General features: G+C 62.3%; 51 protein-coding genes and 1 pseudogene (2 of these 52 cut by a window edge). 25 read left to right on the forward strand and 27 right to left on the reverse strand.

Annotation, left to right across the window (positions count from 1 at the left end; translation table 11 throughout):
* The 4 genes in view from AC1Z32_RS32425 to AC1Z32_RS32440 are tightly spaced (at most 27 nt apart) and all read left to right on the forward strand, a layout consistent with a single transcriptional unit that may run on beyond the window.
* On the forward strand, positions 1-101 hold the 3' end of the coding sequence (locus AC1Z32_RS32425) for a (2Fe-2S)-binding protein (protein ID WP_483482911.1). 214 nt of this gene lie to the left of the window's left edge; only the last 101 of its 315 coding nucleotides appear in the window; its start codon lies beyond the left edge, outside the window; the stop codon is at positions 99-101.
* Positions 98-1,522 carry an FAD/NAD(P)-dependent oxidoreductase gene (locus AC1Z32_RS32430; RefSeq protein ID WP_483482912.1) on the forward strand — a complete coding sequence of 475 codons (1,425 nt, stop codon included), beginning with the start codon at positions 98-100 and terminating at the stop codon, positions 1,520-1,522. Before AC1Z32_RS32425 ends, AC1Z32_RS32430 begins: the two co-directional genes overlap by 4 nt.
* Positions 1,515-2,642: an NAD(P)/FAD-dependent oxidoreductase gene (locus AC1Z32_RS32435; RefSeq protein ID WP_483483367.1), complete on the forward strand. Its 1,128-nt coding sequence runs from the start codon at positions 1,515-1,517 to the stop codon at positions 2,640-2,642. Before AC1Z32_RS32430 ends, AC1Z32_RS32435 begins: the two co-directional genes overlap by 8 nt.
* A gap of 27 nt (positions 2,643-2,669) precedes the next feature.
* Positions 2,670-3,716, forward strand: coding sequence for an ABC transporter substrate-binding protein (locus tag AC1Z32_RS32440; RefSeq protein WP_483482913.1), 1,047 nt, complete (start codon positions 2,670-2,672; stop codon positions 3,714-3,716).
* A 152-nt stretch (positions 3,717-3,868) separates the two neighbouring features.
* Here AC1Z32_RS32440 and ald read toward each other — a convergent pair whose 3' ends face one another.
* A complete protein-coding gene (gene ald, locus AC1Z32_RS32445; protein ID WP_483482914.1) occupies positions 3,869-4,984 on the reverse strand; it encodes an alanine dehydrogenase in 1,116 nt (371 codons plus the stop codon).
* A gap of 391 nt (positions 4,985-5,375) precedes the next feature.
* Between ald and AC1Z32_RS32450 the strand changes: the two genes are divergently transcribed.
* Together AC1Z32_RS32450 and AC1Z32_RS32455 are read left to right on the forward strand one after the other, a co-directional pair.
* Positions 5,376-5,582, forward strand: a complete 207-nt coding sequence (locus AC1Z32_RS32450) for a hypothetical protein (RefSeq protein WP_483482915.1) — start codon at positions 5,376-5,378, stop codon at positions 5,580-5,582.
* Positions 5,583-6,051: 469 nt separating this feature from the next.
* Positions 6,052-7,149, forward strand: a complete 1,098-nt coding sequence (locus AC1Z32_RS32455; RefSeq protein WP_483483368.1) for a lipopolysaccharide biosynthesis protein — start codon at positions 6,052-6,054, stop codon at positions 7,147-7,149.
* A 342-nt stretch (positions 7,150-7,491) separates the two neighbouring features.
* Here the strand turns inward: AC1Z32_RS32455 and AC1Z32_RS32460 are convergent, their stop codons facing one another.
* Positions 7,492-8,211, reverse strand: coding sequence for a TetR/AcrR family transcriptional regulator (locus tag AC1Z32_RS32460; RefSeq protein ID WP_483482916.1), 720 nt, complete (start codon positions 8,209-8,211; stop codon positions 7,492-7,494).
* A 173-nt stretch (positions 8,212-8,384) separates the two neighbouring features.
* On the opposite strand from AC1Z32_RS32460, the gene AC1Z32_RS32465 reads away from it, so the two are divergent.
* The 6 genes from AC1Z32_RS32465 (at position 8,385) to AC1Z32_RS32490 (ending at position 14,415) form a co-directional block, all read left to right on the forward strand.
* On the forward strand, positions 8,385-9,233 hold the full coding sequence (locus AC1Z32_RS32465) for a fumarylacetoacetate hydrolase family protein (RefSeq protein ID WP_483482917.1): 849 nt from the start codon (positions 8,385-8,387) through the stop codon (positions 9,231-9,233).
* Between the two features lie 58 nt (positions 9,234-9,291).
* Positions 9,292-10,230: a VOC family protein gene (locus AC1Z32_RS32470; RefSeq protein WP_483482918.1), complete on the forward strand. Its 939-nt coding sequence runs from the start codon at positions 9,292-9,294 to the stop codon at positions 10,228-10,230.
* Positions 10,231-10,319: 89 nt separating this feature from the next.
* Positions 10,320-11,936, forward strand: a complete 1,617-nt coding sequence (mhpA, locus tag AC1Z32_RS32475) for a bifunctional 3-(3-hydroxy-phenyl)propionate/3-hydroxycinnamic acid hydroxylase MhpA (RefSeq protein ID WP_483482919.1) — start codon at positions 10,320-10,322, stop codon at positions 11,934-11,936.
* Positions 11,937-11,967: 31 nt separating this feature from the next.
* The gene (locus AC1Z32_RS32480; protein WP_483482920.1) at positions 11,968-13,068 is read left to right on the forward strand and encodes a porin; all 1,101 of its coding nucleotides are present in this window, start codon (positions 11,968-11,970) and stop codon (positions 13,066-13,068) included.
* Positions 13,069-13,161: 93 nt separating this feature from the next.
* Positions 13,162-14,112 carry an MFS transporter gene (locus AC1Z32_RS32485; RefSeq protein ID WP_483482921.1) on the forward strand — a complete coding sequence of 317 codons (951 nt, stop codon included), beginning with the start codon at positions 13,162-13,164 and terminating at the stop codon, positions 14,110-14,112.
* 21 nt (positions 14,113-14,133) lie between these two features.
* Complete coding sequence (locus tag AC1Z32_RS32490) at positions 14,134-14,415, forward strand: hypothetical protein (protein ID WP_483482922.1); 282 nt, start codon at positions 14,134-14,136, stop codon at positions 14,413-14,415.
* Positions 14,416-14,835: 420 nt separating this feature from the next.
* Here the strand turns inward: AC1Z32_RS32490 and AC1Z32_RS32495 are convergent, their stop codons facing one another.
* From AC1Z32_RS32495 to AC1Z32_RS32510, 4 genes are all read right to left on the reverse strand, one after another.
* A complete protein-coding gene (locus tag AC1Z32_RS32495; RefSeq protein WP_483482923.1) occupies positions 14,836-15,966 on the reverse strand; it encodes an amidohydrolase family protein in 1,131 nt (376 codons plus the stop codon).
* A gap of 2 nt (positions 15,967-15,968) precedes the next feature.
* On the reverse strand, positions 15,969-17,276 hold the full coding sequence (locus tag AC1Z32_RS32500; protein WP_483482924.1) for an MFS transporter: 1,308 nt from the start codon (positions 17,274-17,276) through the stop codon (positions 15,969-15,971).
* Positions 17,277-17,351: 75 nt separating this feature from the next.
* On the reverse strand, positions 17,352-18,626 hold the full coding sequence (locus AC1Z32_RS32505) for a CaiB/BaiF CoA transferase family protein (protein WP_483482925.1): 1,275 nt from the start codon (positions 18,624-18,626) through the stop codon (positions 17,352-17,354).
* Complete coding sequence (locus tag AC1Z32_RS32510; RefSeq protein ID WP_483482926.1) at positions 18,623-19,600, reverse strand: hydroxymethylglutaryl-CoA lyase; 978 nt, start codon at positions 19,598-19,600, stop codon at positions 18,623-18,625. The genes AC1Z32_RS32505 and AC1Z32_RS32510 overlap by 4 nt, the downstream gene beginning before the upstream one ends.
* Before the next feature lie 215 nt (positions 19,601-19,815).
* Here AC1Z32_RS32510 and AC1Z32_RS32515 point away from each other — a divergent pair, with 215 nt between their 5' ends.
* A complete protein-coding gene (locus AC1Z32_RS32515) occupies positions 19,816-20,568 on the forward strand; it encodes an IclR family transcriptional regulator (RefSeq protein ID WP_483483369.1) in 753 nt (250 codons plus the stop codon).
* Positions 20,569-20,644: 76 nt separating this feature from the next.
* Positions 20,645-20,917: a hypothetical protein gene (locus tag AC1Z32_RS32520; protein WP_483482927.1), complete on the forward strand. Its 273-nt coding sequence runs from the start codon at positions 20,645-20,647 to the stop codon at positions 20,915-20,917.
* 223 nt (positions 20,918-21,140) lie between these two features.
* On the opposite strand, the gene AC1Z32_RS32525 is transcribed toward AC1Z32_RS32520, so the two are convergent.
* The 3 genes from AC1Z32_RS32525 to AC1Z32_RS32535 all read right to left on the reverse strand — a co-directional run bounded on the left by AC1Z32_RS32525 (position 21,141) and on the right by AC1Z32_RS32535 (position 25,329).
* Positions 21,141-22,268, reverse strand: coding sequence for an ATP-binding protein (locus tag AC1Z32_RS32525; RefSeq protein WP_483482928.1), 1,128 nt, complete (start codon positions 22,266-22,268; stop codon positions 21,141-21,143).
* Between the two features lie 531 nt (positions 22,269-22,799).
* On the reverse strand, positions 22,800-24,176 hold the full coding sequence (locus tag AC1Z32_RS32530; protein ID WP_483482929.1) for an NHL repeat-containing protein: 1,377 nt from the start codon (positions 24,174-24,176) through the stop codon (positions 22,800-22,802).
* 259 nt (positions 24,177-24,435) lie between these two features.
* A complete protein-coding gene (locus AC1Z32_RS32535) occupies positions 24,436-25,329 on the reverse strand; it encodes a LysR family transcriptional regulator (RefSeq protein ID WP_483482930.1) in 894 nt (297 codons plus the stop codon).
* 95 nt (positions 25,330-25,424) lie between these two features.
* Between AC1Z32_RS32535 and glaH the strand changes: the two genes are divergently transcribed.
* The 3 genes from glaH to AC1Z32_RS32550 all read left to right on the forward strand — a co-directional run bounded on the left by glaH (position 25,425) and on the right by AC1Z32_RS32550 (position 28,529).
* Positions 25,425-26,345 (forward strand): glutarate dioxygenase GlaH, encoded by a 921-nt coding sequence (glaH, locus tag AC1Z32_RS32540; protein ID WP_483482931.1) that lies wholly within the window; start codon positions 25,425-25,427, stop codon positions 26,343-26,345.
* Positions 26,342-27,598 carry an L-2-hydroxyglutarate oxidase gene (lhgO, locus tag AC1Z32_RS32545; protein WP_483482932.1) on the forward strand — a complete coding sequence of 419 codons (1,257 nt, stop codon included), beginning with the start codon at positions 26,342-26,344 and terminating at the stop codon, positions 27,596-27,598. Before glaH ends, lhgO begins: the two co-directional genes overlap by 4 nt.
* Positions 27,599-27,686: 88 nt before the next feature.
* Positions 27,687-28,529, forward strand: coding sequence for a TauD/TfdA dioxygenase family protein (locus AC1Z32_RS32550; protein WP_483483370.1), 843 nt, complete (start codon positions 27,687-27,689; stop codon positions 28,527-28,529).
* A gap of 49 nt (positions 28,530-28,578) precedes the next feature.
* Here the strand turns inward: AC1Z32_RS32550 and AC1Z32_RS32555 are convergent, their stop codons facing one another.
* Positions 28,579-29,136, reverse strand: a complete 558-nt coding sequence (locus AC1Z32_RS32555; RefSeq protein ID WP_483482933.1) for an RBBP9/YdeN family alpha/beta hydrolase — start codon at positions 29,134-29,136, stop codon at positions 28,579-28,581.
* Between the two features lie 120 nt (positions 29,137-29,256).
* On the opposite strand from AC1Z32_RS32555, the gene AC1Z32_RS32560 reads away from it, so the two are divergent.
* Positions 29,257-30,270 (forward strand): AraC family transcriptional regulator, encoded by a 1,014-nt coding sequence (locus tag AC1Z32_RS32560; RefSeq protein ID WP_483482934.1) that lies wholly within the window; start codon positions 29,257-29,259, stop codon positions 30,268-30,270.
* A gap of 2 nt (positions 30,271-30,272) precedes the next feature.
* On the opposite strand, the gene AC1Z32_RS32565 is transcribed toward AC1Z32_RS32560, so the two are convergent.
* From AC1Z32_RS32565 to bktB, 3 genes are all read right to left on the reverse strand, one after another.
* Entirely contained in the window at positions 30,273-31,244 is a 972-nt protein-coding gene (locus tag AC1Z32_RS32565; RefSeq protein ID WP_483482935.1) for a quinone oxidoreductase family protein, read from the reverse strand.
* 133 nt (positions 31,245-31,377) lie between these two features.
* Positions 31,378-32,499 carry a porin gene (locus AC1Z32_RS32570; RefSeq protein ID WP_483482936.1) on the reverse strand — a complete coding sequence of 374 codons (1,122 nt, stop codon included), beginning with the start codon at positions 32,497-32,499 and terminating at the stop codon, positions 31,378-31,380.
* A 216-nt stretch (positions 32,500-32,715) separates the two neighbouring features.
* Positions 32,716-33,903, reverse strand: coding sequence for a beta-ketothiolase BktB (gene bktB, locus AC1Z32_RS32575; protein ID WP_483482937.1), 1,188 nt, complete (start codon positions 33,901-33,903; stop codon positions 32,716-32,718).
* A gap of 245 nt (positions 33,904-34,148) precedes the next feature.
* Here bktB and AC1Z32_RS32580 point away from each other — a divergent pair, with 245 nt between their 5' ends.
* From AC1Z32_RS32580 to AC1Z32_RS32605, 6 genes and pseudogenes are all read left to right on the forward strand, one after another.
* On the forward strand, positions 34,149-35,495 hold the full coding sequence (locus AC1Z32_RS32580) for an MFS transporter (RefSeq protein WP_483482938.1): 1,347 nt from the start codon (positions 34,149-34,151) through the stop codon (positions 35,493-35,495).
* 35 nt (positions 35,496-35,530) lie between these two features.
* Positions 35,531-36,739, forward strand: coding sequence for a CaiB/BaiF CoA transferase family protein (locus tag AC1Z32_RS32585; protein WP_483482939.1), 1,209 nt, complete (start codon positions 35,531-35,533; stop codon positions 36,737-36,739).
* 141 nt (positions 36,740-36,880) lie between these two features.
* Positions 36,881-37,627 carry a GntR family transcriptional regulator gene (locus tag AC1Z32_RS32590; protein ID WP_483482940.1) on the forward strand — a complete coding sequence of 249 codons (747 nt, stop codon included), beginning with the start codon at positions 36,881-36,883 and terminating at the stop codon, positions 37,625-37,627.
* Positions 37,628-37,836: 209 nt separating this feature from the next.
* Complete coding sequence (locus tag AC1Z32_RS32595) at positions 37,837-39,135, forward strand: MFS transporter (protein ID WP_483482941.1); 1,299 nt, start codon at positions 37,837-37,839, stop codon at positions 39,133-39,135.
* 157 nt (positions 39,136-39,292) lie between these two features.
* A complete protein-coding gene (locus tag AC1Z32_RS32600; protein ID WP_483482942.1) occupies positions 39,293-40,348 on the forward strand; it encodes a beta-keto acid cleavage family enzyme in 1,056 nt (351 codons plus the stop codon).
* Between the two features lie 115 nt (positions 40,349-40,463).
* Positions 40,464-40,868: pseudogene (locus tag AC1Z32_RS32605) on the forward strand (IS30 family transposase); the annotation flags it as partial.
* A gap of 235 nt (positions 40,869-41,103) precedes the next feature.
* On the opposite strand, the gene AC1Z32_RS32610 reads toward AC1Z32_RS32605, so the two are convergent.
* Genes AC1Z32_RS32610 through AC1Z32_RS32655 form a run of 10 tightly spaced genes read right to left on the reverse strand, consistent with a single transcriptional unit; the run spans position 41,104 to position 52,234 of the window.
* Entirely contained in the window at positions 41,104-41,793 is a 690-nt protein-coding gene (locus AC1Z32_RS32610) for a TetR/AcrR family transcriptional regulator (protein WP_483482943.1), read from the reverse strand.
* 58 nt (positions 41,794-41,851) lie between these two features.
* Positions 41,852-43,027 (reverse strand): FAD-dependent oxidoreductase, encoded by a 1,176-nt coding sequence (locus AC1Z32_RS32615; RefSeq protein WP_483482944.1) that lies wholly within the window; start codon positions 43,025-43,027, stop codon positions 41,852-41,854.
* Positions 43,028-43,057: 30 nt separating this feature from the next.
* On the reverse strand, positions 43,058-44,065 hold the full coding sequence (locus tag AC1Z32_RS32620; RefSeq protein ID WP_483482945.1) for an ABC transporter ATP-binding protein: 1,008 nt from the start codon (positions 44,063-44,065) through the stop codon (positions 43,058-43,060).
* A complete protein-coding gene (locus tag AC1Z32_RS32625; protein WP_483482946.1) occupies positions 44,049-45,065 on the reverse strand; it encodes an ABC transporter ATP-binding protein in 1,017 nt (338 codons plus the stop codon). The genes AC1Z32_RS32620 and AC1Z32_RS32625 overlap by 17 nt, the downstream gene beginning before the upstream one ends.
* Positions 45,062-46,612: an ABC transporter substrate-binding protein gene (locus AC1Z32_RS32630; protein ID WP_483482947.1), complete on the reverse strand. Its 1,551-nt coding sequence runs from the start codon at positions 46,610-46,612 to the stop codon at positions 45,062-45,064. The genes AC1Z32_RS32625 and AC1Z32_RS32630 overlap by 4 nt, the downstream gene beginning before the upstream one ends.
* 51 nt (positions 46,613-46,663) lie before the next feature.
* The gene (locus AC1Z32_RS32635; protein ID WP_483482948.1) at positions 46,664-47,545 is read right to left on the reverse strand and encodes an ABC transporter permease; all 882 of its coding nucleotides are present in this window, start codon (positions 47,543-47,545) and stop codon (positions 46,664-46,666) included.
* Positions 47,542-48,459 (reverse strand): ABC transporter permease, encoded by a 918-nt coding sequence (locus AC1Z32_RS32640; RefSeq protein WP_483482949.1) that lies wholly within the window; start codon positions 48,457-48,459, stop codon positions 47,542-47,544. The genes AC1Z32_RS32635 and AC1Z32_RS32640 overlap by 4 nt, the downstream gene beginning before the upstream one ends.
* A 4-nt stretch (positions 48,460-48,463) precedes the next feature.
* A complete protein-coding gene (locus tag AC1Z32_RS32645) occupies positions 48,464-49,291 on the reverse strand; it encodes an enoyl-CoA hydratase/isomerase family protein (RefSeq protein WP_483482950.1) in 828 nt (275 codons plus the stop codon).
* Positions 49,288-51,429: an acetate--CoA ligase family protein gene (locus AC1Z32_RS32650; RefSeq protein ID WP_483482951.1), complete on the reverse strand. Its 2,142-nt coding sequence runs from the start codon at positions 51,427-51,429 to the stop codon at positions 49,288-49,290. Before AC1Z32_RS32650 ends, AC1Z32_RS32645 begins: the two co-directional genes overlap by 4 nt.
* 7 nt (positions 51,430-51,436) lie before the next feature.
* Positions 51,437-52,234: an enoyl-CoA hydratase/isomerase family protein gene (locus AC1Z32_RS32655; RefSeq protein ID WP_483482952.1), complete on the reverse strand. Its 798-nt coding sequence runs from the start codon at positions 52,232-52,234 to the stop codon at positions 51,437-51,439.
* A gap of 807 nt (positions 52,235-53,041) precedes the next feature.
* Between AC1Z32_RS32655 and AC1Z32_RS32660 the strand changes: the two genes are divergently transcribed.
* On the forward strand, positions 53,042-53,407 hold the full coding sequence (locus AC1Z32_RS32660) for an alpha/beta family hydrolase (protein WP_483482953.1): 366 nt from the start codon (positions 53,042-53,044) through the stop codon (positions 53,405-53,407).
* A gap of 157 nt (positions 53,408-53,564) precedes the next feature.
* Here the strand turns inward: AC1Z32_RS32660 and AC1Z32_RS32665 are convergent, their stop codons facing one another.
* The 4 genes in view from AC1Z32_RS32665 to AC1Z32_RS32680 are tightly spaced (at most 52 nt apart) and all read right to left on the reverse strand, a layout consistent with a single transcriptional unit that may run on beyond the window.
* Positions 53,565-54,509 carry a 2-hydroxyacid dehydrogenase gene (locus tag AC1Z32_RS32665; protein WP_483482954.1) on the reverse strand — a complete coding sequence of 315 codons (945 nt, stop codon included), beginning with the start codon at positions 54,507-54,509 and terminating at the stop codon, positions 53,565-53,567.
* Positions 54,506-55,900 carry an MFS transporter gene (locus AC1Z32_RS32670; protein ID WP_483482955.1) on the reverse strand — a complete coding sequence of 465 codons (1,395 nt, stop codon included), beginning with the start codon at positions 55,898-55,900 and terminating at the stop codon, positions 54,506-54,508. Before AC1Z32_RS32670 ends, AC1Z32_RS32665 begins: the two co-directional genes overlap by 4 nt.
* 40 nt (positions 55,901-55,940) lie before the next feature.
* Entirely contained in the window at positions 55,941-56,666 is a 726-nt protein-coding gene (locus AC1Z32_RS32675) for a ribonuclease activity regulator RraA (protein ID WP_483482956.1), read from the reverse strand.
* A 52-nt stretch (positions 56,667-56,718) separates the two neighbouring features.
* Positions 56,719-57,671, reverse strand: the 3' portion of a protein-coding gene (locus tag AC1Z32_RS32680) for a mandelate racemase/muconate lactonizing enzyme family protein (protein ID WP_483482957.1). 247 nt of this gene lie beyond the right edge of the window; 953 of the gene's 1,200 nt are visible here — the last part of the coding sequence; its start codon lies off the right edge, out of view — the gene reads right to left on this strand; the stop codon is at positions 56,719-56,721.

The raw sequence follows: 57,671 nt of genomic DNA on the forward strand, positions 1-57,671 counted from the left end.
ACTGCTGGGTGCGCGATGAAAGCGGCAAGCGCATGCGCGCGTGCTCGACGCGTATCGAAGCAGGCATGCGCGTGGTCACGAACGCCGGAGACGAACAATGAGCACGGCTCCACGCGTGGTGATCGTCGGTGCGGGGCCCGCGGGCATTCGCGCCGCGGAAACGCTGGTGGCGGCAGGTATTCGTCCCGTCGTCATCGACGAAAACGCGCGCTGGGGCGGGCAGATCTATCGCCAGCCGCCGGCCGACGCGGGCTTCGTGCGCAGCAAGTCGTCGCTCTACGGCTTCGAGGCGAACAAGGCCCGCGCCGTGCACGACACGATGGCGAAGCTGCTGCCCAGAATCGACTACCGCCCGGACACGCTCGTCTGGTCCTGCGAACACAACCGGCTCGACACACTTCACGCAGGCCGCGAAGCGAGCGTGCCGTTCACGCATCTGATCATCGCGAGCGGCGCGACGGATCGCATCGTGCCGATTCCCGGCTGGACGCTCGCGGGGGTCTTCACGCTCGGCGGCGCGCAAGTGGCGCTGAAGGCGCAAGGCTGCGCGATCGGCTCGCGCGTCGTGCTGGCGGGCACCGGGCCGCTCCTGTATCTGGTCGCGTATCAATACGTGAAGGCGGGCGCGCACGTCGCGGCCGTGCTCGACACGAATCCGTTCTCGCGGCAAATCAGCGCCGCGCCGCGCATGCTGAACCAGCCTTCGACGTTCGCCAAGGGCGTGTATTACGTCGGATGGCTGCATGCGCGCGGCGTGCGCATCGAGCGCGGCGTGACGCTCGATGGCATCGAAGGCGACGATGCCGTGCGCGGCATCCGCTGGCGCACGCATCGCGGCGAGTCGCGCACGCTCGCGTGCGATGCCGTTGGCATGGGCTTCGGCCTGCGTCCCGAGACGCAGCTCGCCGATCTCGCAGGCTGCCGTTTCCGCTTCGACGCGCTGAATCGCTGCTGGATCCCCGAGCGCGATGTGGCAGGCCGCAGTTCCGTGCGCCACATCTATCTCGCCGGCGACGGCGCGGGTATCGCGGGCGCGGACGCCGCCGAGCTCGCGGGACGGCGCGCCGCGCTCGCGCTGATCGAGGACATCGGCATCGTGGCTCACGAAAGCGCGCTGCCCGACGCAGCGAAGCTCGAACAGGCGCTCGCACGCATCGCCGCGTTCCGCGCGGGCATAGAACACGCCTTCGCGCCGCCCGCGAACGCCGCGCGAGGCTGGCCCGACGATCTCGTCGTCTGCCGCTGCGAGGAAGTCACCGCGGGCACGATGCGCGCGTGCATTCGCAGCGGGCTCGCCACGGAAGTCAATCGACTGAAGGCGCTCACGCGCATCGGCATGGGGCGCTGTCAGGGGCGCATGTGCGGCGAATCCGCCATCGCCCTGCTCGCCGATGAAACCGGCAAGCCGCTCGCCGAGGTCGGCCGTCTGCGCAGCCAGGCGCCCGTCAAACCGATTCCGATCACACCGATGCTCTACGACGACGGCGTGCAGGTGCAGCCCGAGGAAGCCCATGATGAGTGAGGTGCGTCACTTCGATGTCGTCATCGCGGGCGGCGGGCTCGTCGGCTCGTCGACGGCGCTCGCACTCGCGCGGCAGGGCATGCGCGTCGCGCTCATCGAACGGCGCTTCTGCGGCGCGCAGGCGAGCGGCGTCAACTACGGCGGCGTGCGCACGCAGGGGCGCACCGCCGAGCAACTGCCGCTCGCCGTGCGGGCGCGGCGCGTCTACAGCCGTTTGCCCGAACTGATCGGCATCGACGGAGAGCTCATCGTGTCCGGTCATCTGCGGCTTGCGCGGCGCGAGGCCGATCTCGACGTGCTCGATGAATGGTCCGCGATGGCGCGCGAACACGGTGTCGAATCGCAGGTCATGCGCGGCGCGGAATTCCGCAAGCGCTATCCGTGGCTCGGCCCGGCGGCGATCGGCGGCTCGCTCTGCCCCACCGATGGCCACGCGAATCCGCGCCTCGTCTCGCCCGCTTTCGCGCACGCCGCGCGGCGCGCCGGAGCGGACGTGCGCGAGCAGACCGAGCTCGCCGACATCGTCTTCGACGGCACGCGCTTTCAGATGCGCGCGGGCAACGAACGCATCAGCGCCGACTGGCTCGTCAACAGCGCGGGCGCGTGGGCGAATCGCATCGCGGGGAGTTTCGGCGAAAGCGTGCCGATGAAGGCCATCTATCCAAACATGTGGGTGACCGAGCCGCTGCCGCTCTTTATCGGCCACAGTCTCGGCGTGGTGGGCGGCGGTATTTACGCGCGCCAGGTCGAGCGCGGCAACTGCGTGATCGGCGGCGGACGCGGACACGGCGATGGCGAGTACGCACAGCCATCGACCGCGACGACGCGCGCCGTGATGCGCGACGCCTGCGCGCTCCTGCCCGCGTTGCGCGATGCGCTGCTGATCCGGACTTGGAGCGGCGTCGAAGGCGAGACGCCCGACGGCAATCCGGTCATCGGACCGAGCCGCACCACACCGCGTCTTCTGCACGCGTTCGGTTTTTCGGGCGGCGGCTTCCTGCTTGCGCCCGGCGTCGGCGAAGTGCTCGCCGAACTCGTCACGCAGGGCGAAACCAGCACGCCGATCACGGCGTTTTCGATCGGACGGTTCAGTTTGATGCCCCTTTCCGCCACCCACTAGTCATAGTCATAACAAGGAAAATTCCCGATGAAGCTGTCCCGCACACTCGTTTCGCTCGCCACGCTCGTTGCGGTTGGCGCGTCGTCGTCCGCCTGGTCGCAGAGCAAGACCATCTATATCGGCATGAACGGCGGGCCGATGGAAAAGGCCTACACGAGCCAGGTCCTGCCCGACTTCGAAAAAGCCAACAACGTGAAGGTCGTCGTGGTGCCGGGCACTTCGTCCGACGTGCTCGCCAAGCTCCTCGCGAACCGCAACAGCCCGCAGATCCACGTCGCGTTCCTCGATGACGGCGTGATGGCCCGCGCCGTCAGCATGGGCGTGTGCCAGAAGCTCGACGATGCGCCGGTGCTCAAGGAGCTGTATCCGTTCGCGCGCCTGAAGGACGACATGGGCGCGGGCGTGCAGCTCGGGATGACCGGCATCGGCTACAACACGAAGCTCTTCAAGGAAAAGGGCTGGGCGCCGCCCACCTCGTGGCTGGATTTCGCCGATCCGAAGTACAAGGGCAAGGTCGTGTTCCAGTCGGCGTCGAGCAGCACGTTCGGCCTGCATGGGTTCCTCGCGCTCAACCGCTTGTGGGGCGGCAGCGAGAAGAACGTCGAGCCGGGCTTCAGCAAGTGGGCGACGACGGTCGGTCCGAACGTCGTCGAGTACATTCCGAACTCGGCAAAGCTTTCGGAAATGATCACGACGGGCGAAGCCGGAATCTTCCCGCTCACGCCGACCGCCATTGGCGATCTCAAGGACAAGGGCCTGCCGGTGGCCTACGTCGCGCCGAAGGAAGGCGCGGTGCTGCTGCTCGTGGACGTGTGCGTCGTGAAGAACAATTCGGACCCGGCGCTCGCGCAGAAGCTCGCGCAGTTCCTGTTGTCCGCGTCCGCGCAGACGAAGGCCGCCGAAGCCGGCAAACAGATACCCACCAACACGCAGGCCAAGATGCCGCCCGAGATGGAGAAGAGCCTCGGCGACCTGAATGCGCTCGTGAAAAAGGTGACCGTCGTGGACTGGGACGCGATCAATGCGAATCGCGCTCAGTGGGATCAACGCTGGAATCAGCAGATCGAGAAGTAAGCATCGGCTGTCACATTCGCGTCGATATCGGCCGAGTTGCCAGACCCCGATATCGACGCGATCCATCCCGAACGCACCCGGCTCCCGGTCAAGCCCGGGACCTTCGCCGACTTTGCCGGCGAGCATCTGCGCAGGCCGGGGCAGCCGCACCTTCAGTCGAGAAGCGACTCCGCATCGACATATTGATATCCGAGATCGCGTGCGACGGCTTTGTAAGTGACGTTTCCATCGCAAACGTTCAGGCCGCGGCGAAGATGCACGTCCTCCTTCATCGCACGCTTCCAGCCCTTGTCCGCCAATACGATTGCAAGGCCGATCGTGGCGTTGTTCAACGCGAAGGTCGACGTGCGCGCCACGCCTCCCGGCATATTCGCGACGCAATAGTGCACGACCCCATCGACGAGGAAGACCGGATCGGCATGCGTGGTCGGATGGGACGTCTCGAAGCAGCCGCCCTGGTCGATCGCTACATCGACCATCACCGCTCCCTTGCGCATGCTCGCGACGTGCTGCCGGGTGACGAGCTTGGGAGCGGACGCTCCCGGTATCAGCACGCCGCCGATCACCACATCGGCATCGAGCACGGCATCTTCGATGCTCTGCGCGTCGGAGAACGCGGTCGTGATCCGGTTGCCGAAAACCAGGTCGAGCTGGCGGAGGCGATCGACGTTCTTGTCCAGCACGGTGACGCGCGCGCCGAGTCCGACCGCCATCTGCAACGCATTGGTACCGACCACGCCCGCGCCGATCACGGCGACATGCCCCGGCGTCACGCCCGGCACGCCCCCGAGCAACACGCCGCGCCCGCCCTGGGCGATCTCGAGAAAGTGCGCGCCGGCCTGCACGGCCATGCGTCCGGCGACTTCGCTCATTGGCGCCAGCAGCGGCAGTCCACCGCCCGGTCCGGTGATCGTCTCGTAAGCGATACAGATCGCGCCGGAGTCCACGAGCGCCTTCGTCTGGGCCGGGTCTGGTGCGAGATGCAGATACGTATAGAGGATCTGTCCGGGCCGCAGCATTTGACATTCGGCGGGCTGTGGCTCCTTGACCTTCACGATCATGTCGGCGCGGGCGAAAATTTCGGCGGCCTCCGGCAAGATCTCCGCACCCGCCAGCCGGTACTGTTCGTCCGACAGACCGATGGCGTCGCCCGCCTCCGATTGGACCACGACATGATGTCCACGAGCGGTGAGTTCTCGCACGCTGGCCGGCGTGAGACCCACGCGATACTCGTGGTTCTTGACTTCCTTGGGTACACCGATACGCATGGCAGCCTCCTGTGAGCGCGCATCGCCTCTTCAGCGACAGCTTTCTTCTTACTTGAAACGATCTCACCGGCAGACGCGGGATCGCCTCGTTATCACGTGTGGCATCGATTGCATTGTCAATCTTATCTGCGCTGGAAATGCTTTGTGCGAACGCTCGACTGATACGTCGATGAGTTTCCCTGTCCTTTCCTCATGACAACCCGGCAGCGGACAGCGACATGCGAGGAAGCGCGCGCCCCGCGCATTGATGAGCCGCGCACGTGGGCCCGGGGCTCGTAACAATCGCGTCGGACAACGATACCAGCGGCATCGCCACTTATGCGCTCGCAGGCGTGTGGTATGGCGCGATACGTGGATCGCGTGGCTGCTCGTCGCGATCATGGTGCTCGGCATGACGATCGCCGTGGGGCGGACCGCCTTTCATGTCGAACCCTTTCGAGCGCTCTGTTGGAGCGCAGTTCTCAACAGCATGACTGTCACGCCCGTTCTCGTTCTGCTGGTTTTAGCCAGTTCTAAGGTTTTACGCCCGCTCAGCTGGCTCGCGACGATTGCGACCGCGGCAGCGTTGATCGCGCATTTCGTGTTGGAGTTTCTTTGAGGATATCCGCGTTCGAATCGGTGCCGTAGCCGCCGACTTGACGGTATTGAGAGCTTCAGGCGCCCTGTAATTAATACCTTTCTACATCGCGACACGGACAGACAATCCGTAGCATCTTCCTGTACCAGCTAAAGAAGACCGTAGTCTTTGCCGTTAAAAGCATTTATAAGGCTCAGTCATACGGTAATTTTGGCCAGTCCTTGTGGATCTCTTCCGCCAAGCTAGAGCGCATGACACCGTGCAGCGCCAGTGCGGCTAATTCATTAAACCGGCTGCCATGGCGCGCAAATCGCGTCAGGCCATTGATCCCGCCCTATCCGTATGGGGTACTTACGGATTCACAGTGGCGATCTTCTCATCGTTTCGTTATTTGATTTAAGTCGACGCCCGATAACTGGATCAAAGCCACATGGGTATCAGCCGGCACCGTCATAGGTTCGGTACCATTAAATACGCATTCCTAATCACCATGAAAATTCAAAATAAAGCGAACAATTCTTTGCTCGACCGTTTCCCTCTCGGCAAGATCTCAGCTTTCGCCGTTGCAGTCGCCACCAGCCTCATGCTCACAGCTTGCGGCGGCGGCAGCGAAGGCACCGTCGATGCCGCCACGGTCAAAGTCGCCGACATGCCCGAGGCGACCGCAAAGGCTGCCACCACTGGTTCGATCTTCTATGGCATGAACGGTCACATCACCAACGGCGGCGTGTACGACAACACGCCCTACGCGACGCAGCTCTCGCAACTGCAAGACCTCGGCGTGAAGATCTTCCGCAACGACGTGTACAACCTTGCATCGGCCAAGGTGCTCGCGACGGTCGCGAGGCAGTTTGCCGCAGGCGGCGTTCAAGTGTATCCGGTCATGCTGCTTGGCCTGGGTTTCGACACCGAGGAAGCGGCCTACAATGCTGGCTACACGATGGGTCAGCAGACGGCGCAGACGTACAAGTACGCGTACTACGAAGTTGCGAATGAGCTGGACTCAGCCGCGCTGGCCGGCAACTACGACGGCAACGTCTGGTATCAGTACAGTAATCAGCCGTTCATGATCGCGCGGGGCGTCATTCGCGGCATGATCGCAGGTGTGAAGTCGGTCGACAGTTCGGCGAAGATCATCGTCGATGGTACGTGGAAGCATATTGCGTTCTTCCAAATGCTCCTCGACGGCTCGCAGCCCGACGGAACGCACGGTCACCCGACAGTCAGCTGGGACATCACCGCATGGCACTGGTACTCCGACCAAGGCGACATGACCAATGCCTGCGGCGGCACGGGATGTCACGACATTCTCGGCATCATTAGTTCGTTTGGCAGACCGGTCTGGATCAACGAGTACGGCGTGCGTCCCGAATACGGCTCGAATGACGCCATCGCCTCTTACCTCACCGGCAACCTGATGATGTTGCAGTACTACACGCAGGCGTCGAAGTACAACATCCAGTCTATTCAGGGCTTCGAGCTGTACGACTCCCAGGAAGGCAATTACGGAATGCTGCAAAGCGACGGCAAGACGAAGAAAGCTGTGTACACGGCGGTCAAGAACTTCATCGCGAGCCACCCCAAATAATCCGGACAGCGCCGGACGAGGGTGACGATCGCCAACGTCTGTGCGCTTTCCAGGCTCACGCAGATTTACGCCGATGTCGTCGGTCGAGGGGGCTTCGTCGTTCGACAGGTCTCCAACGAACGTCGGCAGTACGGCGGGCTGCCGACGTTGACGGCGCCGCGCAGCGGGATGGAAGCTTCCGGCCTCGCCAACTCACAGTTTCGACCCTATTGGGACGTTGGAGCCATCGAATCGAACGACCGCATTCCAGGCCTGTGCGGCCGTTCTTGCGCCGCGACTTCCCACTGGGGCTTCTTTGTCTCTTAAAGGACGCGGCGAACGCTTTAGAACTCTTCGTGCGCCCTAACTCGTCGGGTCACGATGCAGATCGCCGCCTCCGTCTGCCAATGCATCAACCCGCTCAAAGATGGCGCCGCGAGGTGCCGGAGGATCAGCGATCGGCGCGTAGGCCAATTTTCGCGCTTCCTTCGCTCCGATTCCGAAGGCGCGCATGAGCGCGTACATGGACTGCTCGGCGTAGTCGACAGGCGCGTCGTCAGATAGCAGCGTGTCGATGCCGTACATGATCGAGCCAAGCGCAATATCGCGCGCGACGACCACGTTCGCTACGTCGAATCGACCTGCATCCAGAGCCATCTGCAGATCGCGGATGAGGTACTCGTCGAGCAAGCGGCCTCGCGAACCCCGTTTCGTGCCCACGCGCGTAATGAACGCGCCCCACAGCGGATAGCGTGCGGCCATGCCCATGTAGAGGCGCGAACCCACCACCACGCGCTGCGCCGGATCGTCGATGGCGCGCACGAGCGGGTCGATGACCGCGAGCACTTCGTCACTGCTTTCGCCTGCCACCGCCGACAGCAATTCCGCCGTCGTGCGGAAGTAGTTGTAGAACGTCCCGCGCGCGACGCCCGCCGCAGCTATGAAATCGTCGATCGTCGGCGCGTCCGCACCCTTCTCCGCAAAAACGCCCAGCGCGCTTTCGATAAGACGAATGCGTGTCTTCTCGCGTCGCAATGCGCCCACGCGGGTTCGATGATTCTCGATCGAATCTGTCGCTTCCATTGACTATCCCTTTGATCTGGCTTGATTTTAGCAGCGCATGCGGCCTGCGGGTTTGTCCTATGCCGATTCATATTGACGATATCGTCATTTTGCTTAGAATTGGAAATGACAAATTCGTCAATTCGAGAATCACAAACCCCGAGGCGGCTGCCTCGGGTGAACAGGAGGCAAATATGCGGTTCGTCAGTTTCGAAAAGAATGGCAAGGCAACCCTCGGCGTTCGCGATGGAGATCATGTGCGCGTGATCGGCGACGAGCCGCTGGAGTCGCTTCTCGCTCGCGGCGTCCGTCTCGATGAGTACGCGAAGACCCACGCGACGGAGGACAAAGTGCCGGTCGCTGGCCTGAAGTTTCTTCCGCCGCTGCAAAAGCCGCCGAAGATCGTTTGCGTGGGTCTGAACTACGCCGATCACACGAAGGAAAGCAAGTACGAGCAACCCGATTACCCGACGCTTTTCCTGCGCGTCAACACCAGTCTCGTCGCGCACGAGCAGCCGATGATTCGTCCGGGCGTGACCGATTGCGAAGGGCTCGACTACGAAGGCGAGGTCGCGGTCGTGCTGGGCACGGGCGGCCGCCACATTGCGAAGGAAGACGCGCTCTCGCACGTCGCGGGCTATGCGCTCTTCAACGACGGCTCCGTGCGCGAGTATCAGTTCAAGACGCCGCAGTGGACCGTCGGCAAGAATTTCGATGGCACGGGCGCGTTCGGTCCCGACCTCGTGACCGCCGACGAATTGCCCGCGGGCGCGAAAGGTCTGCTGCTGGAAACACGCGTGAACGGCGAAGTGGTTCAGTCGGCGAGCACCAGCGACATGGTCTTCGACGTCGCGACGCTCATCAGCGTGATCAGCGAAGCCATCACGCTCGAACCGGGCGACGTGATCGTATCCGGCACGCCATCGGGCATCGGCTGGGCCCGCACGCCGCGGCTTCTGATGAAAGCAGGCGACGTGTGCGAAGTGTCGGTCGAGAAGATCGGCACCCTGCGCAATGTCATCGCCGACGAAGCAGCGCACTGATTCCTTATCCGCGGAGCCGGTCGCAGAGCCGGCGTTCATCGAACATGGAGACACGGTCATGAGCGACCCTGCCGTAGCATCCGCATGCGCGAGTGTTCACTCGATCGATCACTTCGCGCTCAACGTTCCCTCGCTCGCCGACGCCGAGCGCTTCTTCAGCGCGTTCGGTCTCGATGTGGCGGCGAACGCAGCAGAACTCGAATTGCGCGCAGCCGATGGCCATCGCTGGGCGCGCATCCTTCCCGCATCGGGAAAGTCACTCGCGTATCTCAGTTTCAACTGCTTCGAAGAGGACTTCGCGGCGATCCGCAATCAGGTGGTGGCGGCAGGTGCGGACCTGGTTGTCTCACCCGATCGAGGCTTCTGGTTCCGCGATCCTGACGGCAATCTGATCCAGGTAAAGATCGGCCCGAAGACGACGCCATTCGACAAGAAGCCGTGCGTCGTTGAATCGAGCAACGCGGATGAGCGCGGCGCGCACATGCGCTCGGAAGCGAAGACCGTGCGTCCGCGACGTCTGTCTCACGTGTTGCTGTTCTCGCCCGACGTCCTCGGCGCGCTCGACTTCTACGGCAAGGCGCTCGGCCTGCGTTTGTCGGACAAGTCGCTCGACATCATCGCGTTCACGCATGCGCCGCACGGCAGCGACCATCATCTGGTCGCGTTCGCCAAGAGCATCGCGCGCGGCTGGCATCACGCGGCGTGGGACGTCGATAACGTGAATCTCGTGGGACAAGGGGCGTCGCAGATGGCCGCCGCCGGTTTCACGAAGGGCTGGGGCACAGGCAGGCACGTGCTGGGCTCGAACTACTTCCACTACGTGCAAGACCCGTGGGGCTCGTTCTGCGAGTACTCCGCCGACATCGATTTCGTGTCCGCAGGCAAGACGTGGCCCGCCGGCGACTTCGCGCCGGAAGACTCGCTCTATCTATGGGGCCCGCTGGTCCCCGACGACTTCATCCATAACACCGAAGCCGGCGTCGCTTTCAAAGACTGACCGCTTCATACCCTTTGCATCGATTCGATGACTGCCGGTTCATCCGGCGTCAGGGCACAACTCGCTCTTTTTTCAGCAGGTGAACTGAAATGACAGATCAAAACATTCTCGACGTCGCGATTGTCGGATACGGACCGGTCGGGCAATCTCTTTCGATATTGCTCGGAGAACGCGGCTATAAGGTTGCGGTCTTCGATCGCTGGCCTTCGCTGTATCCGCTTCCGCGCGCCGTTTTTCACGACCACGAGATCCGCCGCATCTTTCATGCGATGGATATCGGAGAGGACGTCGAGCGCATCTCGCAGCCGTCGGCGAAATATCAGTGGTTCAACGCGGACTGGAAGACGCTCGTCGAGATCGACTGGTCGGCGGAATCGATCAGCGATGGCCCGGTGGGCTACCTCTTCAATCAGCCGTCGCTCGAAGCGCTGCTCGACAGCAAGGCGAAGTCGCTGGCGAATGTCTCGGTGCAACAAGGCTGGGAAGCCACCGCACTGCGACAGTTGTCCGACTGCTGCGAACTGACGCTGCGTCGCGGCGTCATGAACGGCGCGAACTGGGAGCCGACCGGCGAAACGCAGACCGTGCGCGCCCGCTACGTCGTCGGGGCCGACGGCGCGAACAGCTTCGTCCGCAAGTCGCAGCATATCGAGTTCGACGATCTCGGTTTCCAGGAAGACTGGCTCGTCATCGATCTGAAGCCCAACGATGGCGTGAAACTCGATGTTCCCGATATCGGCCAGTGGTGCAACCCGGCCCGCCCGACGACGATGGTGCCAGGCGGCCCGGGCCTGCGTCGCTGGGAGTTCATGCGTCTGCCGCACGAATCGATCGAAGAGTTGCAGAAGCCGGAGAAAGTGTGGGAACTGCTGTCGCCGTGGGTCACGCCGGAGAACGCGACGCTCGTGCGCCATGCCGTCTACAAGTTTCGTTCGCTGATCGCGAGAAACTGGCATAGCGGGCGTGTGGTGCTCGCCGGCGACGCGGCCCATCAGATGCCCCCGTTCATGGGCCAGGGCATGTGCTCCGGCATCCGGGACGCATGGAATCTCGCCTGGCGTTTCGACCTGATCCTCAAGGGCATTTCATCGGACCGTCTGCTCGAAAGCTATACGCCCGAGCGTCGCCCGCAAGTGCGTGCGGTGATCGACGCATCCATCGCGATGGGACAGGTCGTTTGCATCTCCGACAAGGAAGAGGCGGCTCGACGCGACGAAGCTTATCTCGCCGGCGAAGTGCCTGCGCTTGCGCCGTTCCCGGGTCTGACCGAAGGCATGATCTGCAAGAACCCCGCGTTCGCCTGCGAGGGCGTCGCAGGACTGCTGAGCGTACACGGCCAGGTCAGGAACCTCGGCGAAGCATCCCGCTACGACGAGGCGGTGCCCAACGGCTTTCACGTGATCGCACTCGATGCGCATCCGAACCAATATCTCGATGCGCAATGCAAGGCGGCTCTCGCTGCCATCGGCGGGCGTTCGATCGGCATCACGACCGACGCGGGCAAAGCCGTCAAGGATCGCGTGTTGCTCGACGTCAGCGGCAAGTACCAGCAGTTCTTCGATGAGCACGACGTCAAAGCCATCGTCGTGCGGCCCGACTTCTACATCTTCGGCGGAGTGACGACGCTTCAGGATCTGCCGTCGTTGCTGAGCGATCTCGTATCGCGGCTTCCGCTTGCCGAAACCATCGAAGCGGCCGTTTCCTGAACTCGAACAATAAAGATCGACGGAGGGAAACATGAGGAAGACACTCTTGGCGCTGGTCGCGGCATGCGCGCTCGCCACGCACGCTCGAGCGCAAAGCAGCGTGACGCTGTTCGGCATTCTCGACGTCGGCGTGAGCTATGTGAGCAACGAAAACGGCAGCCACAACTTCAAAGCCGACGACTCGATCTGGACGCCAAGCATCTGGGGCATTCGTGGCGTCGAAGATCTGGGCGGAGGCTACAAGACCGTGTTCGAGCTTGCGTCGCAGTTCTCGGTGAACAGCGGCGCCGGAATCCCGGGACCCAACGCCGACTTCAACCGGCAGGCTTTCGTCGGCTTGTCGAAGGACGATGTCGGGCGCATCACGTTCGGCCAGCAATACAACCTGATGGCCGACTTCCTCTTCTTCCCGCCTGCGAAACTGGATGGCGCCTTCACGTATGGCGGCCTTTACAACATGCGGCAGGGGCCGTTCGCCGCGCTCGGCATTCCGCAGAATCCGACCGGCTCGTTCGACTTCGATCAGACCGGCGGTACTTCGCGGGTGTCGAATTCGGTCAAGATCGTGTCGGCCACCTTCGCAGGTTTGAGACTCGGCGCGTTGTACGGCTTCGGCAATACGCCAGGCTCGTTTTCCGCGAACAACACGATCGGTTTCGGCATGAACTATGCGATCGGCAGTTTCGGTATCGCGGCCGCTTACAACGAAACAAAGTACGCGGCACTGAACGACGGTCACGACGGAATCCGCAATTTCGGAGGCGGGGTCAGTCAGACCATCGGCGACGTGTTTCTCAACGCGCTCTACACCAACACGCGCAATACGCTGACCGGCGGCGTCGTGCAGGCGATTCAGGTCGGAGCGCTGTACACGTTCATGCCGGACATCCGGTTCGGCGCGAACTATCAGTTCATGTTGGGCAACGCGCAGCTCAGCCATAACAGGGCGCAGCAGGTCACGGGCGCAGCGCAGTATCTACTCTCCAAACGCACGACGCTCTACGCCGAAGCGGTCTGCCAGTGGACCGGTGGCGATGTCGAAGGCGGACACAACGCCTGGATCAACGGTGCGGCTCAATCGAGCACCACGCATCAGGTCATCGGCCGCCTCGGCCTGCAGACCTCTTTCTGACACGTATTCCTTTCTTGAAGCGTGCGCGAATCCCTCGCGCACATTGGATCGTCGCGTCTAAAAGACGCCGCTTATCGATTGGAGATGGCTAACATGGAAAACAACAACGGATTCAGATGGGATACGGCTTATGAGTGGAAAGCCGTCGCCCTGCTGTCCCTCGGCTTTGGACTGGTAGGCATCGATCGGTTCATGATCATGCCGCTCTTTCCCGTCATGATGGCGGAGCTGCACCTTGACTATCAGGACCTCGGGCACATTACCGGGGCGCTCGCCGTCGCATGGGGCATCTCCGCGATGTTCATGGGCAACCTGTCCGACCGGATCGGTCACCGCAAGGTGATCATTCCAGCCATCGTCGTGTTCTCGCTGTTAGCGGGCTTGAGTGGTCTTGCTACCGGCGTTGGGTCGCTGATCCTGATCCGCGCGGTGATGGGTTTTGCCGAAGGTGCGTACACGCCTGCGAGCATCATCGCGACCCTCGATGCATCCAGGCCGACGCGTCACGGGCGCAACATCGGCATTCAGCAGATGGCGCTGCCGCTTTTTGGCTTGGGCATCGCGCCGATTCTCGTGACGCAATTGCTCAAGGTGTTGCCGTGGCACTGGATTTTCGCGGTCGTGTCGATTCCGGGTTTATTGGTGGCTTATCTGATGTTCAGGGTGCTGCGTAATACTCGACCGACGGCTGCGGCATTGCACACGGCGACGCACGATTTTCACGCCCACAAGTGGACCGATGTTTTTCGCTACCGCAACATTCCGTTGAATATCGTTGGCATGCTGTGCTGGCTGACGTGCCTCGTCGTGCTGAGCGCACTGTTCCCGAGCTACCTGATCGATTATCTGCACCTGAGCATGCAGCAGATGGGCTACGTGCTTTCGGCGATCGGCTTCGGCGGCACGCTCGGCACACTCGTGATGCCCGCTCTATCCGACCGACTGGGCAGAAAGCCGGTCATGATCTTCTCGGTGATCGGCGCTGCCGTCTTTCTGTTCCTCCTCATGCGAACCGGTGCGAATCCGACGACGCTCTTCATCTAGCTCACGCTCACGCTTCTTTTTGTGTTCAGCCTGATTACGCTGACGGTGGGACCGTTGAGCGCGGAATCGGTGCCGGCGAAGCTGATGTCGACGGCTTCGGGCCTAGTGGTCGGAATCGGCGAAGTCTTTGGTGGCGGGTTCGCACCGGCGATCGCCGGATACATCGCCAAGCACTTTGGCATTCAGTACATCATGCAGCTCGGATTGGCTGCGCTCGCGATCGGATTGGTCGTGGCGCTCAGTCTAAAGGAGACAGCGCCCTCTCGAGCGTGCGTACAGGCGCCTGCCGTTGCCTTGGACTGATGGTGCGACGTGTTGAGCCTTGACGGGCGCCGCGCGACCCTGGTCACGCGCGGTCCGCTCGGGGGCTCTTCCGTCGACCGCGCCACGGCCCGACGCGCTTCAGGCAGAACAGGTGGCCGCTATTTCACACAACGGCCGTTTCGCGCGGAGAGATGAGTGTCGTGATGGCCGAGCCCTGCCTGACGGCGAATGCTGGCGCCTCGGCCTTTGCCGACATTGGGACAGGTATTCTTCAAAGTCAACAGCCAAGCGGATTGCTGACCTTGGCGGCTCGCAGGCAGCACCGCAACCGCCTGCATCAACGAATTGACACTAACGACCGACTTGACCCGTTCATGCCTCGCGAGCCCAGATCGAGTACATGCGCGTGTTCGAGCTCGGCGCGCACGGCTTAGGTTGTCTCCTGCCGCCGAGCGTGGCTCAAGCCAACCGATAGACCTTCTCCACCGTTCCTCGGAAAAGCGCCGTTCTTTCTTCCGCGCTTGCCTGCGACGTCATGCGCTTGAACGCGTTCCAGCCATTGCTGTAAGGATATGAACCCTTGTCCACAGGAAAGTTACTTTCGAACATGCAACGGTTCGGACCGAAGGCTTCGATGCACGTCATCATCCAAGGCTTCCATGTTTCGGCCAGTTGCTCCGAAGACGGCGGTCGTTCGCCCTTTTCGAAATCGAAGCCGTTGATTCGCATGCCCAGCCCGCCCACCTTTACATAAACGTTTGGCAATTGAGCCAACTCGCGCATCGATCGCGACCAGCTATCGAAGACGTCCTTTCGATGATCCTGGTAACTCGCGATTCTCACCACTCCGCCGCAGTGGTTGATGATGATGGGCGTGTCCGGATAAGTTTTCGCCAAATCAAACAATTCGGGCAACTGCGGGAAGAACAGCCACGCATCGTAAGACAGTCCTAAGGGGCCCAACTGCGAGAATCCCGCTCGATAGTCCTTGTCAAGCAACAGCCCGCGCGGCGCGGCGGTCAGCGGGTTGGCTAGCGTCGGGTCCGGGTCATAGGTCACGAGATGCCGAACGCCTCGGAACCGCCCATCGCCCACTTGCAGTTCTGCTTCCAGGACATCACGGACAGCGGCGCCACGGCGAAGGTTCGCGTATCCGACCATGCCCTTCGCGACTTGCGGTTTCCCCTTTTGCAGAGGCGCAGTGACCCCGGCGACGTACTCGATTTCTCCGACCGGTCTCAGTTGCTCAGGCCCGGACGTTCGATACCGGGTCAATGCCTGCATATACACCGATGCAGTGATGTTATGCCCGGACGTCGCATCTTCGAGATACTGGTCCAACATGTACGTCCAGCCTGGACGCTCATAGAAGTGATGGTGAGCGTCGATGATCGGCATATGGGGTTCAAGCGCGGGCTCGGTACCGGATGCCAGCCATTCGGCGCGCACGGGAAGATAATTGCTCGATGTAGACATTGTTCGCGATTCCTCCTTTGCGAAGCTCGGCCGTTGCGCCACTGCGGGAATCAAAATCGAGGCAGCAGCCGCGCGAAGGATACGACGACGATTTGAAGAACGAAGATCTTGCATGCTCACTCCCCCCGGTTGAAAGCGAAGAGCGACAGCGTGAGCAAGGTCGTGATGCCCAGCACGATGGACAGACCGATCATTCCCGCCGAAAACGTGCCGAAGCTGTCCTTCAAATGGCCCACGAGATATGGCCCGGCAAAGCCACCAAGTGCTCCAATGGAGTTGATGAGTGCGAGTCCACCCGCCGCGGCCTGTCCAGAGAGAAAGCGTGCCGGTAACGTATAAAAAATAGTGCGCCCGGCGATGGTGCCAATCAGTGCGAGCGTGATGCCGGTCATCGCGGGAAGCAGTTGCTGGAAGTACGTGGAAACGCCGAGCGCCACCGCGCCGATGAAAAGCCCCGCAGCCAGGTTCGCAATATGGCCGCCCCGGCGGTCAACGCGTTGCGCCCACCAAAGCAGTGCGATCGTAGCGAAGAAATACGGAATAGCCGAAATCCAGCCCGTTTCAATGACGCTCATCCCGTGCGCCTTGAGCATCTGGGGCAACCAGATCCCGATGCCATATGAGCCCATCGTGAAGCCGAACGAAATCATCGCGAGGATGTACATGCGAATGTCTTTGAGCGCCGCCAGGAAGTTCTTTTTCTTCTGGCCAGCGTTGCCTTCGCGGTCGAAGGCAGACTGAAGGGCTTGTCGCTCTTCAGCCGAGAGCCATTTCGCGTCTGCCGGCTTGTCGGCGAGCATCTTCAGCACGAAGATGCCAAGCACGCATGCGGGCAATCCCTCGACGATGAACATCCACTGCCAACCTGCGAGTCCAAAGACACGATCCAGCTTCAGCAACCATGCGGAAAGCGGGCCACCAATGAAGGACGACAACGGTGTCGACACGGTGAACCAGGCAAGAACGCGTGTCCGGTAGGTCGCCGGAAACCAGACGGCCAAAAAGAAGATGACGCCAGGAAAGAATCCGGCTTCGCCAATGCCCAGCAGGAGGCGGATGACGTAGAAGCTAATTGGACCCGTTGCCAGCGCAGTCGCCGCCGCAAAGAATCCCCAGGTAATCATGATTCGCGCAAGCCACTTCCGTGCACCAAAGCGATATAGCGCAAGGTTGCTCGGCACCTCACATATGCAGTAACCGGCAAACATAATTCCAGCGCCCCAACCAAATTGCGTGGCGGTCAGGCCGAGGTCGCGGTTCATCGTCAGCGCAGCAAAGCCGACGCTGGTACGGTCAAGGTAATTGAAGAAGTATGCAAGCGCGAGAAGTGGAATGAATCTCCACGCTGCCTTTCTGACCGCCTGTTGCTCAAGCGTAGAAATCGCCGAGCTTCCGTCGGTCATGTTCGAGGATATGGATGTCATGTTTCGTCTCCGGACAAATCGCGGCCCTCCGCGGACGTATCTCCGCGGGGCCATGTCGCTTTTTCTGCGTGGAGTTCAGGCGCTCGCAATCTCGTTGGCTGACGGGTCCAATGCGTCGCCCGTTTGGCGTTCGCTGCACCTAATGACGCCCGCGTCCGTCAGCTGTTTCACGTCCTCTGTCGAGTAACCGACCTCATGGAGCAGCGTTCTCGTGTCCTGTCCGAGCGACGGGGGCGCCGCGCGCAGTCGAAGACGCTCACCTCCGAGCGTCAGGGGCAACAATGCCGTCTTGGTAGCGATCGGCTGCCCCGCGCCGCTCGCATCCGCGGGCAAGGTGACATCGGCCAGACCACCCGTTGCGAGCAGATGCTCGTCTTCGAACAGGTCTTGGGGCCGGGTAATGGGCGCGTACGGCAGGCCGGCACGCTCGAACACCGCGCTAATCTCCGCGGCGGTGAACGCCTCCATGTGTTTGCGCAACAGAGGAAGCAACCAGTTACGTGCTTGTACGCGTTGATTATTCGTCGAGATGCGCTCGTCGGATTTCAGTTCCGTGAGGCCGAAGGCGTCGCAGAAGATCGCCCATTGCGTATCCGAGACGACCGCGAGGAAAATCTGCTCGCCGTTCTTGACCGAGAAGACGTCGTAGACCGCCCATGCCGAAATCCGGCTCGGCATCGGCGCTGCCGCCTTACCCGTCACGGCAAACTGCATCATGTGCTGGGCGACCAGAAAAACGTTGTTTTCAAATAGTGCGCTCTGGACTTCTTGTCCTCGGCCGGTCCGCTCCCGCTGAGCGAGCGCAGCCATCGCTCCAATCGCACCGAACATTCCACCCATGATGTCGTTGACGCTCGTGCCGGCGCGCAGCGGCCGACCTTCAGGGCCCGTCATGTACGCGAGCCCGCCCATCATCTGCACCACTTCGTCGAGAGCGGTGCGATGATCGTACGGACCCGGCAGGAAGCCTTTGTGCGAGACATAGATGAGGCGTGGATTCAACTTCGACAAAGCGTCATAGCCGAGCCCGAGCTTGTCCATCGTCCCGCTCTTGAAGTTCTCGCTGAACACATCTGCACCTGAGAGGAGCTTGTGCACGACTTCAACGCCGCGCGGGTCTTTCACATCGACCGCGATACTCTTCTTGTTCCGATTGAACGTACTGAAAAAGCCCGCCCCCGAACCCCGAAGTGCGCGGGTGCTGTCCCCGTTGATGGGCTCGACCTTGATGACCTCGGCACCCAGGTCCGCGAGGACCATGCCGCACGTGGGGCCCATCACCATATGCGTCATTTCGACGACGCGAACGCCGCTGTAGGGCAGAGACTGATTGGATTCGACTTCGCTCATTGCGCGACTCCCAGGAGGCACCCTTCGGGTTGTGGCGCGCTCGGTGCGCGACCATTTGCATACCCGAAGCCCTTCGGCAAGCCGGCGTCCTTGACGTGCCCATAGAGCGCTTCGCCGGGCAACGCCTCGGCGAGGATGGTTCGAGCCGCGATGAGCGCGTCGACATCGACGCCTGTGTCGTAGCCCATCGACTCAAGGAGAAAGACAAGGTCTTCCGTGACGATGTTGCCGGTTGCGCCCGGCGCATACGGACAGCCGCCCAAACCCGCCTGGCTCGCATCGATAGTCGTTACGCCTGCGTCCAACGCAGCGACGACGTTGGCCAGACCTTGACCCCGCGTGTTGTGAAAATGCGCCCCGCCCGCCTTATCGCCGAACTCGGTTTGAAGGCGACGGAACATGCGCCGGACCTGCGTCGGATTGGCGTAGCCACTCGTGTCGGACAGACCGATTTCGTCGACTCCGCACTCCGCCATTGCCGCACACATGCGCATCGTCTGGTCGTCTGTGACGGTGCCCGCGATGGTGCAGCCGAATGCGACTGAGACGCCGGCCTCGATTTCAATGCCGGGAAACCGGGCGTCTCGCAGAGCCACGATCTCGCGCACTTCATCGATCAACTGCGCGGTGGTCTTGCGGATGTTCGCCATCGCGTGTTCGTCGGTCACGGATACAGGCAGCGTCACTTTATGCACACCTGCTTCGAAAGCGTTCTGGCAACCGCGCAGGTTTGGCGCGAGCACGGCTACATGCAGACCCGGAATGGAAAGCGCGTGCGCCACGACTTCCCGGATGTCAGCCATCTGCGGCAGAAGCTTCGGCGGCACGAACGAGCCGACCTCGATTTCCCGCAACCCGGCCGCCGCCAATGCAGAAATCCACCTCAGCTTTGCGGCCGTCGGCATAACGCTTTTGATGCTCTGAAGGCCATCTCGGGGCCCCACTTCGCTAATCAGCACCTTCGAATTACTCATTTCGGAAAGCTCCAAAGTTCTATCTGTCAGACCTACGTTCTGTTGGAAAGAACTATAAAACCATGAAAGTGTCTCGACAAGCTGGTAAACCCTTGAATTCCGCTTTTTTCAGAACTTGAGTTCTGTCAGGCGAAACCGTACAGTAGCGAGCAGATACTCTGGAGAAGACCGTGGCTACAGACTCAACCTCGGCAGCGGCAGCGCCGACAGAAGCGATGGACCCGTCGAGCGGCGTGGCGGTTTTGGACCGCGCGTTTGCAATTTTGAATTCGTTCGGACCGACCGACGACAAGCTGACGTTGACGGAGTTGTCTCGACGAACCAGCCTCTACAAGAGCACCGTACTGCGCCTGCTGGGCGCGCTCGAGCATGGTGGATTCATAAGGAAGCTCGACGACGGACAGTACGCGATCGGCCACCAACCACTTCGCCTTGCAGCCTTGTATCAGCGTTCGTTTCAAGTTGGCCCTGTGATTGAGCCGTTACTTCAGCAAATAAGCCGAGACATCGGCGAAACCGCGTCTTTCTACGTCAGGCAGGGCGACTTTCGTCTGGTCCTTTATCGTGTCGAGCCTTCTCGAAGCGTCCGGGTCTCGATCCGCGTTGGGGAAGAGTTCGCGATTGACAAAGGTGCTTCGGGCAAAGTGTTGCTGGCGTTCACGGAAGATCAAGACGCGCGTTGGAGCGAGGTCCGCGGCCAGCTATGGGCGGTCTCTCATGGGGAGCGAGACCCGGAGACAGCATCGGTCTCAGTGCCGGTCTTCGGCGCGACCGGGGAGCTCGTGGGTGCTTTGACGCTATCCGGGCCTAAGGGACGATTCGACGCGCCGGAAGTGATCACCGCCGCTCTCATCAACTTACTTGCAAATGCAAAGCGTGCGACAGTCGCTTTGGGTGGCAATGGCGCTCGATACGATGCGACCATCGCCGTGACGGGAAAGGACGGTTTCGTTATTTCAAAGTCCTGACAATGGGAGCGATGGTCGCAGCGCGAAATCATCATCGTGACTGACACGCTCCAGGGCCAACCGGAAGGAGACTCGAATGATACGAAAGACGCTTAACGCCTCACGGCTTCAGCAAGAGGTCGACCGGCGAATCCATCGGCTGCAGGAAATCATCGAAGATGGCGTCAAGATTCGTGTACCGCGGCCCCAGCTGCAAGAGCCGGATAAAACAGGCTGCAATTGGAAAATGACTAACTTTGGCAACGCGATCGGTTTCGAGCGCGACATCGAGCGCGTATTAGTGTCCGTGCGTGCGGAATACAACCTCAGTACCGAGGTGAAAGACACGGGCAACCCGTTCGGGGATTAACCGCGGACACATCGATTCCGGTTCGGTCTTTACGGCTTGCAGCCCACTTGCGGATGGGGCCATCGATTCGTGAACCACACTCAAGGCGCGAGAGAGATCTGGCCAACGATCCTCGCTTCGCGACGGGCAAGAATCGCCACCCAAATGGGCCATTCCGAGTCGACAGTCGAATGGCGGCTTTCCGCGCAGTATCTTCTCGCTGTGACGGCCTGTCAGCGCAGAGCTACTGTTTCGCACGTGGGAGTGACACGGAAAAGGTGGTCTCCGTCTCACCGGACCGCGTTTCGATGGCACCGTGGTGCGCCTTGGCGATCTCACTTGCGATATACAAACCCAGTCCGAGGCTGGCCGCCTTCTCGTCTTGACTTTGACGGTCTTGTCCTCGCTCCAGCGGGGCGAAGATGCGGGCGAGCGTTGTGGGTTCGATGGCGGCGCTGCAGTTGTTGCTGACGTCAATCCGGACATGAGTTTCATCGCCCGTCACCATCACGCGCACAGGTGTCTCCTGTGCCCCGTACTTGATGGCGTTGATCACAAGATTCCCCAGCAATTGCTGCAGGCGCAGACTGTCCCAGACTCCCTGCAGATCACCAGTCACTTGCAACTCAATCTGTCTTTCCGGATGAATAGCACGCAACTCGTCCAACTCCTCAGCAAGCACATCGGCCAGATTGACACGCGAAGGTGAGACGTTGATGCCCAAGCCCAGTTTCGTCCGGTTGAATGCCGTCAAATCATCAAGCAACGCCTGCATCCGAGCCCCGCTGCGTATCAGGCGGCCGGCCGCCTTGGACACATTTTCACCGGCATTCAGTGCTGCCAGATACGTTGAAGTCATCTGAATCGCCTGGAGGGGGCTGCGCATATCGTGCCCCAGCATCCCAAGCAGAAGATTGCGGTTCTGCTCGATCTGTAAATTGAACGAGGTGACCGACTCGGCAAGCGCCTGATCGATCGCCTCATTGAAACGAATCATGTCGTCGAGGTCAGGCGCTTCCAGCGCGCACTGGTCCATCCACAGACGAAGCACACTTGCCCGTAAAGCGCGATATTCGGCGGCGAGTTGGTTGACAGTGAAGCCGGCCCGAGCCCGCAGAAAGCCGTGCGTTCGAGCGGCTGATTCGGATGTCCCGACCGGCGTGGGGCCTTGGTTTAACGATTTTTTGCGTTGGGCTTCTCTGGTCTGCGGGGTTCGCAAGTCCGCGGCTACGGCGAGCAGCATTTGCTCCGCCTCTTCGCGTAACTCCACCGATCCCATATCTGCCGACGCCGGCACCAGGCTGGTTGCGAATGCCTCCCACGACGCCAGAATCGCCTCCATTTCTTGCAAGATAAAGTCTGCAAGCCGCATGTCCGCCTCTCCACACGTCATTGGGCTACTGCCGGGGCAATCAGCGCATCTATGTTACGCGCACATTGGTCACGGCTTTCAATCGAAGGAGTGTCCAGCTCCGGAGTGAAAAAGTGAACGCGTATTTGTCTGTGGTATGCCACAAACTCGCGGGTGGTGCCAATCGAAAGCGGCCGTTCGAGTGCCGCGATCGAATGTCTCAAGGTGGCCGAGCCCTGCCGAATGGCCGACGTGCGAGCGTCGGTCATAGCGGACTCTGACGCTGGTCGCGTTCAACATCGGCAGCCTGACGGATTGCGGACGTTGCTGGCGTCTCACGGCAGGACCGCAACGACTGAGCCAGCGAATTCACACTTACGACCCGAAGCCGTCCTTCGATGCAGTTCTGCGTAAGTGACAGGTTTTGGAGGTCCAGCGGACCTCCCCGTCTATGCGCACGGCAGCACGCAATCGGATTGCGTCTGAATTTGGGTTGATCAAGTCAGCAATCCTTTGCGCACCGTCGCCTGAAGTATTACGGCAACCTCTCAATCAAGGTACAGGCGTGATCTTGAGAATCTGGCTGTTTCCGCCGTCAGCAACGTAGAGATTGCCTTGCGCGTCCACCGCTACACCGTAGGGCCCGCTCAGCGCGCTCGAGGTCGTAATCGGTGTGGCGGTGGAACTGCCCGGTGCTATCGCCAGTATCTTGTTGGTCATGGAATTCGCGACGTAGACATTCCCGCTCGTATCCACGGCCAGACCATAGGCACCGGCGAAAGTCGACGATGCGGCGAGTTGCGTGACAGTGTTGCTGCCCGCCGAAATCTTCAGGATCTTGTTGTTCGTGTAGTCCGACACATAAACGTTGCCGCTCGCGTCCACGGCCATACCCATCAACATTCCGAAGGAATACGAGGGCGCCAGTACGGAGACAGTGGTGCCGTCAGGCGCGATCTTGACGACCTGATAATTGTTCGTGTCTTCCACATAGACGTTGCCGCTGGCATCCACGGCTACACTCATCGGATCGCTGAACGTGTGCGATGCCGCCAACTGCGTGACGGTAGTTCCGTTGGAGGATATCTTGAGAATCTTGCTATCGTTCGCATCGGCTACGTAGACATTGCCGCTCGCATCCACTGCGATACCCATGGGTCCGTTGAACGTGTATCCGCCGCCTAACGTCGTGACGCTGCTGCCATCGGCAGAAATCTTGACGACCGTGTTGCCATTGGTGTTGCCGACGTAGACGTTTCCGCGCGCATCGACCGCGGTGGCCATGGGCGTACTAAACGTGTACGTCGAGGCCAGTCTGGATACGTTCCCGTGGGCAGCCGAACAGGCTACCGCCACGTTGCTCACGTCGTTTGTGACTGTGCCGCTGCCATTCGTTACATTGCAAATCTTCCACAGCGGATTTTTGCCTACGGTGACCGCATAGGCGTTGTTGGTCGCGACTCGCGTTGCGAACGTGAACGAACCATTTGCCGTCAACGTCAGCGCGTCGCCGCCGTTATTGAGCAGCGTCAGCGGCTCGTAGCCCGGCAGACCAGCGACGGCACCGCCGACTCGATACGTGACCACAGGCGGAGCGCTGCTCGCCGGGGCTTCGCTCGCCGGAGCGCTGCTCGCCGGGGCGCTGCTCGCCGGAGCGCTGCTCGCCGGGGTGCTGCTCGCCGGGGTGCTGCTCGCCGGGGTGCTGTCCGCCGGAGCACTGCTCGCCGGTGAGTTGGTGGTTTGCTGCGGATTGTTCGTGCCGCCGCAGGCAGCGAGGAACAGGCACAGCGATGCGATGACTGTTCGCTTCAGGGATGACGATGCGACCTTTTTCATTTTTTCCGCGAATGAGTGTTGCCAGGATTTGTCGAGGAAAGCCAGATACTCTTCGCGGTTGCTCGTAGTTTGACTGTCGACCTTCTCACCCATTACGGCAGATTCGCGTCAAAGTTGAGGCTGGTGTTCGTTAAATTACGCGATGCTCGACGCAACTTCGCGAAACTGGCGAGCGCTATGAATCACATAATCCGCAAGCGCTGTGGGGAATCATGTCACGTCGTGATCGGACGTCCGCTTGGGGATTGTCGCTGACCGTCTGAATGTCCGGGCAATGCTTGGACGAATGGCTCATCATGGCCGGTTTCGGCCTAACGGACGTCTCCTCGAACCATCATTCGCTACCCAAAGCTCAAAGACCGAACAACCCGATTGCCGTCTCCACGAAACGCTTGACAGCCGGGGCGCCCTCGCGTTTTCTGTACGCGACGGCAAGTTCCGCTTCCTCGTGGTAATCGACGATGGGGCGAAAGGCGATATCGACGGGCGCGAACGCTTTCATCGATTGCGGCACCAGCACCACGCCGTAACCCGCCGCCGCCATGCACAGCCCCGTGACGAAATCGGCGACGCGATGGCGCGGTGTGGCATCGAATCCGCCAAGACGGCCCAGGCTCGAGAGATTCTCCGCAAACCCCTCACTTTCGCTGAACTGCGGAACGATGAAGGCCGCATCGCGCAACGCATTCGGACGCACCGTTTCCGATTCCGCCAGCGGATGATCGGCCGCAAGCGCGATCATCAGTTGCTCGCGCATCACCACGGTCGCCGCCACGTCATCCGGATAGCGCGAACGTGAACGCAGCAGGCCCACATCGAGCCGGCCATCGTGCAGGCTTTCGAGTTGCCGGGGCGTTTCCATCGCCGTAATGTCCAACTTGACCTGCGGGCATGCCGTGCGGAAGCGCTTGAGTGTCGCCGGCAGCAAACCCGTCGACACCGCCGAGCCGACATAGCCGAGCGACACATTCCCCGCTTCGCCACGCGCCGCGAGCCGGCCGACCGATTCTGCGCGTTCGAGCTGACGCAGCGCGAGCATCGCCTCTTGCAGAAAGACCTCGCCCGCGCTCGTCAGCGTCACCGCCGCGCGCTTGTTGCGATTCAGCAGTCGCACGCCGAGCGTGGTCTCGAGCTTTCTGATCTGATCGCTCAACACGGACTGCGCGATGTTCAGCCGGTCCGCCGTGCGCGCGAAGTGCAGGTCCTCGGCCAGCGACACGAAAACCTTCAACTGGCGACTATCCATTTATTCGCAAGTTCCGATTAAAAATCCCGTTTTGGGCAGTTTAATCGAACACAGGAACAGCGTGAAATAGGGGCACCCACTACACGGAGTCCAACATGAACGCACCTGTCGAAGCCCATATCGTTCAGCCGCTTTTCAGCATTCACGCCCATCCGCAGCACAATCGCCTGCGCCGTATCGAACTCGATCAGAATGCGCTCGCGCGCTTTTTCGAGGCCGTAAAGCACGTCGATGTGCAGAACCTGCAGTACGTGCCCTACATGCGCTTCATGCTCGCGCACGAGTTGAACCGCACGCTCGGCGGCGCGTTCGGCGCGGCGCTCACCCAGATCGTGCGCGATCGGTCGAGCGGCGGCTTTACGCTCGGCGTGCAAGGCGCGACGTCCGACAGCGACGACTACGTGCGCTTCGGCACCGCCATCGCGCATCTGCTCGGCCCGAGCAATCACGATGCGATGTCGGGTACCTACTACGCCCGCTTTCTCGTCAAGCACACCGACGCCAGCGATTCCTATCTGCGGCAGGCTTACCGGCTGTTCTCGCTGCATACCGACGGCACCTACGTCGAGGAAGAAACGCACTGGCTGCTGATGATGAAGTTCGACGAAACCCACGCATCCGGCGGCGAGTCGCGCCTGCTGCATCTGGACGACTGGGCCGAACGCGACGAATACGCGCTCGATCCGATGGGCGCGCTTCCCTTCGTCTTCAAGGCGCCCGGTTCGAAGAACGTCAGCATGGCCGTCGAGCGTCCCTTGTTCTTCCACTCGGCGTTCGGTCTGTCGATGTCGTTCATCGACCAGTTCGTGCAGCCGCGCACGCTCGACGAAGCGCGCTATCTGTACGCGATGTCGAATTCGATGGAAACCTCGCCCGCGACGAAGGAAATCAGCTTGCCCGTGGGCGAACTCATCGTCGCCAACAACTTCTTCTGGGTGCATGGGCGCGCGCCGTTCGAGAAGCATCCTGAACTGCATCGCGAACTGATGCGCCAGCGCGGAGTGTTCGCCCAATGACCGCACACGTCTCTCTGCGCAATGCCGATGCGGACGTGATCGTGATCGGCGGCGGCATCATCGGCGCATCCACCGCGATGCAGCTGACCGAGCGATATCCGTCGCTCAAGGTGCTCGTGCTCGAAAAAGAAGACACGCTCGCCGTGCATCAGTCCGGCCACAACAGCGGCGTGATTCACGCGGGCGTCTACTACTCGCCCGGCAGTCTGAAGGCCGATTTCTGCCGGCGTGGCGCCGCCGCGACCTACGCGTTTTCCCGACGCCACGGCATTCGCTTCGAACAATGCGGCAAGCTGATCGTCGCGACCGACGCGCTCGAAGTGCGGCGTCTCAAAGACCTGTTCGAACGATGCAGACAGAACCAGCTTCAGCCGCAATGGCTCGACCGCAATGAACTGACGCGCGAGGAACCGCGGATCGTCGGTGAAGCGGCGATACGCGTGGCATCGAGCGGCATCGCCGATTACCCCGCCGTGACCCGCGCGATGGCGAACATGGCGCGCGAAAACGGCGCAACCCTTCTGCTGGGGCAGGAAGTCACCGGCATGAGCGAGGACGAGAACGGTGTCTCCGTGACGACAACGCATGCGCGTTTTCGCGCGAAGCACGCGATCGTCTGCGCGGGTCTGATGGCCGATCGGCTCGCGCGCATGTGCAAGCTCGACGTGGACTTTCGCATCGTGCCTTTTCGCGGCGAATACTACCGGCTGCCCGCGTCGAAGAACGATATCGTGCGGCATCTGATCTATCCAGTGCCGGACCCCGCGCTGCCGTTTCTCGGCGTGCATCTGACGCGCATGATCGGCGGCTACGTGACCGTCGGCCCGAACGCAGTGCTCGCAATGGCGCGCGAAGGATACCGCTGGCGCGATATCGACATGGGCGATCTGGCGGAGATGGCAACGTTCGGCGGCTTCTGGAAGATGCTCAAGACATATGGTCCGTCCGGCATCTCCGAAGTGCGCAATTCGCTCTGGAAAAGCGGCTATCTCGCGCTGTGCCGGAAGTATTGCCCCGAGCTGTCGCTCGACGACCTCGAACCTTATCCCGCCGGCGTGCGCGCTCAGGCGGTGTCCTCGGATGGCGCGTTGATCCATGATTTCCTGATTCGTCCGTCGAAACGCAGCTTGCATGTATGCAATGCGCCCTCGCCTGCCGCGACTTCGGCGCTGCCCATCGGCGAATATCTGGTCGACGCCTTCGCCAAGACGTTCGACATCACGCCACGCACTGAATTATTTATGTCGACATAAATAAAAATCGGCGCTATGCTGAATGGAAACGGACATTGCGCAAACAATGAAGTGCGACCGTTCAAGAACGATGGAGACATGCAAGATGATCAAGATTGAAAAACTCACGGCCTGCATTGGCGCTGAGGTGTCGGGCGTCGATCTGGGCGACGCGTCGAGGGACGAATCGCTCTTTGCGGAGATCAGGGCGCTTTTGCTGCAGCATCGCGTGCTGTTCTTCCGCGACCAGGACATGTCGCGGGCGGAGCACGTCTCGTTCGCGCGCCGCTTCGGCGAACTGGAAGAACATCCGGTGGCGGGAAGCGATCCGGAGCATCCGGGCCTCGTGCGCATTTACCGGTCGGAGGCGAAAAACCCCTACGAAAACAACTATCACACGGATGGTTTGTGGCGGCCGGATCCGTCGATGGGCGCGGTGCTGCGCTGCATCGAGTGCCCCGAAACGGGCGGCGATACGATCTGGGTAAACATGGTCGAGGCGTATCGGCAATTGCCGGACGATATCAAGCGACGCATCGAAGGATTGCGGGCGAAGAGCAGTATCGAACATTCGTTCGGCGCGGCGATGCAACCGGACGAGCGCAGAAAGCTCGCCGCACAGAATCCCGATGTGGAGCATCCCGTCGTGCGCACGCATCCGGAAACCGGCGAAAAGATCCTTTACGTCGGCAGTTTCACGACGCACTTCGTCAACTATCACACGCCGGAAAATGTCCGTTACGGACTCGACAAGACGCCGGGCGCGAGCCTTCTGCTCAACTATCTGCAAAGCCAGGCGTTGATTCCCGAGTATCAGGTGCGCTTCAGATGGAAGCCGAACAGCGTAGCGGTCTGGGACAATCGTTCGACGCAGCATTATGCGGTCATGGACTACTGGCCCGCGCCGCGCAAGATGGAACGCGCGGGAATTGTCGGCGACAGACCTTACTGACGTCGCCTTAATAAGGATAACGACACGGTCCTTGAACCGTGTCGCGCTCTTATAGCAACTCGCTCAAGAGTTCTTCTGCACGAGGCCATTCACCATGTCCCGACGCAGGATTCAGATGACCGACCGCGCCCAGTTCGACGAAGCGGCTTGCCCATGCTTGCGCGAACTCGCGCGCGCGATCGATACGCGTCAGCGGATCGTTACTGCTCGCCGCGACGATGCTCGGAAACGGCAAGGTTGCGCGCGGGATCGGCAGCCATCCGTGTTCCTCCAATGCGCCGATGGTCGGATAGCCCGCGGGCATGGGCGTTTCGAGATCGGCCGGCGCGGCGAGCAATGCACCTCGAATCTTCGACGAATCATGACGGCTGGCCCAGTGGACGAGCATCATCACCCCCGCGCTGTGGGCCACGACGATCACGGGACCTTCGATCGATTCGATTGCGCGCGCGATCGCCACGACGCGCGCGGTGCAACCGAGCTTGTCGTGTTCGAGCGGCTCGACGGTGCGCACGCGCGGCAACTTCGCGGCGAGCAAGGTTTGCCAATGGTCCGGAACGTGATCACGCAGTCCCGGAACGATAAGAACGGTATTCGATTCAGTCATGTTCTTGGATCAACAGAGAAAGATTGAGATGCACGCTCAGTGTGAAAGCAGCTGGCCTAGTGCGCTTGACGATGAATGTCACGGCGTTATCCACTAACGACAACAGTTCTACTTTCGACGATGTCATCACTCGTTCGCGCCGCCTGTCTCACCAACTACAGTGAGGTCGCGCGCGCTTGCGCGCTCGATCCCGTGCGAATGCTGCTCGATGCAGCACTCAGCCCTTCCGTGCTCAACAATCCCGATGTGATGATCCCCGTCGAACGCGTCGGACAATTGCTTCAGGATTCCGCGAGGCTATCGGGAATCGAAAGCTTCGGTTTGCGCATGGCTGAAACGCGCCTGTTGTCGAATCTCGGTGCGGTCGGCCTGCTCGTGCGCGATCAGCCCACGCTGCGCGAGTCGCTCGGCATGCTGATGCGCTATCAACCCGTGCTCAACGATGCGCTCTCGCTGACCGTCGAGGAATACGACGGGCTCGTCATCGTTCGCGAAGCCGTCAGAGCGGGCAACGCACATCAATCGACACGTCAGCGGATTGAGCTCGCGCTCGGCGTGATGGTGCGGCTGATTCGCCAGCTCATACGCCCCGACTGGCGTCCGCGGCGCGTGTGCCTGGAACACGCCCCGCCGCGAGATGTCGGCACGCATCTGCGCTTCTTCGGACCGTGCGTCGAATTCGATTGCGATTTCAACGCGATCATTTTCTCGAAGGCTGATCTCGACGCCCGCAATCCACTGGCCGATGTCGCGATGGCGCGCTACGCCCAACAACTGGTCGACGCATCGACCCGTCCGCACGCGACTACGCTCGAAGCCGTGCAGCGCACGATCCTGCAACTGCTGCCCGGCGGCCGATGCAGCATCGAGCAAGTTGCGGAACATATGGGCATGGTGTGCCGCACGGTGCAACGGCGGCTCGCCGAACAGGGCCACAGTTTCTCGACGATTCTCAACGACGTGCGCCGCGAACTGACGACACGGCATGTCATCGAAGGCGATCGTCCGTTGACCGAGGTGGCGGCGCTGCTCGGCTTTGCATCACCGAGCGCGTTCTCGCGCTGGTACCACACACAATTCGGATGCAGCGCGAAGGAAAGCCGCGCACAGCGTGGCGCCGTGCGCCGGCTCTGAGATCACGGCACGAGAACCGTCGAACCCACCGTCTTGCGCGATTCGAGCGCGCGATGCGCGTCGGCGGCGTCGGCAAGCGCGTACATCTGACCGGGCTCGCTCCTGATCTTCCCGGCGAGCACGAGATCGAACAGTTCGCGCGCCATCGACAGCATGTGCGAACGCGGCGTGGCGTAATGAACCATCGCGGGACGCGTGACCCAGAGCGAGCCTTTGCGCGCCAGCACGCGCGTATCGATCTGCACGGGACCCGACGACGTGCCGTTGCTCACCAACGTGCCGCGCACCTGAAGACTGTCGATCGATGCATTCAACGTGTCCTTGCCGACCGAATCGAACACGACCTCGACGCCCTTGCCATTGGTCAGCTCACGTACGCGCTCCGCGATATTTTCGCGCGACGTCACGATGGTATGCGTGCAGCCGTTCGCCTTCGCGACCTCGGCCTTCTCGTCGGTGCTGACCGTGCCGATCATCGTGACACCCAGCGCGCGCGCCCACTGACATGCGATCAGGCCGACCCCACCCGCCGCCGCGTGATACAGAATCGTTTCATGGCCTTTAAGCGGATACACCTGGCGAAACAGGTACTGCGCCGTCATGCCTTTCATGATGAGCGTCGAAGCCGTCTTGTCGCTGACGCCATCGGGTAAAGGAATCAGCACATCGGCGGGCATCACGCGCACATCGGAATACGAGCCCTGCGGCCCGAGCAAATAGCCGACGCGGTCGCCCACCTTGATATCGTCGACGCCCTCGCCCACGGCTTCCACCACGCCCACCGCATCCGAACCGAGACCGTTGGGCAGCGCGAGCGGATATTGCCCGGTGCGGAAATAGACATCGATGAAATTGACCGCAACATACGTATGACGTACGCGCGCTTCGCCGGGGCCGGGATCGCCCACGTGAACATTTTCCAGACGCAGCACGTCGGGGCCGCCGATTTCGTCGAATCGAATTGCTTTTGCCATGTTGAAGAGTCCTTGTTGAAGAACGGACGATCGCATCGCGATGCCTCTCGCGAAACATATCGCGAAATTATATTCATGTCGACATTATTTATGTCTCAATGGTACATTTGCAGTTCGCTGCTCGTCGACGCAATCAGAATGTATGTCGAATGCCCAGTTCGAAGCCCATTTGATTCGAGCCGCCGAACGGAGCAGCGGGAACGGCCGTGCCCGCCGATACGGAATAGATCGCGTTCTTACCGTGGTTCTTCATATAGCCCGCCACGCCGTACACGGACGTGCGCTTGCTGAGGTAGTAATTGGCCCGAAGCACGCCGAGCGTGCCGTTGGCGTCATCCGTGGCGTTGCCGATGTGAGAGATCTGCGCATCGAATTGCCACACGCCGAAAAGGGCGGATGCGCCGAGCCATTCGATATCGGTCTTGACCGAGCGCGCATCGCCATGAAGGAGGCGGTGAATCCAGCCCGCGCCGATGCGCACCGCGCCCACGGTGAGATGGCCGTTCACCTGATAACGGCGGTCCGTATCGCCTGAGTTGGTGAACGCGACGCCCGGCGCGCCCGGAACCACGGCGTTGGGCGCGGAGCCCGGCCCGCCGCGCAATTCTTCGTACGACGTCGCGACACCCCAATTGCTCGCGTCGTACTTGATCATGGCCGACAGTCCGCGGCAGGCGATCGCGTCGCCCGCGACCTGACCGCCGCAATTCACGGCCGTCGATGAATCGCGTCCGAAGGAATATGTCGCGCCGAGGGTGAAGCCGTAGAACGTGCCCGTGTAGGAGACCGCGTTATCGAAGCGGTCCGCGAGCAGTGCGCTATCGAGCGATCCCAGACTGCCGATTCCCGCTGCGCCGATGATATTCGCATCGATCATCGCCCACGTCATCATGCTGTACTGGCGTCCGAATGTGAGTTGTCCCCAGTCGTTCTTCAGGCCAACATAGGCCTGGCGGCCGAACAGCCGGCCAGCCTGCTGCAATGCGCCGTTAGAAAGAGAAAAGCCGTTCTCCAGCGTGAAAACGGCCTTGAGTCCGCCGCCGAGATCTTCCGATCCCTTGAAGCCCCATCGCGACGGCACATCGCCGCCGCCGATCACCGGCATGCGCGCGACCGCGCCGCCCGTCGGTGTTGCGTGCGTCAGGTATTCGACGCCCGTGTCGACGATGCCGTACAGCGTGACCGAACTCTGCGCGAACGCGGGCGCGCAGGCCAGCGGGGCGATCAGTGAGATCGCAAGTCGTGCGTGCCTCATTTTGTCTCCGGTTAGTTCGCGTCGGTTTTATTAAAAGCGTGCCGCTAAGATTTTGTAGTTCGTATTCCGAATCGATATATTCATCAGCTGGTCCGACTGCTTAACCACGATTTACCGCGCAAAGACGCGACGGCTCATCGCAAAAGCAGTCTGTCGGCGCTTACGATTCACATCGACACGAATTCAATGCACGTGACTCGCGACAAATACGCAGCGCTACAGGCGCTCGAACACCGCCGCGACGCCCTGCCCGCCGCCGACGCACATCGTTACGAGCGCGTAGCGGCCCGCGATGCGCCGAAGCTCGTAAATCGCTTTAGTGGCGAGAAAGGCGCCCGAACAGCCGATCGGATGCCCGAGCGCAATGGCACCACCGTTCGGATTGGTCTTGTCCGGATCGAGTTCGAGGCCGCGGGCAACCGCGATCGCCTGTGCGGCGAAGGCTTCGTTGCTTTCGATCACGTCCATCTGATCGAGCGAAAGGCCCGCTTTTCTCAAAGCCTGTTTGGTCGCCGGAATCGGCCCCTCGCCCATGATTTCGCTCGATACACCCGCGACCGCATAGGACACGAGCCGCGCCATCGGTGCGTGCCCTGCCCCGCTCGCAACGGCTGCATCGGCCAGCACTAAAAAGGCCGCGCCGTCGTTGATGCCGGACGCGTTCCCGGCAGTCACCGAGCCGTCTTTTTTGAACGACGGCGCGAGCTTCGCAAGCGACTCCATCGTCGTGTCAGGCTTGACGTGTTCGTCCGTATCGAACACGACTTCGCCCTTGCGCGTGTGCTTCACGATCGGCACGATCTGCGATGCGAAGCGCCCTTCCGCGATTGCCCGCACCGCCCGACGATGCGACTCCACCGCGAGCGCATCCTGCTGCTCGCGCGTGATATTCCATTTGCGCACGAGATTTTCGGCGGTCAGGCCCATATGCCCGGCACCGAACGGATCGGTCAGCGTTGCGAGCATCATATCGATGAGTTTTGCATCGCCCATGCGTACGCCGTTACGCAGCGACGCAAGCAGATGCCCGCTGCGGCTCATCACTTCGACGCCGCCGCCCACGCCGTAGTCGCAATCACCGAGCATGATGTTCTGCGCGGTCGTCAGAATTGCCTGCAGACCCGACGAACACAATCGATTCACAGACATCGCCACCGTCCGCATCGGCAGGCCTGCTTGAACTGCGGCGGCGCGCGCCACGTAGGCGAAGCGGCTGTCGGCAGGAATCGTGTTACCCACGGTCACATACTCAATTGCCTGCGGATCGACGCCCGAACGCGCGACGACTTCCGTCATCACTCTGCCCGCGAGATCCGCCGGCTCGAACTCGGCCAGCGCACCACCGAAGGTTCCGATCGCGGAACGCGCCGCGCTCAACACCACTACCTCACGTCTGCTCAACATGACTTGCCTCATTGAACTGAAAACACTCGCTCACCTGAGGCCAGTCTAGAGTCGAGTCTCGTCACCGACTTGACCGATCAGGTCACGCACTAAACATTTCCCGACAACGCGGGTTAACGCTGAACGGTGTCGACGTGGCATCGAATGTGAAGCATGTGGCGCGACTTGCAAAGCGGAGCATGTCGATGCGCTCTAGAGTCGGGGCAAGCGTCGGCACGGGCGCTGATTTCAGGAGACAGTCAAGCATGCATGCGCATCCCGATCTTCCTTCGAGCACGCATCGCGACCGCTATCTGACGGGCCGCCGCGAAGCATGGTTCGCCTTCGCGATGACCTTCGCGCTGATGCTGTTCGACTTCATCGACCGGCAAGTGATCGTCTCGCTCTTTCCGCATATCAAGAACGAATGGCATCTCAGCGACAAGCAACTCGGCTCGCTGGTGTCGATCGTTTCGATCGTGGTCGCGGCGGGCGGCATTCCGGTTGCGCTGATCGCGGATCGCACGGGCCGCGTGAGAAGCGTCGTCGTGATGGCGATTGCGTGGAGTCTCGCGACAATCTTGTGCATGTTCACAGGAAACTACAGCCAGTTGTTCACCGCGCGCGCGATCGTGGGCCTCGGCGAAACGGGGTATGGATCGGTCGGCGCGGCACTCATAGCGACTTTGTTTCCACCGCGCCTGCGAAGTGCAACGCTCGGCGTGTTCTTCGCCGCGCCGACGCTCGGCTCGGTATTGGGCGTGTTTCTCGGCGGCATGATCGCGGCGCACTTGGGGTGGAAAGCAGCGTTCGGTGTCGTCGGCGTACCGGGACTCGTGTTCGCGCTGATCTATCTGCGCGTGCGTGATTACGACACGGTAGCGCTGACATCCGCGCCGCAGCGCGCGGGCGAAACGCTCCGGCACATCTTCGGCACCTTGCTGCGCACGCGCACGTTGCTGGTCGTTTGCGGCGGCGCGGCCGCGCAATTGATCACCATTTCCGCGATCTGGTCGTGGCTGCCGAGTTATCTGAATCGCTATCACGACATGAATGTGGAAACGGCCGCAAGCACCGCGGCTGGCGTGGTGCTGGTCAGCGCGCTGAGCTGCACGTTCTGGGGCATCGTGGTCGGGCGTCTCACGCAGCGCACGCCACGCAACAAGCTGCCCGCCTTATCGCTGTTGTGTGTGACGACATGCGCGATCTTCGTCACCGCATTCGGCGGACCCTATACGGGCGATGCGCAACTCATGCTGATCGTAATTGGCGCGTTCTTCATGAACTGCACGGTCGGTATCGTGGCGGGCGTCGCAATGGACGTGGTTCATCCGGGCATGCGGTCGACGGGTGCGGCAGTGGTGTCTCTGTTCCAGAACATGTTCGGCCTGGCGGTCGGTCCGTTTCTCGCGGGCGTATTGTCCGATCGATGGGGTTTGCAGCATGCGTTGGCTCTCACGCCGCTGTGCAGCCTGCTGGCTGCGGTGTTCTTCGTGATTGCCATGCGCAGCTACGATCACGATGTTTCGCGTATCGTCGCGGCCGTGCGGGACGTGACGCCCATCGACAAGAATGATCGCGTGGGCACCGCAGACGGCGTGACGTCATCTTAGACATTGCCTCAGACACATCAACATCAGGAATATCGATGCCTAACCAAACTGCTTCGCTGCCGCTGGCCGGCGTGCGCGTCCTCGATCTTTCCCGCGTGCTGGCCGGCCCGTGGTGCGGCACGGTGCTCGGCGATCTCGGTGCGGAGGTGATCAAGGTCGAACATCCGCAGCGCGGCGACGATACGCGAGACTGGGGCTTGCGTGTCGGCGCAACGCAGACGTCATACTTCAACAGCGCGAACCGAAACAAGCGTTCGGTGACGATCGATCTGCAAACCGCCGATGGACAACGCATCGCGCAAGCGCTTGCGCTGAAATGCGATGTCGTGCTGCAAAACTTCCGGCACGGTGGCGCCGAAAAATTCGTCCTCGGCTATGAGCAATTGAAGCGGCATCACACTTCGCTCATCTATTGTTCGATCAGCGGCTACGATCCGACCGGTCCGGAAGCCGCGCGCCCCGGCTACGATCTGCTCGTGCAGGGCGAAGCGGGGCTGATGGCATTGAACGGCGAAGCCGGCCGGCCGCCGCTCAAATTCGGCGTCGCCGCCGTCGATCTTTTCACCGGCATGTATGCGGCGCAGGCGGTGCTCGCGGCTTTATTCGAACGTCAGCGAACGGGAACTGGCCGTCACATCGAAATGGCGCTCTTCGATTGCGGTCTGATGATCGCCTCGTACTACGGACTCGAAGCGTTGATGACCGGTCAGGATCCGCTGCGCTACGGCAACGCTCATCCGTCGATCGTGCCCTACGGTGTGTTCGATGCCGAAGACGGTCCGCTCGTCATCACGGTCGGCAATAACGCGCAGTTCGACCGATTCTGTCGCGAGGTCATCGAACGGCCCGATCTCGCAGAGGATGATCGCTTTCGCACGAACATCGCACGGACAAAGAATCGCGCCGTGCTCGTGCCCGAGATCGATCGCGAACTCACGCGGCGCAAACGTGCCGTGTTGCTGGAACGGCTGAAGAATGCGGGCATTCCTTGCGGCGAAGTGCTCGGACTGCATGAAGCACTGACCTCGGAACGTGCAACGGCTTCCGGTCTCGTAACGCATCTGCCGCATCCGGAAAGCGGTGAAATGCAGGTGCTTTCTCCGCCCTATCGTCTGGACGGTGCGCGTCCTCCGGTGCGGCATGCGCCGCCATCGCTCGGCGAAGGCACGCACGACGTGTTGCGCTCTCTGCTCGATCTGGACGATACGCAACTCGCGCGACTCGAAGCGGACGACATCGTGTGAGATTTTTGTCGACATTACACAGATCGTGAACATAAAATCGGGCTATTTACCTTTGACGTGCGTCACTCACCCGGCATGGCCCGACTAAAGACTCAGAACCTCCCCGACCTTTCCGCGCTCCTAACGCCGAAAAATCCGCTGATGCTGGCCGTCGAACGCGCCGTGCTGCGCGGCCAGGACTGGGCCTACGCATCCGCACCGATCGCCGAGCAGATCGCGGCGCGGCTCGCCGGCGTCATCACGCTCGATCTGCTGAAGGCGGGCCAGCGCCTGCTCGAAAAAGATATTAGCGAAGTGCTGCATGTAAGCCGCGCGCCGGTGCGCGAAGCGCTGCGCATTCTGGAGCGCGATCGGCTGATCGAATTTCAGGCGCGACGCGGCGCGATCGTCACCGAGCCCGACGAAAGCGAACTCCGCGACATCTTCCGCGTGCGCAGCGTGCTTTATCTGACGATGCTGGAGCAAGTCTCCAACGAAAGCCCCGACGAGTTGGAGGCGCTGTTATCCGAGCGGCTGCCGAGACTCGCCAAGGCCGCCGATGAATCGCCGGACGCCTATGCGGTAGAGAGCTTTCTCTTGAATTTCGCCGCCGTCGATCTGTGCCGCAACCGGCTGCTGGTGGATATCCTGCAATCCATTTCGCTCCGGACGCTGCGCTATCTGCGGCTGAGCATGGTCGCTCAGCCGCAAACCATTCGCCTTTCTCTCAAGCGCTGGCGTGCATTGCATAAGGCCATTGTCAGCCGCGACAATGAAACGCTGCTTGCTCTGGCCGCACAACGTCTCGACGAAGCACGCGATGCCGCGGTTCAAGCTGTCATGCCCGTTCCCACGGCCAAGCGGAGTACGCGGTCCAAAAGCAATACATCGCTCGCTTCACAAGACTGAAGCCCGGCGCACCGGCCGTTCCGGTGCGCTTTCACATCGATCTCCCGTTCATCCTCTGCGCAAGGCGCTCCCGGCCGCGCCGGCGCTTTCGCTCGTCCCTGCTTCGCGAAGCATGAGGTCTAACCCCTAATTGTTTAATGTCGACATAAATTAGATCGAGTGATACGCTTCCTCCGAAGAAGTGGTTCAATCACAGGAGGAGACATCCGATGAATCTATACACGGCTGACGATGTGCGAGCCGAAACGATCCCGACCACGCGAGCGTCCGCACGCGCCTATGCATGGGTGGTGTTCGCCCTGATGTTCTGTCTTTTGCTGTCCGACTACATGTCGCGACAGGCGCTCAATGCGCTGTTCCCGATACTGAAGACGCAGTGGGCATTGTCGGATACGCATCTCGGCACGATCAGCAGCATCGTGCCGTTCACCGTTGGTTTGCTGACGCTGCCGTTTTCGATCTTCGCGGACCGCTGGGGACGCGTGAAAAGCATTGCATTGATGGTCGCGTTGTGGAGCGTCGCCACCTTGGGATGCGCTATCGCAAGCACCTATGAAGAGATGCTGGTGGCGCGATTTTTTGTCGGTGTCGGCGAGGCGGCGTATGGCAGCGTCGGCATTGCGATTCTCGTGAACATCTTTCCGAAGCACATGCGTTCGAGCATCGCCGGTGGTTTCACTTCGGCGGCCGCGTTCGGATCGGTGCTCGGCGTTTCGCTATCGGGTGTCATCGCGACGCATTTCGGCTGGCGCTGGTCGATGGGCATAATGGCGATTTTCGGCTTCGCGCTGCTCGTCGTGTACTGCTGCGTAGTGAGCGAGAAAAGGCTCGAACGCGCGCATCCGAACGATGTCGAGCCGGTCAGCTACGGTTCCGCGAAGTTACCCTTGCCCGAACTGATCGCGGCTATTTTTCCGAGTCGATCGGTGTTCTGCGCCTATCTCGGCTGTGCGTTGCAAGTTTTTATCCAGGGCACGCTATTCGTGTGGTTACCGAGTTATCTCAACCGCTATTGGAACATGTCCGTCAGTCAGGCGGCGTTGACGGCGGCGGGCCTCGTTCTCGTCAGCGGTCTGGGACAACTGATGTGCGGCGTGATCACCGATCGCGTATGCGGCGGCTCATCGCTCAAGCGATGGAACATGGCCGCGACGTACTGCCTTGCGCTGGGCGTTTTGCTCACGATTGCCTTTCGCGTCCCTCAAGGTTCGTTGCAACTCGCTCTGCTCGGCGCCGCCGTGTTCTTTCTTGCGAGCTCCTTCGGCACATGCAGCCCGATCGTCGCCGGAGCGACATCACCCGCCATTCATGGTTCGGCCTTCGCGACGCTCACACTCTTCAACAACATTCTTGGTCTTGCAGCGGGTCCCTTTCTGACGGGCGCAGCAGCCGATGCTTTCGGTCTCAAGGATGCATTGCACTGGCTTCCGCTGCTGGCGGTGCTGCCATTCGCGGTATTCATGCTCGGAAGACGCTTTAGTCTCGCTGAAGCGAAGCGCGCCGACTGAATGTTTCCGCGCGTCCGTCGCGACGATTCGTTAATCGATTAGTAGTCCACTATGTCACGAATAGCAAAATAACAGGCATCGAATGCAAAGCGGAACAGCCGCTTCTGGCTGGATGATTAAGTCATCCGGACCCCTCAACCCTAATCAAGACATCACCATGAACTTTCTCGACGGCCACCTGTATCCCGAGAACCAGCAGCCGCTGATCATCACCGCCGCGCCGTATGCGCCCGGCTGGATTCCCGCCGACTTCCCCGAAGACATTCCGATCACGATGGAGGATCAGATTCAGAAGGCCGTCGATTGCTACGAAGCCGGCGCCACCGTGCTGCATCTGCACGTACGCGAACCGGATGGCCACGGCAGTAAGCGCCTGTCCATGTTCAACGAGCTCATCGCCGGCGTGCGTGAGCGCGTGCCGGAAATGGTCATCCAGGTCGGCGGCTCCATTAGCTTCGCACCGGAAGAAGGCCAGGCCGCCAAGTGGCTCAGCGATGACACGCGCCATATGCTCGCCGAACTCGATCCAAAGCCTGATCAGGTTACCGTGACCGTCAACACCACACAGATGAACGTGACCGAGCATGCCGGTCTCGACGACTTCAGAGGTGTATCGCGCGGGTTCCCTCACCTGTACGCAACATACAAGGACATGATCGTGCCCTCGAACCCGAGCTGGGTCGAGGAACACATTCGCCGACTCACTGCCGCCGGGATCCAGAGCGAGTTTCAGTGCTACAACATCAACAGCTTCGAAACGATCGAACGGATGATTCGCCGAGGCGTGTACAAAGGCCCGCTCGTCATGAACTGGGTGGCGATCAGCGGCGGGATGGATCAGGCGAACATCTATAACCTCGCCAACTTCCTGCGTGCGGCCCCTGACGGGGCGATCATAACGGTCGAAAGTTCGGTGCTGAATGTGTTGCCGGTGAACATGATCGGCATGGCCTTAGGGCTGCATGTGCGATGCGGCATCGAGGACGTGCTGTGGAACCAGACGCGCACCGGGAAGATGAGCTCCGTTGAACAGATCAAGCAGCTGGTGCGCATCGCCGGAGAGTTCGGCCGTCCGATTGCCACCGCGCAGCAGGCACGCGAGATCATGAAGATCGGCGTCTTTTACGAAACCGCGGACGAAACGCTTCAAGCCAATGGTTTCGCGCCGAACCGTAACGGTGGAAATCAGGGATTTCTACGAAAGCAAGCCTAGAACCAACTGTCTCGCCATCGCAAGCGAAGTAACACCGGGGTGCCACGCGTTTCCGACGCGTGGCTGCCTATTTACAGCTTGGCATTAGAACACGATGGGCGTCTGTCTTCGACCCCTCGTCGAACGTCAAACTCGCTACGTCATGCTGGTCAAGATAACCAATAAGGACAGTGAGACGGTCATTAATGCACTCATCAAACACGCCTGCAAGCTACCACAGGAACTGTATAAGTCGCTGACATGGGATCGGGGAACTGAGATGGCCGGGCACAAGCGCTTCACCGTGGCCACTGATATACAGGTCTACTTCTGTGATCCCCAGCACCCATGGCAGCACGGATCAAATGAGAACACGAACGGGCTACTACGACAGTACTTTCCTAAAGGAACCGACCTGTCAATATACTCACAAGCCAAACTCAACGCCGTGGCGCGACGGCTGAACGAGCGCCCAAGAAAGACCTTGGGTTACGAAACGCCAGCGGAGCGATTCCAGCAAACTATTGCATCGACCGGTTGAATCCGCCACCCGAAACGGACGTTAAACAAGGCGGAAAGCGGGCGTTCGCAGAGCGGGATGTCGCGCTCAGCCAACACGACTGCACATATGACCTATTTGAAACCTCGACCGGCGGCTCGTGGCCGAGCACGGTCCAATGCTGAATCGACGATCCGATCCAACGTCGGCATCGGCATCGGGCAAAAGTCGACCCTGAAAAGGTGGCCGCTATCGCGCTCGGTCTGACTGCTTCTCGCTAGCTGTGCGCCCCCTCGTACCGCTTCATCACTTCATGCCAGATCGCGCTGATCTTCTTTGCGATGTCGTCGGGATCAGGGAAGGCCTCGCTGATCAGCGCATCGTTATTGATGTAACGCTCGCTCAGCGTTTCGATGGTCATCGTGATCAGGATGCGGATGGTCCCGGCATACTCGATCCGCTCGGCCCCCGTGAACTCGCGCCCGCGCCGCCGCCCGGAGACGTGCACGACCTTCATCGCCCACTGGTCGTTGCGCTGCTCCCGGATCTTGCACAGTTCGGCATTGCGATGAATGGCCGTGAACAGGTTCGCATTCGACGCATAGGCCCGCGAGTACCACAGGTTCGCCTCCAGAATGGCATCGTAGGCCGGCAGGTGCCGCGAGCTGCTCACGCGGCTTCCCTCGATGTACTCGAAGAACATGTTCAAAACTTCAAAGACACAACTCTCGATATCCTTGAAGTGGTTGTAGAAGGTGCTGCGCGCGAGCCCCGACTGCTCGAGCAAATATTCGACGGTCGGATTCTGCGCGGGGTTGTCCTGAAGAAAGCGCGCGGCGATTGTCACGAAGACATAGCGCGTGCGCTCGCGTTTCGACAATGACCGGTCCAGCGCCTTGGCCGCGAGCATCTCTTCGAACCTGAGCGACGACGGTACGTCGCGTGCCTCGACAGGCGACTCTGCCATCATCGGACTCCCTGGGTGACGTTAATAGCGCTGCATTTTACCGAACGCGGAAACAGCATCAACGCGTCGAGGAGGCCGGCACTCCCTGAAACCGGCCGACATCCAGATGCGCGACCTGAGGCCCCGCTTCGCCTTCCACGATGAGCCGCGCCACCGCCTCGCCGATCGCCGGCGAGAATTTGAAGCCGTGTCCCGAGAAGCCGGTCGCGACGAGCGTCCGCGAACCCTTCGCGCCCGGCACGCAGCCGAGCAGGCCCTCGCCGTCGGGCGTATACGCATCCATGTAGACGCCAATGCGCACCGGATCCCGGCGCAAGCCCGGCGCGACCGCTGCCGCGGCGTCGCACAGATGCGCCAGCTCGCCGGGAGGCAGGCTGCGCGGCAAGGCCTGCGGCGCATCGATGGCGGGCCAGCCGCCGATGTTGCAGCTGCCCTTGACGGTCGCGCCGTCCATGCTCGGAAACATGTAGAAGTAGCCGCTCTCGAAAAGGTGCATCAGCACAATCGAATGGCCGATGTCGTAGCGGGCCGGCTCGCGCGGCGCGAACCAGCCGAGCGAGATGCGCCGCGTGACGAGCGGCAGCGCGGCCAGCGCCGGATCGAACGAGGCCCAGCCGCCCGGCGCCATCACAACATGGGAGAACGTCGCCTTCGTATCGCCGGAGCGCAGCTCGACGCGATCGTCGAACGACTCGACGGCATCGACGCTCGTGTAGTTTCGCAGGCTCGCACCGAGCCCAACCGCGCGCTCCACGGCGCACAGCACCGCGAGATCGGCGCGCAGCGCGCCGCCTTCGGGATCGAACAGCATCATCTCCTCGGGCGCGAGATGAAACTGCGGGAAACGCCCGGACGCAGCCGCGCGATCGAGCGCTTCGAGCCGCAGGCCGAACTCCGCCGCCGTCTCGCGGATCGCACGCATGCCGGGCGCGTGCGCCGCGCCGACCGTCGCGACGCCGGTCTGATACAGCAGCCGCTGATCGGCCTCCGACTCCAGTTCGCGCCAGATCGCGAGGCTTTCGCGCACCAGCGGCACGTGCCGCGCGCCTTCCTTGCAGGCAACCCGGAAGATGCGGCTTTCGCCTCCTGCCGCGCCGCGATCGTGCGCGGGCGCATAGCGGTCGAACAAGGTGACCCTGACGCCGCGCCGTGCGAGGCGCCACGCGCTCATCGCGCCGATCACGCCCGCCCCGACGATGGCGACGTGCAAAGAAGACGAAGATGATTTGAGCATGCTGGAACCGGTCGAAGAAGAAGGAAGGTGTCAGGCAAAGTGGCAGGCCACGCGCTGCGGCGCGCCGGCACGATGAATCAAGGCCGGCGTCGATTGCGCGCAGATGTCCCGCGCCATCCAGCAGCGCGTGCGAAAGCGGCAGCCGCTCGGCGGATCGGTCGGGCTCGGCAGATCGCCGGTCAGCACGCGCGGCGCGCGCGCACGCTCGACGCGCGGATCGGGAACGCTGGCGCTATCGACGAGCGCCTGCGTGTACGGATGCCGCGGCGCCTGCAGCACATCGCGCGCGGTGCCGGATTCGACCACGCGGCCCATGTACATCACCGCGATGTCGTGCGAGATGTTGGCGACCACGGCCAGGTCGTGTGACACGAACACGTACGACACGCGCAGATCGTCCTGGAGCTCGCGCAGCAGATTGACCACTTGCGCCTGCACGGAGACATCGAGCGCGGACACCGGCTCGTCGCAGATCACCACGCGGGCCGGGCGCACCAGCGCCCGCGCGATGCCCACGCGCTGCTGCTGCCCGCCCGACAGCGAATACGGATAACGCGACGCGTGCCCCGCGTTCAGCCCGACGCGTTCGAGCATCGAGATCACGCGCGCGGCGCGCTCTTTTTTCGGCAGATGCGCTTCGTGAATATCGAGCGGCTCGCGCACGATCTCGCCGATCTTGAGGCGCGGGTTGAGCGCGGTGTAAGGCGACTGGAACACCATCTGCACGTCGCGCATCACCTCGCGCCAGCGCTCGCCGTGCAACTGCGAGATGTTGACGCCGCCCACGTGCAGCGTCCCGGCGCTCGGCGCGAGAATGCCGACGAGCATGCGCGAAAGCGTCGACTTCCCGCAGCCCGATTCGCCGACGATGCCGAGCGTCTTGCCGCGCCCGAGCGAAAGGGTCACGTCATCGACCGCGTCGAGCGACAGCGGCCGCGCCGGCCAGGGCCGCGAGATCCGAAAGCGCCGGCACAGGCCGGACGCATGCAGCGCCGGAACCTCGTCGGCGGGCGTCGCCAGTTCATGCACGTTCTGCATACTTCACCTCATCCGGAGAGAACCGGCATAGGGTCATGCGGCCATCGGCGAACACGATCGGCCGCGGCAGTTCCGCCGCGCATTCCGGCACCGCGAGCGGGCAGCGCGGATGGAACGCGCACCCTTGCGGAATCGCCTGCGGCGAGGGCGGCGCGCCCGCGATCGCGCGCAGCGCCTCGCCCGGGCAATCGAGACGCGGCATCGCTCTGAGCAAGGCGCGCGTGTACGGATGCGCGGGCGCGTCGAACACGTCGGTGACGGGGCCGGTTTCGACCGCGCGCCCGGCGTACATCACCAGCATGCGATCGGCCATGCGCGCCACGACGCCCATGTCGTGCGTGACGATCAGCACCGCCATGCCCAGTTCGCTGCGCAGGCGCATCAGCAGTTGCAGGATCTGCGCCTTGATGGTGGCGTCGAGCGCGGTGGTCGGTTCGTCGGCTATCAGCAGGTCGGGTTCGAGCGCCAGCGCGATCGCGATCAGCGCGCGCTGACGCATGCCGCCCGAGAACTCGTGCGGATAGTGATGCACGCGGTCTTCCGGCGACGGAATGCCCGTCAGCGTCAGCAGCTCGACGGCGCGCCGCATGGCCGCGCGGCGCGACATGCCGCGATGAACCATCAGCGTCTCGGCGATCTGGAAGCCGACCGTCGTGCACGGATTGAGCGCCGCGAGCGCGTCCTGGCTGATCAGCGCCATGCGCTCGCCGCACAGCCGGCGGCGCGCGCGCGGCGAGAGCGTCATGATGGGCTGGCCGGCCAGCGTGATCCGGCCGGTGGTGGTCGCATCGCCGGAGAGCAGGCCCATCACCGCCTGCGCCATCGTCGACTTGCCGGAGCCCGACTCGCCGATCACGGCGAAGACTTCGCCGCGCGCGACGCGAAAGCTCAGGTCGCGCACCACCCGCACGTCGCCGGTCCGGGTGCCGAACGACACGTTGAGGTCGGCGATGTCGAGGATGGGCGTATCCGCCTCGCTGCGCAGTGTGGACACGTTCATTTCGCCGAAACCTTGACCGTGGCGAGGTCGAAGTTGTCGCCGAAGCGCGCGTCCCACTGGAGCCGCTTCGAGAAGCCGTAGATCGATGCCGCCTGCCACACCGCCGCGACGTAATAGCGGTCGTGCACCAGTTGCTGCGCGGCTTTCCAGTCCTCGGCCCGCTTCGCATCGTCCATCTGGCCGGCGGCCTGCGCGGCCAGCTTGTCGAACTCGGGGTCGGCGGTCACGCTGAGCGGCGAGCTCGAATTGAGAAACGAGTTCATCTTGCTCGCGTCGCCCTCGCCGAAATCCCAGCCGATGATATAGAACGGCCCGCCGCTGCGGCTCTGCATCATGCCGATCAGACGGCCCCACTCCATGACCTGCGGCGTGATTTTGAAGCCCGTCGAGTTGAGCTGCGCGTTGATCGCCTGATAGATGTCGCGGTCGTTCACGTAGCGGCCATCCGACGTGTAAGTCTTGAGGTCAATCGGCTTGCCGTCGAGCTGCGCCTTGGCGTCCCTGCGGTCGGTCGGATACGGCTTGATCGCCTTGTCGTACTGCACGACGGTCGGCGCCAGCGGCGGCCCCAGCACGCGGCCGTACTTGCCGAGCAGATGCGTCACGATGTTGTTCATGTCGAGCGATTCGACGAACGCCTTGCGGACCTTGATGTCGTTGAACGGCGGCTTGCGCGAATCGAGCAGCAGCGTGTGCACGAGGCCGTCCATGCTGGAGATGACCTTCGCGTTCTGCGACTTGTCGATGCGATCGACATCCGCGATCGGCACGCGCTGGATGATGTCCACTTCCCCTTGCAGCAGCGCATTGACGCGCGTCGAGTTCTCGGGCACGAAGGTGAAGCGCCCGACCGAGACGTCCGGCACGGTGCCCCAATAGGTCGGATTGCGCTCGAGCGTCAGCGCGCTGCCCTTGCGCCACTCGGTCAGCTTGTACGGGCCCGATCCGAGCGGCTTGTCGTTCACTTCCTGCTGGCTATGCGATTCGAAGTAATGCTTCGGCACGATGAACACCCGCCCGCTGCCCCCGATGGGCTGCATGCGTCGCGGGAGCAGCGGATCGGGCGTCTTCGTGCGGATATCGACCGTGGTCGGATCGACGACGATCACCTCCGAGATCGATGCGATCTGCGACGCGTGCGGCGAATTCGTCGCCGGGTTGAGGATGCGGTCGATCGAAAACTTGACGTCCTCGGCGGTCAGCGGCTTGCCGTCCTGGAACTTGACGTCGCTGCGCAGCTTGAATTCCCACAGCGTCGGCTCCTTGAGCGTGTACGACGTGGCCACGTTCGGCAGCAGCTTCCCGTTGTTGGGATCGAGCGCGAGCAGCGTGTCGTAGATCTGGCTCATGATCGCCATGTCGGGGCCATTGGCGGTGCGCGCCGGATCGAGCTGATCGATGCCGCCGCTCAGCGCCACGCGCACTTCGGCGCCCGCCGGCGGCGCCGCGTGCGTGGCCGGCACTCCCACGCAGAGGAGCACCGCGCATGTCAGCGCGCGCCACGCCTTCGCCAGGGGACTTGCTGCAACTGGTTCTCCCGCTTTCATGAGCTACCTCTTCAAGTTGAGATGCGTCAGTGGGTGAGGGACACGGCGTCTTCAGCGCCGGTTCAGCTTCGGATCGGACGAATCGCGCAACTGTTCGCCGAGCACGTTGATCGACAGCACGAGCAGAAAAATGCAGGAACCCGGAAACACGGTGAGCCACCAGGCGGTGTCCATGTAGTCGCGGCCTTCGCTCAGCATGCGTCCCCACGTGGGCGTGTCGGTCGGCACGCCGAGGCCGACGAAGCTCAGGCCGCTTTCCATCACGATCGCCGTGCCGAGCGCGAAGGTAGCGAGCACGAGCACGTTCGGCAGCACGTTGGGCAGGATATGGCGCAACAGCACGCGCCAGTTGCTGCCGCGCATCACGAGCACGGCCTCGATGTATTCGAGCTGGCGGATCTGGTTGGTGTCGGAGTACGTCACGCGCGCGAAAGGCACCCAGGTGCCGAGCGCGATCACCGCGATCACGAGCGGCACGCTCGGGCTCAGGATGCCGACGACGGTGATCGCGAGCAGAAAGAACGGAAACGACAACTGGATGTTCGACAGATACAGCAGCAGGTCCGCGACGCGCCCGCCGCGATAGCCCGCGAACACGCCCGCGCAGATCCCGATCGCGGCGGCCAGCGCGACCGCCGCTATCGACACGAACAGGGCGGGCCGCGCGCCCATGATGAGCAGCGACAGCACGTCGCGCCCGAGCGCGTCGGTGCCGAACCAGTAGCGCCCTTCCGCGCCCGTCGCGCCGGCGGGAAGCAGGCGGCTGCCGAGATCCTGGAAGGTCGGGTCGAACGGCGTGATGGCATCGCCGCCGAGCGCCGCGACGAGCGTGAGCATCAGGAAGGCAATGCAGAACACGATCATCACCGGCTGGCGCGCGACACGCCGGCGCAGCCGCGCCCAGGGCGAAATGGAGAGCGTGGAGGGAGTCATGTTTTCCTCAGCCGCGGATTGACGATCCGGATCACGATTTCGACGACCACCGTGATGACCGCGAAGATCACGGCGACATAGGCAACCACGCCCTGAATGATGGGGAAATCGCGCCGCTGGATCGATTCGATGGCGAGCCGTCCGATGCCCGGCCACGAGAACACCGTCTCGGTCAGCACCGCGCCGCCGAACAGCGAGCCGATCTCCAGCGCGATCAGCGCCAGCACCGGCACGATGCCGTTGCGCATCACGGTGCGGAAGATCACGCGGTGCTCGGGCATGCCCTTCGCGCGCGCCGCGTTGACGTAGCTCGCCGGCAGCACTTCGAGCATCGACGACCGCGTGAGCCGCGTGATGCCCGGAAACACGAACAGCGCGAGCGTGATCGACGGCAGCACGAGATGCCGCCAGCCGCCGATGCCGTAGGTCGGCAGCCAGCCCAGGCCGACCGCGAAGATCTGGATCATCAGCAGGCCCATCCAGAACGACGGCACCGACGCGCCCATCACGCTCACGACCTGCACCGACCGGTCGAGCAGCCCGCCGCGCCGCGTCGCCGCGAGCACGCCGAGCGGGATCGCGAACACCAGCGCGATCACGAGCGACGTACACGCGAGCAGCACCGTGTTCGGCAGGCGCCGCATGATGATGGCGGTCACGGTATCGCCGTCGAAATACGAGCTACCGAACTCGCCCTGCGCGGCGCCTTCCATGTAGTTCAGATATTGCCGCGGCACCGGCTTGTCGAGCCCGAGCTGCTTCTGCAGCGCGAGACGCTGTTCGGCGCTCGCGTCCTGCGGAAGGATCTGGGCGGTCGGATCGCCGCTCAGGCGCACCATGAAGAACGTGAGCGTCATCGCCGTCAGCACGACGCACAGGCCCAGCCCGATCTGCTTGCCGATGAGATGCAGCATGACGCTAGGTCCTTTCGGAGGCTTTGCCGCCGGCGTAGTACTGCGTGCGCCACGCAATCCCGGCGCTCGGTCCTTCCTGCATCACGCGGCGCTGGAATTCGCTGCGCGCTTCGTCGTCCATGAACGAGAGATACGCGGCGGCTTCCACCCAGCTGTCGATATGCGCGGCCATCCCCTGCGCCTCGTAGGCGCGGTTGATGCCCACCTTGTTGATGGTCACCGCCGACGGCGGGAGACGGCACAGCGTCTCTGTCAGCGATTCGACGGCGGCCTCGAGCGCATCGTCCGCCACGACCGTGCTGACGATGCCCATGCGCAGCGCCTCGGCCGCCGTGAACTGCCGCCCGGTCAGCAGGATGTCCTTGGCGATCTTGTGATTGACGAGCCACGGCACCATCATGAACGCGGGACCTTCGCCGAACAGGATCTCCGGCTCGCCGAGGCGGCAGCTTTCGGCGGCGATCGTGAAGTCGCACGGCAGCACCAGTTCGAACGCGCCGCCCATGCAGTAGCCGTGAATCGCCGCGATCACCGGCTTCTTGCAGCGCCACACCGCCCAGCGCGCCCGGTTGGCGATTTCGTGCAGCGAATGCAGCCGTTCCTCGTGCGTGCGGTCGCCCATTTCGAGCGTCAGGTCGAAGCCCGCCGAGAACGCCCGGCCATTGCCGCGCAGCACGATCGCGCGGCAGGCGGGATCGGCACTGGCTTGCGTCACGCGTTCGCCGATGAACGCGTAGATCTCCGGCGTCAGCGCATTGAGCTTTTCGGGGCGGTTCAGCGTGATCGTCATCACGTTGTCCTGCGTCTGGACCAGCGGCATCGGAATAGTCACGTCGGCTCCTTGTCGTTCACGGCGATCGCGGCATCGACCGGAAGCAGATCCCGGCCGACGACCATGACGGGGTTGCACTCCACGCTCTCGATCGCGGGATCGGAGCACAGCGCGGCGTTCAGCTGATTGAGCAGGTCGGCGAGCGGACCGGGCGGCACGGCGGGCTCGCCGCGGAATTCGCCCCATGCGCGGGCGCTGGTGAGCCGCGCCAACGCGCGCGCCACGCGTGCGGGCGTGGCCGGCAGAAGGACCACGGCGACATCGTCGAGCGCTTCGGTGAGCACGCCACCGAGACCGACGATGCCCAGCGACACGAGCGACACATCCCGCCGCACGCCGACGATCAGTTCGCGGCGCCGTCCGAGATCGCGCGTCACGGTGAATCCCAGTAGCGTGTGCGCGCCGGGCGCCTGCGCGACGCTCGCCGAGATCCCGCGCGCCGCGTCCTGCACGGCGCGGGCGTCGCCCAGTCCGGTGTGCACGCCGCCGAGATCGCTCTTGTGCGCGACGCCCGGCAAAATCGCCTTCACCACGGCCGGATAGCCGATCCGCTCGCTGGCTTCGGCCGCGGCTTCCGGCGAATCGGCGGTGAGCACGACGGGCAGCTTCACGTCGTATCCGGCGAGCAGGGCGTACGCGCCGACTTCGGTGGCGTAATCGCGCGATGCGGCGTCCGCCACGGTCGGCCGCGCAGGCTCCGCGCGCCGGGGCAGCGGCTCGCCGGCCCGCGCGAGAAAGCGCCCGCGCTGCCGGAGCGCCGCGAGCGCCACGCCGACCGACGCAATCGAATCGAAGCACGGCACGCCCGACTCGCGCATCGCCGTGAACGAAGGATGCGAGCGGTCCGCATACGGCGTGTAGAACACGATCGGCTTGCCGAGCTTCGCCTGCAACGCGCCGAGCAGCGGCGCCGCGCTCACGTAGTCGTGCGGGCTGTCCTTGCCGAGCCGGCCTTCCTTCCACAGACCGTAGAGCCCGTAGTTCACGGCGGCGTCGAGCGACGGACACATCGTCATGACCAGTTCGGTCAGGGAGGAGAACAGGCTCGGATCGTTGATGAACGCGCCGGTCATGTCGACGGGATTCTTCTTCGGCGCCCACGACGGCAGGAGGCCGCTCAATCTGTCGACGAGTTCGACGGGGAATTCCGGCACCTTCAGGCCCACCGATTCCACCTCGTCGGTGCAGACCGTCGAGTGGCCGCCGCCGGAACCGACAATCGCGACATCGTCGCCGGTCATCGGCGGGCAGCGCATCAAGGCTTCGGCAACCGGCAGCAGATGCTCCATCTGCGTGACCTCGACGATGCCCGCTTCCTCGAACAGCGCGCGATAAACCCGCTCCGCCGACGACAGCGACGCCGTATGCGATTCCGCCGCGCGCCTCCCCGCCGACGCCCGGCCGCCCTTCAGCACGACGATCGGCTTGATGCGGCTCACCCGCGAGCAGATTTCGAAGAAGCGGTCGCCGCTTCCCGGGCGCAGCCCTTCGAGATAGATCGCTATGACGCGCGTGTCGTCGTCCTGGCCAAGATAGTCGATGTATTCGTGCATCGGGATATCGGCCTGATTGCCGAATCCGACGAAGCACGAAAATCCGAGATCGTGCTTGCGCGCCTGATCCCACAGCGTCACCGCGACGTTGCCGCTCTGGGACACGAGTGCCACTTTGCCGGCCGGTAGCGGCGTGATTTCGGTCAGATTCAGGCCCCAGGGAAGATTGAACAGGCCCATGCAGTTCGGACCGACGATGCGCATGCCGTGCGCGTTGCAGGCACGCACCATGTCGGCCTGCAGGCGGGCGCCCTCCTCGCCCATCTCCGCGAAGCCGGCGGTGAACACGACCGCGAACGCCGCGCCGCGCGCCGCGGCCGCTTCGAGCACCGCGGGCGTCTGCGCCGGTCCGAGCAGATTGAAGGCCACGTCGATATCGGCCGGCAGATCCTTCGCGTCGGTGTGGATCGTGTGGCCCTCGAGTTCGCCGGCCTGCCGGCCGAGCAGCGAGATCCGGCCGCTGAATCCCGCATCGAGCAAGGCGCGCAGGAACTTATAGCCCGCCTTGTCCCTGTCTCTCGATACCCCGAGCAAGGCGACGTGCTGCGGCTTGAACAGGCGATGCAATGGGTGTTGGGTGGCCATGTTCGGATCAGGCTCCGGAGTGGTCGGAAGAAGGAAGCGACGGCAGGTCGGCGAAGCGCGGCGCGCGCTTTTCGAGGAACGCGGCAATGCCTTCGCGCGAATCGGGCCCCTGATGCATCGCCAGGGCGGTCTCGGCTTCGTAGCGCTCCGCGGTGCGCGTGCCGTCGCGCAAGCCGAGATTGACGCCCGACTTGACAGCCTGCACCACCGCGGGCGAGCGTGACGCGATGACGGCCGCCATCGTCATCGCTTCGGCGAGCGCCTGGCCGCTCGGCACGAGGCGCGATACGAGCTCGAAGCGGGCGGCTTGCCCGGCGCTCATCGGCTCGGCGGTCAGCATCATTTCGAGCGCCCGCGCCGGTGGGATCAACTGCGGCAAGCGGTATAGCTGACCGCCCTCGGGAAGCAGCCCGAGCCGTGCGCCGGGGGAACCGAAGACCGCGTTCTCGCTGGCGATGCGCAGATCGCAGGACAGCGCGAGCATGAAGCCCGCCGCCCAGCAATGGCCATTGACCGCCGCGATGACCGGCTTGCGCATGGTCAGCGGACGCACGAACGGCGCTTCGCCGACCGTGCTGCGCGCGTGCTCGCCGGAGGCGAGCTCGTTGAGGTCATGGCCGCTGGAAAACGCGAGATCGCCGGCGCCGGTGACGATCACGACGCGAATGCGCTGGTCGGCCTCCGCCGTGTTGAAAGCCTCAAGCAGCGCGACCGACATCGATTCGTCAAACGCGTTGCGGATCGGCTCGTTGCAAATGGTCAGCACGCGTATCGCATCACGCGTCTCCACCAGGATTTCGCCCATAAGCTTCGTGCTCCGAAATGGCATCGTCTGCGCGGATGCGCCCGTCGAGAACATCGGCGTGCCGTCTGCGCCCACGAATAATACACCGTGTTCGATTTCGAACTTGATGTCTTGTTACGGATTCTATGTCTGCCATATTTGGGCTTGTATGCCGGTAAACCCGAGGATCGATCCATGGCCACCGCTTGAAATACTTATCAATGAAATGAATGATGATTGCCAGGAGAAATAGATTTCATGAATAGAGCGCCTCGCCGAGCGCCCGCGCGTCGTCGCGTCGGGCGGAGCAGTCAGTTATGGCGATGGCGTCGAGAGAAGCGTGCGGTTTTGCACGTTTGGCATGCACGACGAATCGTCGTGCCCAGACTCTCAACCAGAATGCCCGGATATCGATGGGAAGCGGTCAATCGAGGGGCCTGGACTCCGCAACTATGAATGACGGAAGCTGGACGGACCCAGAACCTCTTGCAGCCGGACGTGCTCTTCCAGAGAGCCAGATAAATGAACTGCCCTTCGAGAACTTCCTTTGACGCTGATTGCAGTGTCGTAACAGCTCGCTGACAAAGATGCAGGCGTGCTAATACGCAGATGTCTCAAAGCGCGGATCACGGTGCGGCCCACAGGTTGGGCTTGCGGTCGTGAACCGACACATCGCGACTGCGGCGCCGTTCGCGATGGGCGCGCACTCCATGGATCGGCCGGCAAAGTCCACCTGCCCAATGCCTTGCCGGAGCCGCCACAAACGCTCCCCGATGCCTCATTGATGCAGAATCGGCGCAAAGGCCACAACGACACGACCTGATTACGATGGACGACCCAGAATCCCTTTCCCTGGCACTGCCCGACGGCACTAAGGTCTCTGGGCTCCTCCGAGTGCCGGAGGACGCGCGAGCCCTGTTCGTCTTCGCGCACGGTGCAGGGGCGGGCATGAAGCACGCCAGCATGTCGTCATTGGCCGACGCGCTTGCGGCGGCCAATGTCGCCACATTGCGCTACCCGTTTCCGTACATGGAGCGGGGCTCCAAGCGGGTGGACTCGTCGGCCGTGGCACATGCTGCCGTGCAGGCAGCCGTCGCAGAGGCCCGCCGGCGGCTGCCAGCCCTGCCGCTCTTCGCGGGCGGCAGCCGCCAAAAAAAGGATGCGGCGTTCAAAATTCATCTCGTCTCCACTTGACTCGCTTCGTCATGCTTATTTAATAGCGCTCTATCCGACCCGTATTGGATAAAACATCGCTCGGGAAGGTGTTCCTTCGTATGAGGAACCGTACGCGTCAGGTCGGCCGGCCTACGCGTCGTGAAGGCCGGAATATCCTGTCAGGAAAGGTATCCGATCACGGCCGAGGCCAAATCAGGTTCTCGGGTTGAACTCCTTGGTCGAGTCGACGGATGTTGTCGGCGATCGTGCGATAGCGCCGATTCAGCAAACCTCTGCTCCAACCCGAGATATGCGGCGTCATTGCAACATTGGGCAACTCGGAAAACGGATATCGCGACGGCGCCAGTTCGTCATCCACGGTTTTCGGGTACTGATACCAGACGTCGAGCACCGCCCCACCGATTCGTTTGTCGCGTAGCGCCTCGTAAAGCGCTCGCTCCTCGACCACTTCGCCGCGCGCGACGTTAATGAGCAAACTCGTGGCCGGCAGGCGCGCGATGCGTTCGCTGTCCATCAGATGCCTCGTCGTATCGTCAAGCGGACAACATAGAACCAGAATGTCGGTGTCGGGCAGGAATGCATCGATCTGCTGGATCGGTGCGGTGGTGTCGAAGCATGGCGCCCCGCCGCCGCGCCGGTTGATGCCCGTGGTGCGGACACCGAACGCTTGTGCACGCTTCGCCACTTCCTGACCGATATGGCCGGTTCCCACGATCGTCATCCGCGCACCGTGGAGTTCGCCACGAAACGCCCTTTCGAGATAGGCGCGTGGCCACGACTGAGCGGTCAGCGCGCTCGGCAGATGCTGCGCGAAGATGTGACCGAGCGCAGCGTGCATCACGTACTCGGCAATCGGCACCTCGTGGCAAAACACATTGGCGCCAATGCATCCCTCAGGCAGGCTGCTCCACGCGATGCCTTCGTAGCCGGCCCCGGGCACATGAACGAGCCTGGCCGACGTGCCCGAAGCCTCTTCTTGCGACAGATGCGTCGTGACAAGGACATCGGTATCGAGTCGCCCGATGACCTGTTCTATGCCTTGAACATCGAAGCCCGGCCCAAGCAGTTCAGCGAGCAGCGGCGCATGCGGACTGTGTTGTCTCAACAGAAGGACTTTCACGCCGTTCCCCTTTTGTTTGGTTGCGATCTTTCGGTCATGCAAGCCTCGTGCTCTTCCGCGTCCAGATCGAGGCGACGGATCGGTCCCATCAGGAACGCGTAGGCAGCGGCCGATACGAGCGCGTGAGCAGCGACGAAGACCAGCACGCCTGCATAAGAGCCGGTCGTCGCGATGATGTAGCCGCTCACGATCGGCGTGACGATTCCGCCGATATTCCCAATCGCATTGAACACGCCGCCGGCAAGACCCGTGATCTGCTTCGGCGCGGTATCGGACACCACGGCCCAGCCGATGGCCGCCAGCCCTTTGCCGAAGAACGCGAGCGCCATGATCGCCACGATCTGCCATTCCTCGGTCACTGCGTTGCAGGCCACCATCGTTGCCGCGAGCAGCATGCCGACGATGAACGGCGTCTTTCTCGCGAAGGAGATGGAACTGCCGCGACGCAGGAGCGCATCGGAAAGGAACCCGCATGCGAGTCCGCCCAGAAATCCGCAGATCGCCGGAATCGCGGCGACGAAGCCGACCTTGGCGACCGGCATGCCGCGTTCATGCATCAGGTACATCGGAAACCAGGTGATAAAGAAATACGTCAGCGCGGCGATCGCGTATTGCCCGATGTAGGCGGCGAGAAAGATGCGGTTGCTCAGGACCTTACGGAGCGTGCGAAAGCCGGGCCGAGGTGCGTCGGAGTACTTCGCATTGTCGAGATCGGTCAGCGCCCCACCTTGCGTGATATGGTCGAACTCGGCGCGATTGATGCGTGGATCACGCCTCGGATCGTGAATCAGCTTCGGCCAGGCGAATGCAATGAGAACGCCCAGTGCGCCCATCGCGAGGAAGATGTATTGCCATCCCCAATGCGCGGCGATCAGGCCCATCAACGGTCCGAAGAACGCGACCGCGACATACTGCGCCGAGTTGAAGATCGAGGTCGCCGCGCCTCTTTCCGCGGACGGAAACCACGCTGCCACGATCCGGTTATTGGCCGGGAAAGCCGCCGATTCGACCAACCCCAGCAGGAAGCGGATCACGAAGAGCGCAACGAACGCATAGGCGGGGTGGAACACGCCGACGCTCGCCTGCAACATCGTGAACATCGACCACGACAGCAGACTGACACCGTAGATCAGCTTCGAACCAAACCGGTCCAGCAGCCAGCCCGCCGGAATCTGGCCGAGCACGTAACTCCAGCCGAAGGCGGAAAAGAGGTATCCCATCGCGACCGGCCCGATACCGAACTCCTTCGAGACCGCGGTTCCGGCAATCGAAAGCGTCGCGCGGTCCGCGTAGTTCAACGCCGTGACGACGAACAGCACGGCGAGGATCCAGTAGCGGACCTTCGTTGGCCTGGCATCCTGAATGGACGCGCCATAACTTCGACTCATCATTGTCTCCTTTAATCGCCTCGGCTTATCTGTACGCCTGCGTTCAGCGATCGTTGCGGGTGCGCCATGCGGAGAACTTCTCGTGGGTCTCCGGTTTCGTCGCCGGATATAGCCCGATGATGGCCTCCCCTTCCTGCACCTGCTCCATCACGAAGTCCTCGAACGCGGTCATTTCGGTGGCCTCGGCGGTGACTTCTTCGACGAGATGTGCGGGAATGACGATCACTCCGTCGTTGTCGCCGACGATGACATCGCCGGGAAACACGGCTGCGCCGCCGCAACCGATCGGCACGTTGATATCGAGTGCTTCGTGCAACGTCAGGTTGGTCGGCGCCGAAGGACGGGTGTGGAACGCCGGAATGCTGCTGCGCGCGATATCGTCGGCATCGCGGAAGCCGCCGTCGGTCACGACGCCGGAGACGCCACGCTTCATCAGTCGCGTCACGAGAATGCCGCCTGCGGATGCAGCTCGCGGATCGTTGCGGCTGTCCATCACGAGGACCGCGCCCGGCGGGCATGTTTCGACGGCCTTGCGCTGCGGATGCTCAGGGTTGCGGAAGACCTCGAGCCCGTTGCGATCCTCGCGCGCCGGGATATAGCGCAGCGTAAAAGCCTCCCCGACCATGCTCTTGCCCAGTCGGGCGAGCGGCGTGACGCCTTGAATCACTTGCTGGCGAAGGCCGCGCTTGTAGAGCGCGGTCGCGAGGGTGGCGGTGCTGATCTTTTCGAGTTGCGCGCGCAATGCAGGGGTAAGGGATGACGTAGACATAGCCTTTTTTGATCAAGATTGGATGACGGGACTCAACGGGACTCAACGCGACTCAACGCGACTCGCGTACGGTGGCATCGGCGCGGAGCTTCACTTCGGGACGCAGCGCAGTGCCAAGACCAGGCAGAACGGGCGCTTTGACCATGCCGTGATCGATGACGGGGAGTTCACTGACGAGATCGCGATACCACGTCGAGAGCGTCGCGCGCACGACTTCCTGATAGATCGCGGTGGACGCATGCAGCGCGAAATGCAATCCGGCCATCAGCGTGATCGGCCCGGTGCAGTCGTGAGGCGCGAGCGCCCGGCGGTGCGATTCGGCGATGGCCGCAATCTTGCGCGCTTCGCTCAAGCCGCCGCACCAAGCCAGATCGACCATGACGATGTCGACTGCGTCGGCGGCCATCAGCTCGCGAAATTGCGTGCTGCCGGAAAGCGTTTCGCTACCGCAGATCGGTACGCGCACGCGCGAACGCAGATCCGCCAGCGCCTCGACGTCGTGCATCTTGTTGATTGGGTCTTCCGCCCAGAACACGCCGAAATCCTCGAGCGCGCGACAAATGCGCTCGGCAGGCACGGCGCCCCACAGGCTATGCAGTTCGCACATCACTTCGATGTCGTCGCCGACGGCCTGACGGATTTTGCGGAACGGCTCGAGTCCTTTCTTCAGGTCGGCGAGTGAAATGTTCTGGCCGCCGGTCGCGGCTGCGAAGACATCGAACGGCCAGATCTTCATCGCACGATAGCCTTCTTCGCGAAGGCTCATCGCCAGGCGGCCCGCGTCCTGGTTGAACGCGATCTGGTCGTCATAGGGACCTTGCGCCGCGTCCTGTCCCGAGATCACTCGTCGCGACGCGTTGTTGCTGTTGTATGAGTAGCCGGCACACGTGTTGTAGGCCGGGATCTCGAGACGGTTTGCTCCGCCGAGCGCTTCATGCACGGGAATGCCATGGCGCTTGCCCTTGATATCCCACAGCGCAATGTCCACGGCGCTCGCCGCGCGAA

The organism is Caballeronia sp. 11_S32 (assembly GCF_056930355.1).

Coding starts and splice junctions, on each gene's coding strand:
- AC1Z32_RS32430 (WP_483482912.1), top strand. CDS start 98: ATGAGCACGGCTCCACGCGTGGTGATCGTCGGTGCGGGGCCCGCGGGC.
- AC1Z32_RS32435 (WP_483483367.1), top strand. CDS start 1,515: ATGAGTGAGGTGCGTCACTTCGATGTCGTCATCGCGGGCGGCGGGCTC.
- AC1Z32_RS32440 (WP_483482913.1), top strand. CDS start 2,670: ATGAAGCTGTCCCGCACACTCGTTTCGCTCGCCACGCTCGTTGCGGTT.
- ald (WP_483482914.1), bottom strand. CDS start 4,984: ATGCGTATCGGTGTACCCAAGGAAGTCAAGAACCACGAGTATCGCGTG.
- AC1Z32_RS32450 (WP_483482915.1), top strand. CDS start 5,376: ATGACGATCGCCGTGGGGCGGACCGCCTTTCATGTCGAACCCTTTCGA.
- AC1Z32_RS32455 (WP_483483368.1), top strand. CDS start 6,052: ATGAAAATTCAAAATAAAGCGAACAATTCTTTGCTCGACCGTTTCCCT.
- AC1Z32_RS32460 (WP_483482916.1), bottom strand. CDS start 8,211: ATGGAAGCGACAGATTCGATCGAGAATCATCGAACCCGCGTGGGCGCA.
- AC1Z32_RS32465 (WP_483482917.1), top strand. CDS start 8,385: ATGCGGTTCGTCAGTTTCGAAAAGAATGGCAAGGCAACCCTCGGCGTT.
- AC1Z32_RS32470 (WP_483482918.1), top strand. CDS start 9,292: ATGAGCGACCCTGCCGTAGCATCCGCATGCGCGAGTGTTCACTCGATC.
- mhpA (WP_483482919.1), top strand. CDS start 10,320: ATGACAGATCAAAACATTCTCGACGTCGCGATTGTCGGATACGGACCG.
- AC1Z32_RS32480 (WP_483482920.1), top strand. CDS start 11,968: ATGAGGAAGACACTCTTGGCGCTGGTCGCGGCATGCGCGCTCGCCACG.
- AC1Z32_RS32485 (WP_483482921.1), top strand. CDS start 13,162: ATGGAAAACAACAACGGATTCAGATGGGATACGGCTTATGAGTGGAAA.
- AC1Z32_RS32495 (WP_483482923.1), bottom strand. CDS start 15,966: ATGCAAGATCTTCGTTCTTCAAATCGTCGTCGTATCCTTCGCGCGGCT.
- AC1Z32_RS32500 (WP_483482924.1), bottom strand. CDS start 17,276: ATGACATCCATATCCTCGAACATGACCGACGGAAGCTCGGCGATTTCT.
- AC1Z32_RS32505 (WP_483482925.1), bottom strand. CDS start 18,626: ATGAGCGAAGTCGAATCCAATCAGTCTCTGCCCTACAGCGGCGTTCGC.
- AC1Z32_RS32510 (WP_483482926.1), bottom strand. CDS start 19,600: ATGAGTAATTCGAAGGTGCTGATTAGCGAAGTGGGGCCCCGAGATGGC.
- AC1Z32_RS32515 (WP_483483369.1), top strand. CDS start 19,816: ATGGACCCGTCGAGCGGCGTGGCGGTTTTGGACCGCGCGTTTGCAATT.
- AC1Z32_RS32520 (WP_483482927.1), top strand. CDS start 20,645: ATGATACGAAAGACGCTTAACGCCTCACGGCTTCAGCAAGAGGTCGAC.
- AC1Z32_RS32525 (WP_483482928.1), bottom strand. CDS start 22,268: ATGCGGCTTGCAGACTTTATCTTGCAAGAAATGGAGGCGATTCTGGCG.
- AC1Z32_RS32530 (WP_483482929.1), bottom strand. CDS start 24,176: ATGGGTGAGAAGGTCGACAGTCAAACTACGAGCAACCGCGAAGAGTAT.
- AC1Z32_RS32535 (WP_483482930.1), bottom strand. CDS start 25,329: ATGGATAGTCGCCAGTTGAAGGTTTTCGTGTCGCTGGCCGAGGACCTG.
- glaH (WP_483482931.1), top strand. CDS start 25,425: ATGAACGCACCTGTCGAAGCCCATATCGTTCAGCCGCTTTTCAGCATT.
- lhgO (WP_483482932.1), top strand. CDS start 26,342: ATGACCGCACACGTCTCTCTGCGCAATGCCGATGCGGACGTGATCGTG.
- AC1Z32_RS32555 (WP_483482933.1), bottom strand. CDS start 29,136: ATGACTGAATCGAATACCGTTCTTATCGTTCCGGGACTGCGTGATCAC.
- AC1Z32_RS32560 (WP_483482934.1), top strand. CDS start 29,257: ATGTCATCACTCGTTCGCGCCGCCTGTCTCACCAACTACAGTGAGGTC.
- AC1Z32_RS32565 (WP_483482935.1), bottom strand. CDS start 31,244: ATGGCAAAAGCAATTCGATTCGACGAAATCGGCGGCCCCGACGTGCTG.
- AC1Z32_RS32570 (WP_483482936.1), bottom strand. CDS start 32,499: ATGAGGCACGCACGACTTGCGATCTCACTGATCGCCCCGCTGGCCTGC.
- bktB (WP_483482937.1), bottom strand. CDS start 33,903: ATGTTGAGCAGACGTGAGGTAGTGGTGTTGAGCGCGGCGCGTTCCGCG.
- AC1Z32_RS32580 (WP_483482938.1), top strand. CDS start 34,149: ATGCATGCGCATCCCGATCTTCCTTCGAGCACGCATCGCGACCGCTAT.
- AC1Z32_RS32585 (WP_483482939.1), top strand. CDS start 35,531: ATGCCTAACCAAACTGCTTCGCTGCCGCTGGCCGGCGTGCGCGTCCTC.
- AC1Z32_RS32590 (WP_483482940.1), top strand. CDS start 36,881: ATGCTGGCCGTCGAACGCGCCGTGCTGCGCGGCCAGGACTGGGCCTAC.
- AC1Z32_RS32595 (WP_483482941.1), top strand. CDS start 37,837: ATGAATCTATACACGGCTGACGATGTGCGAGCCGAAACGATCCCGACC.
- AC1Z32_RS32600 (WP_483482942.1), top strand. CDS start 39,293: ATGAACTTTCTCGACGGCCACCTGTATCCCGAGAACCAGCAGCCGCTG.
- AC1Z32_RS32610 (WP_483482943.1), bottom strand. CDS start 41,793: ATGGCAGAGTCGCCTGTCGAGGCACGCGACGTACCGTCGTCGCTCAGG.
- AC1Z32_RS32615 (WP_483482944.1), bottom strand. CDS start 43,027: ATGCTCAAATCATCTTCGTCTTCTTTGCACGTCGCCATCGTCGGGGCG.
- AC1Z32_RS32620 (WP_483482945.1), bottom strand. CDS start 44,065: ATGCAGAACGTGCATGAACTGGCGACGCCCGCCGACGAGGTTCCGGCG.
- AC1Z32_RS32625 (WP_483482946.1), bottom strand. CDS start 45,065: ATGAACGTGTCCACACTGCGCAGCGAGGCGGATACGCCCATCCTCGAC.
- AC1Z32_RS32630 (WP_483482947.1), bottom strand. CDS start 46,612: ATGAAAGCGGGAGAACCAGTTGCAGCAAGTCCCCTGGCGAAGGCGTGG.
- AC1Z32_RS32635 (WP_483482948.1), bottom strand. CDS start 47,545: ATGACTCCCTCCACGCTCTCCATTTCGCCCTGGGCGCGGCTGCGCCGG.
- AC1Z32_RS32640 (WP_483482949.1), bottom strand. CDS start 48,459: ATGCTGCATCTCATCGGCAAGCAGATCGGGCTGGGCCTGTGCGTCGTG.
- AC1Z32_RS32650 (WP_483482951.1), bottom strand. CDS start 51,429: ATGGCCACCCAACACCCATTGCATCGCCTGTTCAAGCCGCAGCACGTC.
- AC1Z32_RS32655 (WP_483482952.1), bottom strand. CDS start 52,234: ATGGGCGAAATCCTGGTGGAGACGCGTGATGCGATACGCGTGCTGACC.
- AC1Z32_RS32660 (WP_483482953.1), top strand. CDS start 53,042: ATGGACGACCCAGAATCCCTTTCCCTGGCACTGCCCGACGGCACTAAG.
- AC1Z32_RS32670 (WP_483482955.1), bottom strand. CDS start 55,900: ATGATGAGTCGAAGTTATGGCGCGTCCATTCAGGATGCCAGGCCAACG.
- AC1Z32_RS32675 (WP_483482956.1), bottom strand. CDS start 56,666: ATGTCTACGTCATCCCTTACCCCTGCATTGCGCGCGCAACTCGAAAAG.